Raw genomic sequence first — 57,554 nt, forward strand, 5'->3', positions numbered from 1 at the left:
GTTGGTGTTGGCGGTGCCGTAGAAGGTGCAGGTGCCCGGGCTGTGGTAGGACTTCATCTCCGATTCCAGCAGCTCTTCGCGGGTCGCCTTGCCTTCGGCGTACTTCTGCCGCACGTCGGCTTTTTCCTTGTTGGAAATCCCCGAGACCATCGGCCCGCCCGGGACGAAAATCGTCGGCAGATGACCAAAACGCAGGGAGCCCATCATCAGGCCCGGCACGATCTTGTCGCAGATGCCGAGCATCAGAGCGCCGTCGAACATGTTGTGGGAAAGCGCCACCGCCGTCGACATCGCGATCACTTCGCGGCTCGGCAGGCTCAGTTCCATGCCCGGCTCGCCTTGGGTCACGCCGTCGCACATCGCCGGAGTGCCGCCGGCAAACTGGCCGACCGAGCCGATTTCGCGCAGGGCGTTTTTGATTTGTTCAGGAAAGACTTCGTACGGCTGATGCGCCGAGAGCATGTCGTTATAGGAAGAAACAATGGCGATGTTCGCCGAATTCATCATCCGCAGGCTGTGCTTGTCTTCGCTGCCACACCCGGCCACGCCGTGGGCGAAGTTGGCGCATTGCAGCTTGCCGCGCATCGGGCCGTCAGTGGCGGCGCCGCGAATCAGTGCAAGGTAAGCCTGACGCGTAGCGCGGCTGCGGGCGATAAGCCGTTCGGTGACCTCAAGAACGCGGGGATGCATGTGTAGAACTCCAGGCTAACGGATGTGGCGACCTGATTGTCTATGCTGATCAAACGCCGTTGTTGTTGGAATGACAGACGGCTTTTTTGACCATTCGGACCAGTTGATTCAGGTCACTCGTTGTAGATAAAACAAAATATTGCCACTAAAAAGGCTTGTTTTCTATTTTTATGCGAATAATCTTGTAATTCCAACAACAAAACGACGGCGGCGCTGTTTCATGACTCTTCGAATCGCAATCAATGGTTTTGGCCGCATCGGCCGTAATGTCCTGCGCGCACTGTATACCCAAGGCTATCGACAGGATTTGCAGATTGTCGCCATCAACGATCTGGGCGACAGCTCGATCAACGCGCATCTGCTTAAATACGACACCGTTCACGGCACTTTCGATGCACAGGTCGAGCATGACAACGAGAGCCTGACTGTCAACGGCGACCGCATTGCGGTCAGCGCCATTCGTAACCCGGCCGAACTGCCATGGGCTGCCGAAAAGATTGATGTGGTATTCGAATGCACCGGTCTGTTTACCGACCGTGCCAAAGCCGCCGCGCATATTACTGCCGGCGCACGCAAAGTGATCATCTCGGCCCCGGCCAAAGGTGCCGACGCCACCGTGGTTTACGGTGTTAACCACGACATTCTGCGCCAGTCGCACCAGATCATCTCCAACGCTTCGTGCACCACCAACTGCCTGGCGCCTGTGGCGCAAGTGCTGCACCGCGAACTGGGGATCGAAAGCGGTCTGATGACCACCATCCACGCCTACACCAACGACCAGAACCTGACCGACGTCTATCACACCGACCCGTACCGCGCGCGTTCGGCCACGCAAAACATGATCCCGAGCAAGACCGGCGCCGCTGAAGCGGTGGGTCTGGTGCTGCCGGAACTGGCAGGCAAACTGACCGGCATGGCCGTGCGGGTGCCGGTGATCAATGTGTCGCTGGTGGATCTGACCGTGCAGTTGAAGAAAGAAGCCACTGCCGAGGAAGTGAATGCCCTGCTCAAAGCAGCGAGCCAGCATTCGAAAATTTTGGGTTACAACACGTTGCCGCTGGTCTCCAGTGACTTCAACCACAACCCGCTGTCGTCGATCTTCGACGCCAACCACACCAAATCCAGCGGCAAACTACTGAAAGTGCTGGCTTGGTATGACAACGAGTGGGGGTTCTCCAACCGCATGCTGGATAACTGCCTGGCGCTGTGTAACGCCGAGTAATCCAAAGAATCCCCTATCCCTGTGGGAGCGAGCCTGCTCGCGAATACGATGTGTCATTCAACATTTATGTTGGCAGATACACCGCTTTCGCGAGCAGGCTCGCTCCCACAGGTTTCAATTTCAATTTGAAATCAAGGCTTGACCATACGGGCGGATGATAAGCATTATCATTCGCTTGAAATCGATCAGGTCACCCCGTGAGTCAATCACACTTCAACCACGTCTTCCTCACCCAGCGCCTCTCGCTGCTGCGTACGCTGGAACGGATGGTCAACAATCACAGCACCGCTGAAGACCTGTTGCAGGAAACCTACCTGCGCGTGACGCGGGCGCTGAGCGAGCGGGCCATCGATCATCTCGAACCCTTTGTCTTCCAGACCGCACGCAATCTGGCGCTGGATCATTTGCGTGCGCGCAAGATCCATTCGCGCACCATGGTCGATGACGTGCCGCAGGACGTGGTGCACAGCGTCGCCGCCCCCGCCAGCAGCGCCGAAGACGCCGCCCACGCCGAACAATTGCTGGAGCGCCTGAACGTGAGCCTCAGTGAACTCAGCCCGCGTCAGCAGCAGATTTTCATCCTCAGCCGTTTGCACGGGCACAGCTACCAGGAAATCGCCGACGAATTGAATGTCTCGCTCAGCACCGTGCAGAAAGAACTGAAACTGATCATGTCCATTTGCATCGGCGTCGCCGAGCGCTTGAATGGCGACTGAGACTGTAGGCTCTTTCTGTAAGTGCCAGGTTCGACTGCACTGATCATCGGGCTTTGTTACCCTTGCCCGACTTTTACGCTTCACTAAAAAAAACAGCCGTGCGCAGACACTGCCGAGGAATCACCGTGACGGACACCCACCGCTCGCCTTCGCCCGAATCGGCGCAGGATGCTGCACTTGCAATGGACCAGGCACTAGACTGGCTCATCGTACTCGGCAGTCCGAATGAAGAGCAGACCCGGCAGTTTCACGCGTGGCTGTCGGCTGATCCGTTGAATGCCGAGGCGTTTGCCAAGGCACAGGCGATCTGGGATGGCCCGCAAATCGCCCAATGCGCGCAAACCCTGGCTTTGCGACCTGCGAAAGTTACCGTCCTCAAGCGTCTGCGTCCGCACTGGAAACCGCTGGCCACCGCTGCGGTGCTGCTGCTCGGGTTGTTCAGCTTCAGTAATTTGCCGATGCGCTTGCAGGCCGATCACCTGACCGTGGTCGGCGAACGCCAGCGCCTGCAACTGGAGGACGGCTCGAAAGTCCTGCTCAATACCAATTCGGCGTTTTCCAGCACCATCAACGATCAGCAGCGCTTCGCACGGCTGTATCAGGGCGAAGCGTTTTTCGAGGTGGCGGCCAATCGCAACCAGCCGCTGGAAATCGATGCCGGCCCGGTCAAGGCCAGTGTGCAAGACACTGCATTTGCCGTGCGTTATCTGGACGGCGTTGCGCAGGTCAATGTGCAGCGCGGCGATGTCGATTTGCGCGCCACCCATAACGATGCCCGGGTGCGTCTCTCCGCCGGGGAAAGCATCCGCATCGGCCCCAACGGTTTCGACCGCCCGGCCAAGCTCGACGCAAATACCGATCTGGCCTGGGTGCAAGGTCGACTGGTGTTCGAGAACTGCCCGCTGAATCAGGTGCTGGCCGAGCTGCGCCGCTACTATCCGGGTTGGATCATCAACACCAACGAGCAGTTGGCCGACGTCAACGTCACGGGTAACTACCGCCTCGATCAACCCCTCGACGTGGTGCGCTCCCTCGCCCACATCACCTCGGCGCGGCTGCAGGAATTTCCCGCGCTGGTGATCCTGAACTAAATGAGAATTATTTTTACTCGATAGCCGAAGCACGTACGTCTAGTTATAGCCAATGCAATTGATTCGCATCTTCGGACGCTAATCAGCACCTATAAAGATTCGTGCGACACGGAGCGCTATCGATGTCCTCACGCCTTACCCGCCAGACCTCTTCCCCTTCCCGCGTATTGTCGCTGCTGACCGCTGCCATCCTCATGGCCGGCACGGCACCGCTGCTGGCTGCCACCGAGCAACCGACGCGCAACATGGGCGATTACTCGTTCTCTATCGGTCAGCAACCGCTGGTGTCGGCACTCAACGCCTTCACCACCGTCACTGGCTGGCAAGTCGGCTTGCCGGCAGAACTGGGTCAGGGCGTATCGTCGCCGGGCGTGCGCGGCTCGCTGCCACCGGAAAAAGCCCTTGAGCGCCTGTTGGTGGGGACCAACTTGAGCTTCCGCAAACTGAGCAACAACAACGTCGTGCTGGAAAAACGCAGTAGCAGCGGCGCACTGAATCTGGATCAGGTGACCATCAGCGCCACCCGTCAGGAACAGTCGGTGAACAGCGTGCCAAGTACCGTCACCGTGCACACCCGTGAAGAACTGGATCGTAACAACGTCAACACGATCAAGGATCTGGTGCGCTACGAGCCAGGTGTTTCCGTCGGCGGCGCCGGCCAGCGTGGCGGCATCAGCGGCTACAACATCCGTGGCATCGACGGCGACCGCATCCTCACGCAGGTTGACGGCGTCGAAGTACCGGACGGTTTCTTCAACGGCCCGTACGCCAAGACCCAGCGCAATTACGTTGACCCGGAAATCGTCAAACGCGTGGAAATTCTCCGTGGCCCGGCCTCGGTGCTGTACGGCAGCAACGCCATCGGCGGCGCCGTCAGCTATTACACCCTCGATCCGGACGACATCATCAAACCCGGCAAAGACGTCGGCGCCCGCCTGAAAACCGGTTACAGCTCGGCCGATGAAAGCTGGCTGAAATCCGCCACCGTCGCCGGCCGAGCCGATCAGTTCGACGGTTTGCTGCACTACAGCCAGCGCGACGGCCACGAAACCGACTCCTATGGCAGCAACAACGGCACAGGCCTTGAGCGCACCGCCGCCAACCCGGAAGACGTCAAGGCAACCAACGTGCTGGCCAAGATCGGCTGGAACTACAGCGACGATTCGCGCCTTGGCCTGACCTACGAAAAGTACAAGGATGATCGCGACACCGATCAGAAAAGTGCCTACGGCGGCCCGTACTTCAACGGCGCCCCGACCATTCCAAGCAGCGTGTTGCCCGGCGGCATGTACCAGTGGCGCACCGGTAACGACACCATCACCCGTGAGCGTTTTGGCATTGAACACAGCTTCGCCCTCGATAGCCTGCTGGTCGACAACGTGAAGTGGAGCCTCAACCATCAGATCGCCAAAACCGACCAGAGCACCGAAGAGTATTACTACCCGATCACCCGAAAAGTGCTGCGCACCCGCGACACCATTTACGAGGAAAAACAGTGGGTATTCGATGCGCAACTGGACAAGGCGTTCGCCATCGCTGACACCGATCACGTGCTGACTTACGGCACCACCATCAAGCAGCAGAAAGTCACCGGCTCGCGCAGCGGCGACGGCACGTGCCTGGCGGTCGGTCGTGGCTGCACGGCGATTGGTGCAACCAGTACCGCTGACGTATTGGCCAAGGCCACTGACTTCCCGGACCCGACCATCAACACCTACAGCCTGTTCGCCCAGGATCAGATCAGCTGGAACAACTGGACCTTCCTGCCGGGCCTGCGCTACGACTACACCCAGCTCAAGCCGCACATCACCCAGGAATTCCTCAACACCGTGAACGCTGACGGCACGGACACGGTCAGCGAGAAGAACAAGACCTGGCACAAAGTCTCGCCGAAATTCGGCCTGACCTACGCCTTTAACGACAACTACACCTGGTACGGTCAGTACGCCGAAGGCTTCCGCACCCCGACCGCGAAAGCGCTGTACGGCCGCTTCGAGAACAACACCACCGGTTATACCGTGGCGCCTAACCCGGATCTGGAGCCGGAAAAAAGCAAAAGCTATGAAACCGGTCTGCGCGGCAATTTCGAGTCGGGCTCGTTCGATGTGGCGGTGTTCTACAACAAGTATCGCGACTTCATTAATGAAGACGCGGTGAAGCCGGGCGATGACGAACTGACCTTCCAGAGCAACAACATCAAGCACGCGACCATCAAGGGTGCCGAAGTCAAAGGACGTCTGAACCTGGACTCGTTCGGCGCGCCGCAAGGCCTGTACACCCAAGGCTCGATCGCCTATGCCTACGGTCGCAACGACGACAGCGGCGAGCCGCTCAACAGTGTTAATCCGCTGACCGGCGTGTTCGGCCTGGGTTACGACCAGGACAACTACGGTGGCCTGCTGAGCTGGACGTTGGTGAAGAAGAAGGATCGCGTCGACGACACCAACTTCAAGTCGCCGGATGGCGTCAGCAGCCAGTTCAAGTCGCCGGGCTTCGGCCTTCTTGACCTGACCGGGTTCTACAAAGTCACCGACGACGTCACCGTCAGCGGCGGCATTTACAACCTGACCGACAAGAAATACTGGCTGTGGGATGACGTGCGCGGTTACGACAGCGTCGGCGAAGCCTCGGTGACGCAACCGGCCAACCTCGATCGCCTGACCCAACCGGGTCGCAACTTCGCGATCAATCTGATCTGGGACATCTGATCCCGTCGAACTCACTGCGCGTGTTGATACGCCGCGCAGTGAGGCTTTTTTTACTGTCCGGCGCTATCCCGTTCGTCTCGTTATCAAGCGCCTCTTTTATCAAGGACATGTCATGACCACTTCGCAAAAAGCCCTGCGTTCGCAACGTCTGAACCAGATCACCCACGAGCCGCACAGCAAGCTCGACGCCCTGGTCAAAGCCCACGCGCCGTTCGAGACCCGCGCCAACTTCGCCCGGTTTGTGGTGGCGCAATACCTGTTTCAGTCGGAACTGGTCGGTCTGTACAACGATGCCGAGCTGACAGAGATCGTCGCGGACTTGCCCGCTCGCTGCCGCGCTGAAGCAGCCAAGGCCGACCTAGCGGATCTGGACACCGAGGTCCCGGCGCCGGTTGCCGGTGCAGTGAAAAACCCGAGCAAGGCCCGGGCACTGGGCTGGATCTTCGTCTCTGAAGGTTCGAAGCTCGGTGCTGCGTTTCTGATCAAACGCGCCGTGGCGCTGGAGCTGAGCGAAACCTTTGGTGCGCGTCATTTGGGTGAACCTGAAGGTGGACGCGCCGAGGGTTGGAAGCGCTTTGTCAAAACTCTCGACTCGCTGGAGTTCAGCGCCGAGGAAGAAGCTGAAGTGGAGCAAGGCGCGATTGACGCGTTCAACCGCTTCACCGTGTTGCTGGAACAGGCTTATGCCACCGAAGCAGAACTGGCCTGAAGCAACACCTATTCCTTGTGGGAGCGAGCCTGCTCGCGAAGACGGCAGCACATTCAACATTAATGTGACTGATCCACCGCTTTCGCGAGCAGGCTCGCTCCCACATGGGAACTGCAACAACCTGTAAGATCTCCATTCCGCTTCAGAAGCCACCGCTGAGCCCATGCCGCAACCCGCCTCCTCCAAACTCGCCCGTCTGCTGTTCGGCCTGCTGGCCTACGTCAGCCTCGGCATTGGCCTGATTGCCATCGTCGTGCCCGGCCTGCCGACCACCGAGTTCATCCTGCTCGCCGCCTGGGCCGCGACCCGCAGTTCGCCGCGCCTGAGTGCCTGGCTGGAAAACCATCGCCTGTTCGGGCCGATCCTGAGCAACTGGCGCAACGGCAAGATCATCGCGCGCAATGCCAAAATCAGCGCCACAGTGAGCATGCTGCTGTGTGCGACGCTGATGCTGCTGATGCTCGATCACGGCTGGCCGGTCTATCTGGCGATTGCCGGGATGAGCCTGGGTAATCTGTGGATCTGGTCGCGACCGGAAACCTTGCCCACCCCTTCCTGAACCCGCGCAACAACACTGAAACTTCCCTGTAATTAATCGCCTTTTCAGCACATTCCCCTGCGCAAACGTTTAGCACTGACCGTTCGTCGGCAAGACGCTCATGCGCCCTCGCTCCGCGCCGATGAGCATTGCATGGCGCTGAATGGATTTGGCGAACCGGGTAGTTCATGCCCGACAGCCACCCGTTTATTCATTCGCGAGAACGCCCATGTTCGACTCTCTCTCCATTCGCCTGAAAATCGTTCTGCTCTCCGGTCTGTGCCTGCTCGGTGTGGTTGCGCTGATCGTCGGCATGAACATTTACCAGACCAACCAGAACGACGAACTGGTCAGCAACTCCAGCAGCAAGATGCTCACCGCCAGTGTGCAGAACCTGCTGCAAGCCAAGGCCGCCGAACAAGCGGTGCGGGTGCAGAAGACCTTCGGCGAAAGCCTGACGGTCATCACCGCAGTGGCCGACCAGATCAAGGACATGCGCGTGATGGCGGGCAAGCGTTCGCTGGACGCTGGCGCTCTGCGTGAAGAGTTGAACCTGAGCCTGAAAACCGCGTTCGAGCGCAACGACAAAGTGCTCGGCATCTGGCTCGCCTTCGAACCCAATGGGCTGGACGGCAAGGACAGCGAATTCGCCAACGACGCGGCCCGCCAGTCCAACGAAACCGGACGTTTTTCCACCTATTGGAGCCGCGCTGGCGGTGCCTCGCTGAACACGATCATGGTCGAAGATGACCTGACCAAGACCACCCTAAGCGTCAGCGGCACGCCGTACAACAGTTGGTACACCTGCCCTCGCGACAACAAGCGCACCTGCCTGCTCGACCCGTATGCCGATACCGTCGGTGGCAAGGAAATGCTCATGACGACCATTTCCGTGCCGTTGATCGTCGATGGCAAAGCGATCGGCGTGGCCGGCGTCGATATCGCCCTGGACGCCCTGCAAGCGGCGGCTGTGGACTCGCAGCGCAACCTGTTCAACAACGCCGGGCACATGCTTATCGTCTCGGGCAGCGGCGTGTTGGCTGCGGACAGTTCGGATGCTGCCAAGGTTGGCAAAAAGATCGGCGACACTCTCGGTGCCGATGGCAAGGATGTGCTGCAGCTGCTCGGCAGTGGCACGCCGAAGATTCTTGAACAGGGCGACCTGATCCGCGCCGTGTACCCGGTCGATCCGATTGGCAATTCGCGGGCCTGGGGCGTGGTCATCGACCTGCCGAAACAGGTGCTGCTGGCCGACTCGGTCAAACTGCAAGCGGTGCTCGACGACGCACAGGAAACCGGCGTGTTTACCGCACTGGCGGTGGCTGTTGTTGCCGGGCTGATTGGCTTGTTGCTGATCTGGCTCACGGCTTCCGGCGTCACGCGTCCGATCAACAGCGTCGCCGAGATGCTGAAGAATATCGCCAGCGGTGAAGGCGATCTGACTCAGCGCTTGAACTACAGCAAGCAAGATGAATTGGGCGAACTGGTGAACTGGTTCAACCGTTTCCTCGACAAGCTGCAACCGACCATCGCGCAGATCAAACAGAGCATCACCGAGGCGCGCGGCACCGCCGACCAGTCTTCGGAAATCGCCCGCCAGACCAGCGAAGGCATGCAGGTGCAGTTCCGCGAAATAGACCAGGTTGCCACCGCCTCCAACGAAATGAGCGCCACTGCCCACGACGTTGCCAACAGCGCATCGAACGCCGCCAACGCCGCCAAGGGTGCCGACCAGTCGGCCAAGGACGGCATGTCGATCATCGAGCGCAGCACCCGCGACATCAATCAACTGGCCGATGAAGTCAGCAAAGCGGTGACCGAAGTCGAAGCGCTGGCAGTCAACAGCGAGCAGATCGGCTCGGTGCTGGAAGTGATCCGCAGCATCGCCGAACAGACCAATTTGCTCGCTCTCAACGCCGCCATTGAAGCAGCCCGTGCCGGTGAAAGCGGTCGTGGGTTTGCCGTGGTCGCCGACGAAGTGCGCAACCTGGCCAAGCGCACGCAGGATTCGGTGGAGGAAATTCGCGTGGTGATCGAGCGGATTCAGACCGGCACCCGTGGCGTGGTCGCGACCATGCATTCGAGCCAGACCCAGGCGCACAACAATGCCGGGCAGATCCGTCAGGCCGTGGATGCGCTGGGCAAGATCAGCGATGCGGTCACGGTGATCGGCGACATGAACCTGCAAATCGCCAGCGCCGCCGAACAGCAGAGCGCGGTGGCTGAAGAGGTCAATCGCAACGTTTCGGCGATTCGTACCGTGACTGAAACCTTGACCGAGCAAGCCACGGAATCGGCAGCGATCAGCAGCCAGCTCAATGCCTTGGCGAGTCAGCAGATGAAGTTGATGGACCAGTTCCGCGTCTAATCGCTACACCGCTCCCACAGGAGGAACGCATTTCAAATGTGGGAGCGAGCCTGCTCGCGAAGAGGCCAGTTCGGGGCACAAAAACCTGATCAATCAGCCCGGCTCAAAGACGTCCACAACACCTTCACACCCGATCCGCCGTCGATGCCGACCACTGCCGCGACCCGAGAAACCTCACAACGACAACACCCCACTGTACAAACCATAAGCTGCCAGCCCTGCCCCAATGATCACGCCGGTAAAAATACCCTTCTCCACCGTGGTGAACAGCGGCTCACCCTGTTCATGCTTGGCCTTGGCAAACAGGATCACCCCCGGCGCATACAGCAACGCCGACAACAGCAAATACTTCACCCCGCCGGCGTACAACAACCACACCGCATAACACAGGGCGATGCCACCGATCAGCAGATCCTTGGTGCGTTCGGCCGAGGCGTGTTCGTAGGTTTCGCCGCGCCCACTCAACAGCACGGCGTACGCCGCCGACCACAGATACGGCACCAGAATCATCGACGAGGCGAGGTAGATCAGGCTGGTGTAAGTGCCTGCCGAGAACAGCGTGATCAGCAGAAAAATCTGGATCATCACGTTGGTCAGCCACAACGCATTGACCGGCACATGATTGGCGTTTTCCTTTTTCAGGAACGCCGGCATGGTGTTGTCCCGGGCCGTGGCGAAAAGGATTTCGGCGCACAACAACGCCCACGACAACAACGCCCCCAGCAGTGAAACCGCCAGCCCGAGGCTGATCAGCAGCGCGCCCCACGGCCCGACGATATGTTCCAGCACCGCCGCCAGCGACGGGTTCTGCAGGTTGGCCAGTTCCGGCTGGCTCATGATCCCCAACGACAGCACGTTGACCAGCACCAGCAACGCCAGCACGCCGATAAAACCGATCACCGTGGCGCGGCCGACGTCGCTGCGCTTCTCCGCCCGTGCCGAGTACACGCTGGCACCTTCGATGCCGATGAACACAAACACTGTCACCAGCATCATGTTGCGCACCTGATCCATCACCCCGCCGAAACTCGGGTTGCTGCGGCCCCAGATATCGCGGGTAAAAACGTCAGCCTTGAACGCCACGGCAGCGATGACGATGAACATGATCAGCGGCACGATCTTGGCCACGGTGGTCACCTGGTTGATGAACGCCGCCTCCTTGATCCCGCGCATCACCAGAAAATGCACGGCCCACAGCAACACCGAGGCGCAGCCGATGGCAACCGGTGTGTTGCCCTGGCCGAACACCGGAAAGAAGTAGCCGAGGGTGCTGAAGAGCAGGACGAAATAGCCGACGTTACCCAGCCAGGCGCTGATCCAGTAACCCCACGCCGACGAGAACCCCATGTAGTCGCCAAACCCGGCCTTGGCGTAGGCATAGACCCCCGAGTCCAGTTCGGGCTTGCGATTGGCCAGGGTCTGGAACACGAAAGCGAGGGTCAACATGCCGATCGCGGTGATGCCCCAACCGATCAAAATCGCCCCGGCATCGGCCCGTGCCGCCATGTTCTGCGGCAGGGAGAAAATCCCCCCGCCAATCATCGACCCCACCACCAGGGCGATCAACGCACCCAGTCGCAGCTTTTGCGTCGGTTGCGACATTCCAGTCTCCCTTCACCTGCTCTGGCAATTATCAAAAAGATGTTGCTTTTAACTAAACGGATAAAGCGTAAGTACGTTTATTGAATAACGCCAATTAACGCCCGTTATATATAGCCAATGACGCTAATACCTAACACGGATAGTCGCTTTATTTGCTGACCCTGATTATTCGATTCTGTACTGAAAACAGATGAGGAAATTTGCCAAAACCTGAAAAAGAACTAGGGTGATAGTTCGAAAGTAATAGGAGCAATTCCCAAATCCATCGCCGAAAGCCTCTGGAATGGGCCTTTCAGGCAGTCGCTTTATGCCATCAGGCGCTTCATAAGTCATTCATTAACAATGGAATGTGCCTATGCACTGATCTAAGTCAGTAGTTTGATCAGTCAACAGAACTACGCTGTGAACTCTTCTCTCCTGCAATGGAGTCATGCAATGTCTGAAGCTCCCGGAAAACTACGATTAGGTGCACTGGTTGCCTTGGTCGTCGGATCAATGATCGGTGGCGGGATATTCTCTTTGCCACAAAACATGGCCGCCAGCGCCGACGTCGGCGCGGTACTGATCGGTTGGGCCATCACCGCTGTCGGCATGCTCACCCTCGCTTTTGTCTTTCAAACCCTCGCCAATCGCAAGCCTGACCTGGACGGCGGCGTGTACGCCTACGCCAAGGCCGGGTTCGGCGATTACATGGGTTTCTCTTCGGCCTGGGGTTACTGGATCAGTGCCTGGCTGGGCAACGTCGGTTACTTCGTCCTGTTGTTCAGCACCCTCGGTTATTTCTTTCCGGTTTTCGGCGAAGGCAACACCGTCGCTGCGGTGATTGGCGCCTCCGTGCTGCTGTGGGCCGTGCATTTCCTGGTGCTGCGCGGGATCAAGGAAGCGGCATTCATCAACCTGGTGACCACGGTCGCCAAGGTGGTGCCACTGCTGTTGTTCGTGATGATCGCGTTCTTCGCGTTCAAACTGGATATCTTCACCGCTGACATCTGGGGCGTGAAAAACCCTGATTTGGGCAGTGTGATGAATCAGGTGCGCAACATGATGCTGGTCACCGTGTGGGTGTTCATCGGCATCGAAGGCGCGAGCATCTTCTCGGCCCGGGCGGAAAAACGCTCCGACGTGGGCAAGGCCACCGTGATCGGCTTCATCACCGTGCTGCTGTTTCTGGTGCTGGTGAACGTGCTGTCGCTGGGCATCATGACTCAGCCAGAGTTGGCCAAACTGCAGAACCCGTCGATGGCCGCCGTGCTTGAGCATGTGATCGGTCACTGGGGCGCTGTGCTGATCAGCGTCGGTCTGATCATCTCGCTGCTGGGGGCGCTGTTGTCGTGGGTGTTGTTGTGTGCGGAGATCATGTTTGCCGCCGCCAAAGACCACACCATGCCGGAGTTCCTGCGCAAGGAGAACGCCAACCATGTACCGGTCAACGCCCTCTGGCTGACCAACGCGATGGTGCAGATTTTCCTGATCATCACCCTGTTCTCGGCCAGCACTTACCTGTCGCTGATCTACCTCGCCACCTCGATGATTCTGGTGCCGTACCTGTGGTCGGCGGCCTATGCCGTACTGCTGGCGGTGCGCGGCGAAACCTACGAAGGCTTCGCGGCCGAGCGGCGCAAGGATCTGATCATCGGCGCGATCGCCCTGATCTACGCGATCTGGCTGCTGTACGCCGGCGGCATCAAATACCTGCTGCTCTCGGCCCTGCTCTATGCCCCCGGCGCGTTCCTGTTCGCCAAGGCCAAGCTCGAACTCAAGCAAGCGGTTTTCACCAACGTCGAGAAGCTGATTTTCGCCGCAGTGGTTGTGGGCGCGCTGGTCGCGGCCTACGGACTGTATGACGGCTTCCTGACTCTGTAACACCTGATTGATTAGTTATCTGGAGGATCACTGCAATGACCACGGAAAAAGTTAAGTACGGCGTACATTCCGAAGCCGGCAAACTGCGCAAAGTCATGGTCTGCTCCCCTGGTCTGGCCCATCAGCGCCTGACCCCGAACAACTGCGATGAACTGCTGTTCGACGATGTGCTGTGGGTCGCCCAGGCCAAGCGCGACCACTTCGACTTCGTCACCAAGATGCGTGAACGCGGGATCGATGTGCTGGAAATGCACAACCTGCTGACCGACATCGTCGCCATCCCCGAAGCACTGGACTGGATTCTCGATCGCAAGGTCACCGCCGATTCGGTGGGCCTGGGCCTGATCAGCGAGGTGAAATCCTGGCTGAAAAGCCTTGAACCACGGCACATCGCCGAGTTTCTGATTGGCGGCGTCTCCGCCGATGACCTGCCGGACAGCTTCGGCGGCAAGACCATCCAGATGTTCCGCGACTTCCTCGGCCACTCCAGCTTCATCCTGCCGCCGCTGCCGAACACTCAGTTCACCCGCGACACCACATGCTGGATCTACGGCGGCGTGACGCTGAACCCGATGTACTGGCCGGCGCGCCGTCAGGAAACCCTGTTGGCCACGGCCATCTACAAATTCCACCCGCAGTTCACCAACGCCGATTTCGAGATCTGGTACGGCGATCCGGACAAGGATCACGGCAGCGCCACCCTTGAAGGCGGCGACGTGATGCCGATCGGCAACGGTGTGGTGTTGATCGGCATGGGCGAGCGCTCATCCCGTCAGGCCATCGGCCAACTGGCGCTGAACCTGTTCAAGAACAAAGCCGTGGAAAAAGTCATCGTCGCCGGCCTGCCAAAGTCCCGCGCAGCGATGCACCTGGACACCGTGTTCAGTTTTTGCGACCGCGACCTTGTGACGATTTTCCCGGAAGTGGTCAACCAGATCGTCGCCTTCACCCTGCGACCTGACGAAAGCAAACAGGGCGGCATCGACATCCGCCGCGAAGAATCGAGCTTCCTCGACACCGTGGCTGCCGCCCTCAACCTGCCGAAGCTGCGCGTGGTGGAAACCGGCGGCAACAGCTTCGCCGCCGAACGCGAGCAATGGGACGACGGTAACAACGTCGTCGCCGTGGAGCCGGGCGTGGTCATCGGCTACGACCGCAACACCTACACCAACACCCTGCTGCGCAAGGCTGGCGTGGAGGTCATCACCATCAGCGCCGGGGAACTGGGCCGTGGCCGTGGCGGCGGCCACTGCATGACCTGCCCGATCATCCGCGACCCGATCGATTACTGATTTTTTGACTAATGACGACCCGACGCTGTGAAAGCGTAGCGCCGAAGGCGCACAGCCTGCAGTAGCTTTCACAGTGTCGGGCAAGGAGATCCATCATGGCTTTTAATATGCGCAACCGCAGCTTGCTGAGTTTGATGCACCACACCACTCGCGAGATCAACTACCTGATCGACCTGTCCCGCGACCTCAAACGCGCCAAGTACACCGGCACCGAGCGTCCACACCTGCAAGGCAAGAACATCGCGCTGATCTTCGAAAAAACCTCGACCCGCACCCGTTGCGCCTTCGAAGTCGCGGCGCACGACCAAGGCGCTCACGTCACCTACATTGACCCGGTGTCGTCGCAGATCGGCCACAAAGAAAGCATGAAAGACACCGCCCGCGTACTCGGCCGGATGTTTGATGCCATCGAGTACCGTGGCTTCGAACAGGAAATCGTCGAAGAGCTGGCCAAGTTCGCCGGAGTGCCGGTGTTCAACGGTCTGACCGCCGAATTCCATCCGACGCAAATGATCGCCGACGTGCTGACCATGCGCGAACACAGCGACAAACCGATGCACGACATCAGCTACGCCTACCTCGGCGACGCCCGTTACAACATGGGTAACTCGCTGCTGATGATCGGCGCCAAACTCGGCATGGACGTGCGCATCGCTGCACCGAAAGCCCTGTGGCCGCACGCTGACTTCATCGCGCAATGCAAAGAATTCGCCGAAGAAAGCGGCGCGCGCATCACCATTACCGAAGATCCGAAAGAAGCGGTCAAAGGCGTCGACTTCATTCACACCGACATCTGGGTATCGATGGGCGAGCCGGTCGAAGCGTGGGACGAGCGTATCGAGCAACTGCTGCCGTACCAGGTCAACAGCAAAATGATGAAAGCCTCCGGCAACCCACGCGTGAAATTCATGCACTGCCTGCCGGCGTTCCATAACAGCGAAACCAAGGTCGGCAAAGACATTGCCGCACGCTATCCACACTTGGCCAATGGCGTCGAAGTGACAGAAGACGTGTTCGAATCCCCGGCCAACATCGCCTTCGAGCAAGCGGAAAACCGCATGCACACCATCAAGGCAATTCTGGTGTCGGCGCTGGCTGATCTTTAACCACTGCTGACCCGTGATCATTCCCACGCTCCCGCGTGGGAATGCATCCCGTGACGCTCTGCGTCACAGCGGACGCGGAGCGTCAGTGGCGGCATTCCCACGCAGAGCGCGGGAACGATCAACAAATCACTGTTTTCCAGAAGGACATGCACCATGCGTATCGTCGTAGCGTTGGGCGGTAACGCCCTGCTCCGCCGTGGTGAACCGATGACCGCTGACAATCAGCGCGCCAACATCCGCATCGCCACCGAGCAAATCGCCAAGATCCATCCCGGCAATCAACTGGTCATCGCCCACGGCAATGGCCCGCAAGTCGGCCTGCTGTCGCTGCAAGCGGCAGCCTACACCTCCGTCACCCCTTACCCGCTGGACGTGCTCGGCGCCGAAACCGAAGGCATGATCGGCTACATCATCGAACAGGAGCTAGGCAACCTGCTGGACTTCGAAGTGCCGTTCGCCACCCTGCTGACCCAGGTCGAAGTCGACGCCAACGATCCGGCCTTCAAGAACCCGACCAAACCCATCGGCCCGGTCTACGACAAGGCTGAAGCGGAAAAACTCGCCGCCGAAAAAGGCTGGGCCATCGCTCCTGACGGCGACAAGTACCGCCGTGTAGTAGCCAGCCCACGGCCGAAGCGCATCTTCGAAATCCGCCCGATCAAGTGGCTGCTGGACAAGGGCAGCATCGTCATCTGCGCCGGTGGCGGCGGCATTCCGACCATGTACGACGAGAACCGCCACCTCAAGGGCATCGAGGCGGTGATCGACAAGGATCTGTGCTCCTCGCTGCTGGCTGAACAACTGGAAGCGGAGTTGCTGGTGATTGCCACCGATGTCAACGCTGCCTTCATCGACTTCGGCAAACCCACGCAGAAAGCCATCGCAGAGGCGCACCCGGACGAACTCGAACGCCTCGGCTTCGCCGCCGGCTCCATGGGGCCGAAGGTGCAGGCAGCTTGTGAATTCGCGCGCCATACTGGCAAGGTCGCGGTGATCGGTTCGCTGGCGGACATCGAAGCGATCGTCCAGGGTACTGCCGGCACACGGGTCAGTACTGCCAAGCCTGGTATCACCTATCGATAATTAGAAACTCCGAGGGCAGATGTAGGGTCTGCCCTTCTCCCATGCCTTGAAAGGAGAAACCCATGGCCCAGTTTGAACCCGGTCATTTGCACATCGAGCGACATGCGTTGACCCCGGACGATGTCAGTTACAACGTGCACCTCGACTATGAAGTGTTCACCGATCCGCAAAAAGGCAAAGGCATCCAGTTCACGATGCATGGCAACCTTCAGGGAAAGGACATGAAAGAGACCTTCTTCCTGCCCAAGGAGGAGGCCTACAACTTTGCCAACAACGTGACGAAAATCGCCGAGCAGTACGGCATTCCCAAGACTCACAGTCAGATCGGTTCGGTGCACAAGCATTACGACATGATGTTTGAAGACATCCGTAAGCAGCTGGACATGAAATCCGGCGACCCGGTCAATCTTGAGCACTTCGAATAACCCTCAAAAGCCCCTCACCCTAGCCCTCTCCCAAAGGGAGAGGGGATTGATTGGGGGATGCTGCAGAGTTACGCCGACCTGATCCTGCTTTACCGAATCCATAATCGACTGTCTCTTCCAGGTCGATGTCAAACCCGAGACACCTCGGTCAGCTCCCTCTCCCCTTGGGAGAGGGCTGGGGTGAGGGTGCTTTTGATTTAAGGCATACTTGCCACCCTCCGCACTGCAGAACACTGAACCGCCCCATGCGTATCCACGTCAGCTTCATCGACCGCGTCGGCATCACCCAGGAAGTCCTGGCTATCCTCGGTGGGCGCAACCTCAATCTGGATGCGGTGGAAATGATCCCGCCGAACGTCTACATCGACGCGCCAACGCTCAGCCCGCAAGTGCTCGAAGAACTCAAGGATGCGCTGTTTCGCGTGCTCGGCGTGGAAGCGGTGACGGTGGTCGACATTCTCCCCGGCCAGCGTCGGCACTTGCAGCTCGACGCCTTGCTCGCGGCGATGACTGACCCGGTGCTCGCTCTCGACAGCGCCGGCAAGGTGCTATTGGCCAACCCGGCATTGATCGCGCTGTACGGTCGCGAACCGGCGGGCGAAAGTGTCGCGGAACTGTTCAATGACCCCGGCCTGCTCGACACTTTGCTCGAGCAAGGCTTCCGCCTGCCGCTGCGCGAGATCACCGTCAACGGCCAGACCCTGCTGCTCGATGCCACGCCGATTACCGACGCCGGCGCCCTGCTCACCCTGTATCAACCGAACCGCATCGGTGAACAACTCTCGGCGCTGCACCATGACCACGCCGAAGGTTTCGATGCGTTGCTCGGCGAATCCCCGGCGATCCGCACCCTCAAGGCCCGCGCGCAACGCGTTGCCGCACTCGATGCACCGCTGCTGATTCAAGGCGAAACCGGCACCGGTAAAGAACTGGTCGCCCGCGCCTGCCACGCTATCAGTACGCGGCACAGTGCGCCGTTTCTGGCCCTGAACTGCGCGGCCCTGCCGGAGAACCTCGCCGAGAGCGAACTGTTCGGCTACGCCCCCGGCGCCTTCACAGGTGCCGCACGCGGTGGCAAACCGGGGCTGATGGAGCTGGCGAACCAGGGCACGGTGTTCCTCGACGAGATCGGCGAGATGTCGCCGTACTTGCAGGCCAAACTGCTGCGTTTTTTGAATGACGGCAGCTTCCGCCGGGTCGGCGGTGATCGAGAAGTGAAGGTCAACGTACGAATCCTCAGTGCAACCCACCGCGATCTGGAGAAAATGGTCAGCGAAGGCCTGTTCCGCGAAGACCTGTTCTACCGCCTCAACGTGCTTAACGTCGAAGTGCCGCCGCTGCGTGAACGGGGTCAGGACATTCTGTTGTTGGCGCGTTATTTCATGCAGCAGGCCTGCGCGCAGATCCAGCGCCCGGTCTGCCGCCTCGCCCCCGGCACCTATCCGGCGCTGCTCGGCAACCGCTGGCCGGGCAACGTACGGCAATTGCAGAACGTGATCTTCCGCGCCGCTGCGATCTGCGAAAGCAGCCTCGTCGACATCGGCGACCTCGACATCGCCGGCACCTCGGTGGCCCGACAGACCGACAGCGATGTCGACAGCCTCGAACAAGCCGTCGAGTCCTTCGAAAGATCGCTGCTGGAAAAACTCTACGTCAGCTACCCCTCGACCCGCCAACTGGCCAGCCGCCTGCAAACGTCGCATACAGCCATCGCCCACCGATTGCGCAAATACGGCATTCCCAACAAACCCTGAGCCATCACTGTCCCTTTGTGGGAGCGAGCCTGCTCGCGAATGCGGTGTGTCAATTGACATTAATGTGCCTGATGCGCCGCTTTCGCGAGCAGGCTCGCTCCCACAAGGTATGTAACGGATTCGAAATCCGTTCAAAAGCGACCTCCATCTGTACTGAAAGCGCTACAGCGGAACGATATCGGTACACTCTCCTCCAGCCACCGCTGTGCAAGGCTTTGATCCGCTTCAGCTTTTTTCCTCGCCCTATGCTGTAGCGATTTCGCTACGCACGCATCAATCACCCTTTCTAAATAAACACTCAAACCATTGATTTATAACGATAAATAAACCTTGGCCGCGTTCTTGCTAATCAACCACTCATAAATAAGGGCTTTATTGCCCAAGCCTTCCACCGCGTCCACCGGACGAGTCCGGCCCCTGAGGAGTTTCCATGAGCGAGTTGCGTTTTACTGAAGATCACGAATGGCTGCGCACTGAAGCTGACGGCAGCGTTACTGTCGGCATCACCGCTTTTGCGCAGAACGCCCTGGGCGACGTGGTATTCGTGCAACTGCCTGAGCTGCAGTCCTACGACAAAGGCGCCGAAGCCGCCACCGTGGAATCGGTAAAAGCCGCCAGCGGCGTGTACATGCCCCTCGACGGAGAAGTGCTGGAAGTGAACCCGGCGCTTGAAGACAGCCCTGAACTGGTCAACGAAGATCCGCTGGGCGAAGGCTGGTTCTTCCGCTTCCAGCCATCCGACGCCGCCGCTGTCGGCAAACTGCTGGATCAAGACGCTTACGACCGTCTGATCAAAGCCCAAGCCGAAGCCTGAGGAGTAGCGACATGACCCAAGTAAATCTCGGCACCGCCAACGAATTCATCGCCCGTCACATCGGCCCGCGCGCCGGTGACGAGCAAGCCATGCTCAACAGCCTCGGCTTCGACTCACTCGAAGCCCTGAGCGCCAGCGTCATCCCGGAAAGCATCAAGGGCACCAGCGTACTCGGCATGGACGACGGCCTGAGCGAAGCCGACGCACTGGCGATGATCAAATCCATCGCTGGCAAGAACCAACTGTTCAAGACCTACATCGGCCAGGGCTATTACAACTGCCATACGCCGTCGCCGATCCTGCGCAACCTCCTGGAAAACCCGGCCTGGTACACCGCTTACACGCCGTACCAGCCAGAAATCTCCCAGGGCCGTCTCGAAGCGCTGCTGAACTTCCAGACCCTGATCAGCGACCTCACCGGCCTGCCGATCGCCAACGCATCCTTGCTCGACGAAGCCACCGCCGCTGCCGAAGCCATGACCTTCTGCAAACGCCTGAGCAAGAACAAGGGCAGCCACCAGTTCTTCGCCTCGATCCACAGCCACCCGCAAACCCTCGACGTGCTGCGCACCCGTGCCGAGCCGCTGGGCATCGACGTGGTTGTGGGCGATGAGCGTGAACTGACCGACGTCACCCCGTTCTTCGGCGCCCTGCTGCAATACCCGGCGAGCAACGGCGATGTGTTCGACTACCGCGAACTGACCGAACGCTTCCACGCGGCCAACGCTCTGGTGGCCGTGGCTGCCGACCTCCTGGCCCTGACCCTGCTGACCGCTCCGGGCGAGTTCGGCGCGGACGTCGCCATCGGCAGCGCACAACGCTTCGGTGTGCCGCTGGGCTTCGGTGGCCCGCACGCGGCTTACTTCTCGACTAAAGATGCGTTCAAGCGCGACATGCCGGGCCGTCTGGTCGGTGTGTCGGTTGACCGTTTCGGCAAGCCGGCCCTGCGTCTGGCGATGCAGACCCGCGAGCAACACATCCGTCGCGAGAAGGCCACGTCGAACATCTGCACCGCGCAAGTGCTGCTGGCCAACATCGCCAGCATGTACGCCGTCTACCACGGCCCGAAAGGCCTGACCCAGATCGCCAACCGCGTGCATCACCTGACCGCGATTCTGGCCAAGGGCCTGACCGCGCTGGGCTTGAACGTCGAGCAGGAAAGCTTCTTCGACACCCTGACGCTGGCCACCGGCGCGCAAACCGCTGCGCTGCACGACAAGGCTCACGCCCAGCAGATCAACCTGCGCGTCGTCGATGCTCAGCGTGTCGGTCTGTCGGTCGACGAAACCACCACGCAGGCTGACATCGAAACTCTGTGGAGCGTGTTTGCCGACGGCAAGACCCTGCCGGACTTCGCCGCCCTCGCCGCTTCGGTGCAGAGCACCATCCCCGCTGCGCTGGTTCGTCAGTCGCCGATCCTCAGCCACCCGGTGTTCAACCGTTATCACTCGGAAACCGAGCTGATGCGCTACCTGCGCAAACTGGCGGACAAAGATCTGGCACTGGATCGCACCATGATCCCGCTGGGTTCGTGCACCATGAAACTCAACGCCGCCAGCGAAATGATCCCGGTGACCTGGGCTGAATTCGGTGCCCTGCACCCGTTCGCTCCGGCCGCGCAAAGCGCCGGCTATCAGCAACTGACCGATGAACTGGAAGCGATGCTCTGCGCCGCCACCGGTTACGATTCGATCTCGCTGCAACCGAACGCCGGTTCGCAAGGTGAATACGCGGGCCTGCTGGCCATCCGCGCCTATCACCAGAGCCGTGGCGATGACCGTCGCGACATTTGCCTGATCCCGTCGTCCGCCCACGGCACCAACCCGGCCACCGCCAACATGGCTGGCATGCGTGTGGTCGTGACCGCGTGCGACGCTCGCGGCAACGTCGATATCGAAGACCTGCGCGCCAAAGCCATCGAGCACCGCGAACACCTCGCTGCGCTGATGATCACCTACCCGTCGACTCACGGCGTGTTCGAAGAAGGCATCCGCGAAATCTGCGGGATCATCCATGACAACGGCGGCCAGGTTTACATCGATGGCGCCAACATGAACGCAATGGTCGGTCTCTGCGCCCCGGGCAAGTTCGGTGGCGACGTCTCGCACCTGAACCTGCACAAAACTTTCTGCATCCCCCACGGCGGTGGCGGCCCGGGCGTCGGCCCGATCGGCGTCAAGTCGCACCTGACGCCGTTCCTGCCGGGTCACGGCACCATGGAGCGTAAAGAAGGCGCGGTCTGCGCGGCACCGTTCGGCAGCGCGAGCATTCTGCCTATCACCTGGATGTACATCCGCATGATGGGCGGCGCTGGTCTCAAGCGTGCTTCGCAGTTGGCGATCCTCAATGCCAACTACATTTCCCGTCGCCTGGAAGAGCACTACCCAGTGCTGTACACCGGCAGCAACGGTCTGGTGGCGCACGAGTGCATCCTCGATCTGCGTCCACTGAAAGACAGCAGCGGCATCAGCGTTGATGACGTTGCCAAGCGCCTGATCGACTTTGGCTTCCACGCCCCGACCATGTCGTTCCCGGTCGCCGGCACGCTGATGATCGAGCCGACCGAAAGCGAATCCAGGGAAGAACTGGACCGCTTCTGCGACGCCATGATCCGCATCCGCGAAGAAATCCGCGCAGTGGAAAACGGCACCTTGGACAAGGACGACAACCCGTTGAAAAACGCGCCGCACACCGCAGCCGAACTGGTTGGCGAGTGGACTCACCCGTACAGCCGCGAGCAAGCCGTGTACCCGGTGGCCTCGTTGATCGAAGGCAAGTACTGGCCGCCGGTCGGTCGCGTCGACAACGTGTTCGGCGACCGCAATCTGGTCTGCGCCTGCCCGTCGATCGAAAGCTACGCTTAAAACAGTGCGGGATCAGTTTTGCTGATCCCGCACACACCGCAGATCCCCTGTAGGAGTGAGCCTGCTCGCGATAGTGGTGTATTAGTCGACATTACTGTTATCTGACACACCGCTATCGCGAGCAGGCTCACTCCTACTAGGGAATGCGGTCAGCTGCAAAATCCGCCAATTCCTATAACAAGAAACCGGAGAACCACTCATGTCGTTAAGCGTGTTCGACCTGTTCAAGATTGGCATCGGCCCCTCCAGTTCCCACACCGTCGGCCCGATGCGCGCCGCCGCGCGCTTCGCTGAAGGTTTGCGGCGTGAAAACCTGCTCACAGCAACAGCGAGCGTTCGCGTCGAGCTCTACGGCTCGCTCGGCGCCACCGGCAAGGGTCACGGCAGCGACAAAGCCGTACTGCTCGGCCTTGAAGGCGAGCACCCCGACACTGTCGATACAGAAACCGTCGCTGCCCGTCTGCAAGACATTCGCGGCAGCGGTCGCCTCAACCTGCTTGGTGAACACAGCATCGCGTTCAACGAAAAAGAACATCTGGCGATGATCCGCAAGCCGCTGGCCTATCACCCCAACGGCATGATTTTCCGCGCGTTCGACGCGGCGGGCATTCAGATCCGCAGCCGCGAGTACTACTCGGTCGGCGGTGGTTTTGTTGTCGATGAGGACGCGGCCGGTGCCGACCGCATCGTCGAAGACGCCACCGCGCTGACCTTCCCGTTCAAAAGCGCCAAGGACTTGCTCACGCATTGCAGCACTTACGGTCTGTCGATCAGCCAGGTGATGCTGACCAACGAAAGCGCCTGGCGCCCGGAAGCGGAAACCCGTGCCGGTCTGCTGAAGATCTGGCAAGTGATGCAGGACTGCGTGGCTGCTGGTTGTCGTAACGAAGGCATCTTGCCGGGCGGTTTGAAAGTCAAACGTCGCGCGGCAGCGCTGCATCGGCAACTGTGCAAGAACCCGGAATCGGCGCTGCGCGATCCGCTGTCGGTGCTCGACTGGGTCAACCTCTATGCGCTGGCGGTCAACGAAGAAAACGCCAACGGCGGGCGCGTGGTCACCGCGCCAACCAACGGCGCGGCCGGGATCATTCCGGCCGTGCTGCATTACTACATGCGTTTTATCCCCGGTTCCACCGATGACGGCGTCGTGCGATTTCTGCTGACCGCCGCCGCCATAGGCATTCTGTACAAGGAAAACGCTTCGATTTCCGGTGCTGAAGTCGGCTGTCAGGGCGAGGTCGGTGTGGCCTGTTCAATGGCCGCCGGGGCGTTGTGCGAAGTGCTCGGCGGCAGCGTGCAGCAAGTCGAGAACGCGGCGGAAATCGGCATGGAACACAACCTCGGCCTGACCTGCGACCCGATTGGCGGGTTGGTGCAAGTGCCGTGCATCGAGCGCAATGCCATGGGCTCGGTGAAAGCGATAAACGCGGTGCGCATGGCCATGCGTGGCGACGGTCAACATTTCGTCTCCCTCGACAAAGTTATCCGCACCATGCGCCAGACCGGCGCCGACATGAAAAGCAAATACAAAGAGACCGCCCGTGGCGGTCTGGCGGTCAACATTATCGAATGCTAATTAGCCCCCTCTCTCTCCAGGAGAGGGTTGGTGTGAATCAAGGAGTTCCGCATGTCCACCGAACAACTGTCGAAAACCCCGCTGCACGCTCTGCACATCGAACTCGGCGCCCGCATGGTGCCGTTCGCCGGCTACGACATGCCGGTGCAATACCCACTCGGCGTGATGAAGGAGCACCAGCACACCCGTGAGCAAGCCGGGCTGTTTGATGTTTCGCACATGGGCCAGATCCGCCTGACCGGCGCCAACGCCGCCAAAGCCCTGGAAACCCTGGTGCCGGTGGACATCATCGACCTGCCAGTGGGCATGCAGCGTTACGCGATGTTCACCAACGAGAGCGGTGGCATTCTCGATGACCTGATGGTCGCCAACCTCGGTAACGATGAGCTGTTCCTCGTAGTGAACGCTGCGTGCAAGGATCAGGATCTGGCTCACTTGCGAAAACACATCGGCGATCAGTGCACCATTACGGCGCTGTTCGAAGAGCGCGCCCTGCTCGCCCTGCAAGGTCCGGCCGCAGTGACCGTGCTGGCGCGCCTTGCTCCTGACGTGGCGAAGATGACCTTCATGCAGTTCAACCGCGTGAACCTGTTGGGCGTGGACTGCTTTGTCAGCCGTTCTGGCTACACCGGTGAAGACGGTTTCGAAATCTCGGTGCCGGCCGCCGATGCGGAAAAACTCGCTCGCGCCCTGTTGGCCGAACCGGAAGTCCAGGCCATCGGCCTCGGCGCGCGCGACTCGCTGCGTCTGGAAGCCGGCCTGTGCCTCTACGGCCACGACATGAACACCGAGACCACGCCAATCGAAGCCAGCCTGCTGTGGGCGATTTCCAAGCCGCGCCGTGCAGACGGCGCGCGGGCCGGCGGTTTCCCTGGGGCGGAGCAGGTTTTCAATCAACAACAGAACGGCGTCGCGCGCAAACGTGTCGGCCTGCTGCCGCAAGAACGCACGCCGGTGCGTGAAGGCGCAGAAATCGTCAACGAAGCCGACGAGATCATCGGCAGCGTGTGCAGCGGCGGCTTCGGCCCGACACTGGGCGGCCCATTGGCGATGGGTTACCTCGACAGCGCTCATGTCACTCTCGACACGCCAGTCTGGGCCATCGTTCGTGGGAAAAAGGTGCAAATGCTTGTAAGCAAAATGCCATTTGTTCCACAACGCTACTATCGTGGTTGATTGGCTGTTTCTATAAGTAACGCGATTGCGTTATGCGTGCACTAATGTGTAACGCAATCGCCACAAAAAAGTGCATTTTCTAACAACTGATTCGAATATGAACTTTGCTTATAACGTTCGAAAACTTTTGAAAAAGCTAATCGTCCAAGCCGCACTAGTGAACTGACTAACTGCCAGCAAGCGCAACAAAACCGGGGCCCTCACGGGGCTTGTTTTTTCTCCCGTAGTTGGCGTAGAGTTTATCCACTGTGTTTGCATGGGTCAGCTTGGAATCGTGACCTGGGCAGTAGCCTACAAGTTAGCTACATCCCGTTCGACGTCTTCTTACTCTCCTGCAACCAGCCCCAGTACTCTTTCATGAGAAAGAGACTGTCATCAATTTATGCGTCAAAGGAAATAAGAAATGTCCACACGTCAGAGCGGTACCGTCAAGTGGTTTAACGACGAGAAAGGTTTTGGTTTTATCACTCCAGAAAGCGGTCCGGATCTGTTCGTGCATTTCCGCGCCATTCAGGGCAACGGCTTCAAAAGCCTGAAAGAAGGCCAGAAAGTGACTTTCGTTGCTGTGCAAGGCCAGAAAGGCATGCAGGCTGACGAAGTACAAGCAGAAGCTTGATCCTTCTGTAACGAAAAAGCCCCTGATATTGATATCAGGGGCTTTTTTGTGCGCGCGAATCCGTAAAATGGCGCTTCATTTCGCGTCCAGAGGCAGCCATGTCGAAACACCTGCTCACGCCCCAAGGCGACTTTCCTCCCGCTGGCCTTGGCCGTCGTCTGGCTGCGATGTTCTATGACTTTCTGTTGTGCACCGCCCTGCTGATCGTGACCGGCTTCATCTACAAGCTCATCCAGGCGGCGATCATCGGCGAAGAACGTCTGCGCGTGATGACCGATGCCGGGCAACTGGACGGCGATCCGCTGTATTCCACCGTATTGCTCCTGGTGCTGTTTGCCTTCTTCGCCAAATTCTGGACCCATGGCGGTCAGACGCTGGGCATGCAGGTGTGGGGCATTCGTGTGCAGAACGCCAACGGCACGGCGATCAGCCTGTGGCAGGCGCTGTTGCGGTTTATGGTATCGATTGCTTCATGGCTGTGCGCCGGCCTGGGATTCTTCTGGTCGCTCTATGACAAGCAGAAGCGCACGTGGCATGACATCTATTCCGATACTCGCGTGGTGCGGATTCCGAAGAAACAAAAGTAGCGCCCATAAAAAAGATCGCAGCCTGCGGCAGCGCCTACAACGATTTCTGTAGGAGCTGCCGCAGGCTGCGATCTTTTGCTTTTACGCTTAAGCGTTACCGGCCAGCTTCATTCGCGCAGCCTGAGTGAAATCCAGCATGCGCTTCAAAGGCCGAATCGCCTGCGGAATCAACGCCGGATCAACAAAGATCTCGTTCGTCCCTTCCTTCAAGCTCTTGAGCGTGCGCTCAAGGGTGTTCATGGCCATCCACGGGCAATGTGCGCAACTGCGGCACGCTGCGCCGTTACCGGCGGTTGGCGCCTCGATGAAGACCTTGTCCGGGCATAGCTGCTGCATCTTGTAGAAAATGCCGCGGTCAGTGGCGACGATCAGAGTCTTGTTCGGCAAGGACTGCGCAGCGGCGATCAATTGGCTGGTGGAACCAACGGCGTCCGCCAGTTCGATTACCGATGTCGGCGACTCCGGGTGCACTAGAATCGCTGCATCCGGGTACAACGCCTTCATGTCCTCGAGCTGCTTGGATTTGAACTCTTCGTGGACGATGCAGGCACCGTCCCAGAGCAGCATGTCGGCGCCGGTCTTGCGCTGAATGTAGGTGCCCAGGTGTTTGTCCGGCCCCCAGATGATGGTTTCGCCGTTGTCCATCAGGCTTTCGACGATCTCCAGTGCGCAACTCGACGTCACCACCCAGTCGGCCCGGGCTTTCACGGCGGCAGAGGTGTTGGCGTAAACCACCACCGTGCGTTCCGGATGCTGATCGCAGAACGCCGAGAACTCGTCTACCGGACAACCCAGATCCAAGGAGCACGTCGCTTCCAGGGTCGGCATCAGCACACGTTTTTCCGGATTGAGAATCTTCGCGGTCTCACCCATGAACTTCACACCGGCGACCACCACGGTCTTGGCCGGATGAGCGTTGCCAAAGCGGGCCATTTCCAGGGAGTCGGAGACACAGCCACCGGTTTCTTCAGCCAAAGCCTGAATCACCGGATCGCAATAAAAGTGGGCCACCAGCACCGCGTCCTGAGCCTTGAGCTCGGCGGCGATGGCAGAACGGTAATAAGCCTCTTCCTCGGCGGTCAGCGGTTTGGGCTGTTTCGCGTCGAGGTGAGCTTGAACCAGAAGGCGTTCGGAAATCTGCGTCATGTTCGCAAGACCTGCAGGCGCTTTCGCGCGAAAGTCGAGTATACACCCGGCTCCGGACCCCTTGTGGGTACCGCCGGGAGAGTGAGTTTTATCAGGCACGGACAGCGTTGAAGCTGCGCAAGGCTACAGAATATCCGGTTGATACAAAAGATGATTCTGACCTGTGTCAGCGACGGCAGCACCGATAGAACGCGCACCCGAATCGCAGGCAAAAAAAAACCCGGAAATCCTCACTTTCGTGGGCCTTCCGGATTTTCTAAACCGCCAAATATGGTGGGTCGTGTGGGATTCGAACCTACGACCAATTGGTTAAAAGCCAACTGCTCTACCAACTGAGCTAACGACCCGCTGTGTGGTGGCGCGTATAATACTGATTTTTAAGGACTATTCAACACCTTTTTGAAAATAATCAAAAATAAGGTGTTGGATCGCTCACGCCGGCCGCCGCAAAGCCTTCCGCACGCAGGCGGCAGCTGTCGCATTTACCGCATGCACGGCCATTATCATCGGCCTGATAGCAGGAAACGGTGAGGCCATAATCGACGCCGAGCTTCACGCCCGCCTGGACGATCTGCGCCTTGCTCAGGTTCTGCAATGGCGCCTGAATGCGAAAGCCATTGCCTTCAACCCCCGCCTTGGTCGCCAGATTGGCCATGCGCTCGAAGGATTCGATAAACTCGGGACGGCAATCCGGATAACCGGAATAATCCACCGCATTCACACCAATAAAGATGTCACGGGCGCCAAGCACTTCAGCCCAACCCAGTGCCAGCGACAGGAAAACGGTATTGCGCGCCGGCACGTAAGTCACCGGGATGCCCTCGCCCAGCTCTTCAGGAATCTCGATGCTGGTGTCCGTCAGGGCCGAACCGCCCATGCCGTTCAGATTCAGACCGATCACCTTGTGCTCGATCACACCTAGGTCGCGGGCAACACGTGCAGCAGCGTGCAATTCGGCGTGCGAACGCTGACCGTAATCGAAGCTCATCGTGTAGCAGCTATAGCCCTCGGCGCGAGCCATGGCTACGACAGTCGCAGAGTCGAGGCCGCCAGACAGCAAAATGACTGCGCGTTTGTCGGTGGTGTTCAGTTGCTCAGTCATATCAGCGCCCCGGCTCGTCATTCCAAAGATATTTATGCAGCTGCAATTGCAGGCGTACCGGCAGGTTATCCGCTACGACCCAATCTGCCAGATCCCGCGCATTCAAGTCGTGGTGACTTGGCGAGAACAGGACTTCACCGGCACGTCGGTCGAGTCCGTACTGGATCAACTTGGAAACGGCCCAGTCGTAGTCTTCCCGCGAGCAGATGACAAACTTCACCTGATCGTTGGGAGTCAGCAGTTCGATATTCTCGTAACGGTTGCGATGCGCTTCTTTCGAGCCCGGTGTTTTCAGGTCGACTACGCGACTGACGCGCGGATCGACAGCAGAAACGTCAAGAGCACCGCTGGTTTCCAGCGAGACCTCGTAACCGGCATCACACAACTGCTTGAGTAAAGGAATGGCATTAGGCTGTGCCAGCGGCTCACCGCCGGTGACGCATACATAGCGCGGACGGAATCCGGCTACTTGCTCGAGGATATCGTCGAGGGTGCGGACGGTGCCGCCACTGAACGCATAGGCACTGTCGCAGTATTGGCAACGCAAAGGGCAGCCGGTCAGACGCACAAAAACAGTGGGCAGCCCGGCAGTCCGCGTTTCCCCCTGCAAAGAGTAGAAAACTTCGGTGATTCTCAATGTGTCTTGCATAGTCGCCACGGGCGTAACAGCTAAACAGGCTGTCCGCCTCCGTCAGGCACTTCAGGCAATCCCGCCAACGCGCAGACCACAAGAAGCGTGTTTCAGAAAAAGGGCGTGAATTCTAACGAAAAAACCCGCGACAGGCGCGGGTTTCTTCCAAAGGGTCAAGCAACTTACATGCGTTGCAGATCGCGTTGGGCCAACTGAGCGGCAGATGTGCCCGGATATTGGGCAACAACCTGCTGCAGAATGCCTTTTACCTTGTCGTTATGACCGAGGCGGCGCTCTACATCAGCCAGCTTGTACAGCGAGTCCGGCACTTTGGCGTGCTTGGGATACAGCTGCGAAACCTTGGCAAATGCTTGACCTGCACCTTGCAGATCACCTTTGGCCAGGTTCACTTCACCCAACCAATACTGAGCGTTGCCCGCATATTGGCTGTTCGGGTATTTGCGCAGGAAAGCGGCGAAAGCCTGGCTGGCCTTGTCGAAATCCTTGGCTTTGATCAGGTCGAAAGCGGCATCGTAATACAGCTTTTCCTTGGCCGGATCACCCGGTTCGCTACTCGCAGCAGGTGCCTGGGCAGCAGCCCCGGCGCCAGCGGCAGCACCGGCAGCAGCACTTGCATCGCCACCGGTAGAAGAATTCTCAGGAGTCGCGGCAGGTGCAACACCGGATCCTATGCGCCGATCAAGATCCTGGTATCGCTCCAGGGATTCTTGCTTCATGCGCGCAACCTGATTCTGCAGTTCTTCAATCACACCTTGCTGGCGCGAAATCTGATCCTGCATTTGTTGCAGTTGGTTGAACAGCATGCCTTGTGCCGAGGCAGGGGCCGAAGCCGCTCCCCCGGCATAGGCGCCGTTCGTACCGTAACCCGCAGGCGGATAACTACTCCCGCTATTGTTATAACCGGAGTTGTCATCGACCACAGGAACCGCAGCCCACGCCGCAAGCGGCGCGAGGCTGAGAGCCAGAACAGTTACAGCACGACGGCACGTTCGCATATCGAATTACTTACGCAGTTCGACGCGACGGTTTTGAGCCCAGGACTGCTCGTCGTTGCCGGTAGCAACTGGACGCTCTTCGCCGTAGGAAACCAGTTCCAGCTGAGCTGGGGAAACACCTTGCAGTACCAGGTAGCGTTGAACGGCTTTCGCACGACGCTCGCCCAGTGCCATGTTGTACTCACGAGTACCACGTTCGTCGGTGTTGCCTTCCAGAACAACGCGAGCGCCGTTTGCTTTCAGGTCTTTGGCGTGAACGTCCAGAGCGCGCATGGCTTCTGGCTTCAGGTCCGAGCTGTCGTATTCGAAGTAGAAGGTGGTGATTGCGCGCAGAGCAGCTTCTTCGCTCAGGGAACCGTCAACGGCACCAGTGTTTGCGCCGTAACCAGCGTTTGGATCAACAGCGCCTTCACCGGCGTTGTCGCCGCCTTTGGACGAGCAACCTACAGCTACAGCCATGGCCAGAGCCAGCGCAGCAAATTTACCAAACTTCAGCATTTCCATCGTGAAACTCCTAATGAACCCCAGTGTGTTAAGTAAAACGTGTAGCGCCCGCTCACTTCAGGTAAGGGGACCAGGACGGTTCTCTGACTTCGCCTTGAGCGGTAGGAAGCGGGAGCCTAACGCGTCCATTAATGGACACGAGCATCAAGACTCCCCGGCCCTGTTGGCGGGTGGCGTAGATTACCATGGTGCCGTTGGGCGCAACAGTGGGTGACTCGTCCAGAGTGCTATCAGTGAGGATCTTTACACTACCTCGCTGCAAATCCTGGGCTGCCACCTTGAAATTGGTGAAACCATCCTGACGATGGATCATCACCAAAGTCTTTTCATCAGCCGACAGTTTCGGGTTGGCGTTGTAGTTACCGATGAAGGTCACTCGCTCCGCACCGCCGCCACTGGCGCTGGTTTTGTAGATCTGTGGTTTGCCGCCACGGTCCGAAGTGAAGTAGATGGTCGAACCATCCTTGCCCCAGTACGGTTCGGTGTTGATGCCCGGGCCCGCAGTAACACGATTGATCTGACGCGAAGCCAGGTTCATCACGTAGATGTCCGGGTTACCGTCTTTCGACAGCACGAACGCCAGACGATCGCCATTCGGGGACCAGGCGGGTGCGCCATTCAGGCCTTCGAAGTTGGTGATTTGCTCACGGCGACCGGTGTCGATGTTCTGCATGAAGATCCGCGGACGCTTCTGTTCAAACGACACGTAGGCGATGCGCTTGCCATCCGGTGCGAAACGCGGCGACAGGATCGGCTCACGCGATTGCAACAGAGTCACGGCGCGCGCACCGTCATAGTCCGAACGCTGCAGGGTGTAACGGGTGTTCTTCTCGGAGAAGCGTTCAGCCGTTACGTACAACAGACGGGTCGAAAACGCACCTTGAATACCGGTGAGTTTTTCGAACGACTGGTCCGAGATGAAGTGCGCCATATCGCGCAATTGCTCGGTAGTGCCGGAAACACTGCCGTCAGCAACTTTCTGTTCGGTGGCAACGTTGAACAGCGCCCACTGCACCTGCAGGCGACCGCCCGCTGGAACGATGCTGCCGACCATCATGTATTGAGCACCCACCGCCTTCCAGTCACGGAAGATGATTTCGCTCGGCTGGCTTGGCTGGCTGATCATGTTTTGCTTTGGAATCGGCGAGTAATAGCCCGAGTTGCGCAAATCGTTACCAATGATTTCAGCCATGTCGTCCGGCAGCACGGCACCGCCCTGCATGCCGAACGGTACAACGGCGATCGGAGTAGCCCGATCGCTGCCGCTGGTGACCAGAATGTTCTTTTCATCAGCCATCGCGATCCCTGCCATGCAGCAGATCACGACCAGCATTCCTCGAAGAAGGTTTCTCACAAGGCTAGATCCTCAGGTGTGAATGTCATCTTGAATGAACGATACGGAGCGAAATCGCTCGGCTTCATTCCCTGCATTTCTGTCAAACGTCCAATATTCTTGACCGCTGCGACTGCCGAAGCATCGAACGGACCGTCGCCACTGGATTTGGCCACGCTGACCGAAGTCACCGTACCGTCCGGCAACATGCCGATTTGCAGCACCACCGTCATGCCTTTGCGTGCTGAAGGTGGGCGAGCCCAGCCTTCTGCTGCTCGCGCACGAATCAGGTCATCGAAACTGCCCGCGACTTCGTCACCCTGCTCATCGGCCAAGGCCTGCTGACGCTGTGGCGTGTCGGAAAGCAAATCTGCCAGGGCCTGAGCCTTTTTGTCTTCGGTAGATTTACGTGCCGCATCCTGCGCTTTCTTCTTCGCAGCATCGGCAGCAGCTTTCTTCTTCGCTTCGTCGGCGATTTTCTTCTTCGCCTCTTCAGCTTCAGCTTTCTTCTTGGCGTCTTCGGCGGCTTTCTTCTTCGCGTCTTCGACAATCTTCTTCTTGGCTTCTTCAGCGGCGGCTTTCTTGGCCTCTTCTTCAGCAGCCTTTTTGGCTTCTTCTTCAGATTTCTTCTTGGCTATATCAGCCAATTGTTTCTCTTCTGCCTTCTTGGCTTCGGCGGTCTTCTTCGCTTCATCGGCTTTTTTGGCTTCATCAGCCTTTTTCGCCTCGTCCGCTTTTTTAGACTCGTCGGCCTTCTTGGCTTCCTCGGCTTTTTGAGCCGCTTCTTCTTTCTTTTGTTCCGCAGCGGCCTTGATCTCTTCCTGCTCGACCTTTTTCTGTTCCATCTGCTCGACTTCGGTCTGACGCGCGGCGGATTTCTTCGCCTCACCCGCAATCTTCTGATTGGTCTGGGTGGTCGCCTGACTTTTCGATTTCAGTTGATACAAGGTCGCCTGGACAATCGGCTTGGCCGGCGGCAGCTCAGGTGTAAAAGCGAAACTGACGAACAGCATGCCGAACACCAGCACGTGCAAGACAATCGCCCAGACACTAGGCCAGAAGAAGCTTTCCGAGGCAGACGGCTCTCGCAGTGGCTGCATCAGGGGGCCTCGGTAATCAAGCCAACATTCCCGACCCCGGCTTTCTGCAACCCGCCCATGGCGCCCATGACGGAACCGTAATCGACAGTCTTGTCGCCACGAATGAAGACCTGGGTACGCTTGCCGTTACCGTTGCCGGCAGCGATGATTTTTGTCACCGCGCTGGTCATCTGCGGCAGGGTCATGGCCCTGTCCTGTTGCTTTTCGGTGTCGACTTCGCTGCCAAGGTTCCAGTAATAGGTCTTGTCAGCCTTGATCGAAATGGTCAGGACCTGGGTGTTGTTGTCCTGCGGCAAGGCTTCGCTGGAAACCTTGGGCAGATCAACTTTCACGCCCTGATTGAGCATCGGCGCGGTTACCATGAAGATGACCAGCAGCACCAACATCACGTCGATGTAAGGCACCACGTTCATCTCGGCGACCGGCTTGCGCTTTTTGCGAGCTCGAGCGATTAAAGCCATTGGAAATTACCTGCTTATTCTTCGCTGGTGTGCACTTTGCGGTGCAGGATCGCCTGGAATTCATCGGCGAAGGTGTAGTAACGGCCCAGCAGGGTTTCGCTGCGAGCTGCAAAACGGTTGTAAGCGATTACTGCAGGAATTGCCGCGAACAGGCCGATCGCCGTGGCGATCAGTGCTTCGGCAATACCCGGGGCCACGGTGGCCAGGGTGGCTTGCTGAGCGCTGGCCAGACCGCGGAAGGAGTTCATGATGCCCCACACGGTACCGAACAGGCCGATGTACGGGCTGACCGAACCAACGGTGGCGAGGAACGGCAGGCTCTGCTCCAGCTTCTCTTCTTCGCGGGAGATGGCCACACGCATGGCACGGGCCACGCCTTCCATCACCGCCTCAGGATCGACGCCTGGCTGCTGACGCAGACGGGAGAACTCTTTGAAACCGGCGCGGAAGATTTGCTCGACGCCCGAATCCGGATCCGGGTTGCTACCCGCCTGACGGTACAGCTTGGACAGATCGATACCCGACCAGAAGCGCTCCTCGAAGCTCTCCAGGGCGCGTCGACCGGCACGCAGCAGGTTGCTGCGCTGAAAGATCATGATCCATGAGGTCACCGATGCGGCCACCAGAGTCAACATTACCAACTGCACCACGATGCTGGCATTGCTGACCAGGCTCCACATGGAGGAATGGTCGACGACGTTAGCTTCCACGCTTTATCTCCTGCTTTGAGTGTGTACCCGGGCCGCCCGCGTCGGCGAAGGCCGCACGCAGGTCTTCGGGAAGGGCCCGGGGTTTCAAACTGTTAGTGCGCACACAGGCCACCAAAAACTGCCCTTCGCAGAGCAGCACATTATCCGTAGCCCGCCTGACCTGCTGTTTAAAGCGCAGGCTGGCACGGTTCAATTCGATTACTTCAGCGCTTACCAGCAGCTCGTCGTCCAGTCGCGCCGGCGCGTGGTAGCGCGCTTCGCTGGAATGCACGACAAACAACAGATCCTCCCCTGCCAGCTGCGATTGGGCAAAGCCCAGCTCGCGGAGCCGCTCGGTTCGAGCCCGTTCCATAAACTTGAGGTAATTAACGTAATACACGATGCCGCCCGCATCGGTGTCCTCGTAATAAACGCGACAACGATGTGCGAACGGCTCAAGCCCGTTTTGCGCGCGCATACTCTAGTGCTTACTCCTCAGGTTGCCAATCCGGCCAGGCAACTGTTTTTCATTGTTCAAAGGCTTTACCGCAAAAGTACCGTCCTCAGACAGTACAAACCCTGAATAAATCGACAACAAATGTGTATTAATCGTCCACAGCATCGAGAAACTCGTCTGCCACGGGCATTTCACCCATTCGTGACGGAATGTTTAAACCGAAATGCAGATACGCATGCCGCGTCACCACCCTGCCCCGTGGTGTGCGCATGATGTAGCCCTGTTGAATCAGGTATGGCTCAAGCACATCTTCAATGGTGTGGCGCTCTTCGCTGATCGCAGCGGCGAGGCTGTCGATCCCCACCGGGCCGCCATCGAACTTCTCGATCATGGTCAGCAGCAAACGCCGATCTTGATGATCGAAGCCGTGTTCGTCGACGTCCAGCAGGTTCAACGCTAGATCGGCAACCGACTTGGTGATGTGCCCCTTGGCGCGAACTTCGGCGAAATCGCGCACCCGGCGCAGCAGACGGTTGGCGATCCGCGGCGTACCACGGGCGCGGCGAGCGATTTCGAAGGCGCCTTCCGGATCCAGCGGCAGACCGAGGATATTCGCCGAACGACTGACAATCGTCGACAGGTCAGCGGTGCTGTAGAACTCAAGACGCTGGACGATACCGAAGCGGTCACGCAACGGGTTGGTCAGCATGCCGGCGCGAGTGGTCGCGCCGACCAGCGTGAACGGCGGCAGATCGAGCTTGATCGAACGCGCTGCCGGCCCTTCGCCGATCATGATGTCGAGTTGGAAATCTTCCATCGCCGGGTACAGCACTTCTTCAACGATCGGCGACAGACGATGGATTTCGTCGATGAACAACACATCGTGCGGCTCAAGATTGGTCAGCAACGCCGCCAGATCACCCGGACGCTCGAGGACCGGCCCCGAGGTGCTCTTGATCGATACACCCATTTCCTGAGCGATGATATTGGCCAACGTGGTTTTACCCAGCCCAGGCGGGCCGAAGATCAGCGTGTGGTCGAGGGATTCACTACGGCCACGGGCGGCCTGGATGAACAGTTCCATCTGCTCGCGCACGGTCGGCTGGCCGATATAGTCGGCCAGACTGACCGGGCGAATGGCCCGGTCCTGGACTTCTTCGCGCTCGCGCGGGCTGTGCGCAGCGGCGATCAGACGATCAGCTTCAATCACTTAAATCATTCCCTTCAGGGCGCGGCGGATCATGTCTTCACTGCTCAAATTCTTGTCCTTGATCGCGGAAATCGCCTTGCTCGCTTCCTGCGGTTTGTAACCCAGGGAAATCAGCGCGCTGACCGCATCGTTCTCGGCGGTGTTGACCGGCGCCGGGCCGTCCGGCTGGTTCGGCACCAGGGCAAACATGGCCGGCGAGGTTTCCCAGGCCTTGAAGCGATCTTTCAGTTCGACCAGTAAACGCTCGGCGGTTTTCTTGCCAACGCCCGGCACCTTGGTCAGGGCCGAGGTGTCCTGGGATTGCACGCAGCGGATCAACTCGTCGACTTCCAGACTCGACATCAATGCCAGAGCCAGTTTCGGCCCCACACCATTGAGACGGATCAGCTCGCGAAAAAAGTCTCGCTCACGCTTGCCGGCAAAACCATAGAGCAATTGCGCGTCTTCGCGTACGACCAAATGGGTGTGCAGGGTCAGCGGCTCACCGACCGACGGCAACCGATAGAGAGTGGTCATGGGCACTTCCAGCTCATATCCGAGGCCGTTTACATCCAGAATCAGGTGCGGCGGCTGTTTCTCAGCCAGGGTGCCGCGCAAGCGTCCAATCACGTTTCAGATCCTTGAGCGTTGGCCAGCCGTGGGCTGGCGACTGACGGAAGGCGAGCTTCAGGCCGACGACACAGGCGCAAAACCCACCTTCCGGGAAATTTGATTGCTGATGCTATCAGAGACGCAGGCGCCCGCCACGACTGCGTGCCGTTCCCAAGCCATGCGGCAGTAGGCTGGAACGGGTGTGCGCGTGACAAATGGCAATCGCCAGAGCGTCCGAAGCATCGATTTGCGGTTTGCTGGTCAGCTTGAGCATGTGCATGACCATCATCTGCACTTGCTCCTTATTCGCTGCGCCGGTACCGACCACGGCCTGCTTGACCTGGGTCGCGGTGTATTCGGCGATTTCAAGACTCTCTTCGGCGCCAGCGACGATGGCGGCTCCGCGGGCCTGCCCCAGTTTCAGCGCAGAATCGGCGTTTTTCGCCATGAACACCTTTTCGATGCCCATGGTGACCGGGCCGTAGGTCTGAATGATTTCGCGTACGCCGCGATAGACGATTTGCAGACGCTCATGAAGCTCGCCCGCGCCAGTGCGAATACAACCGGAGGCCACGTAGATACAGCCACCGCGGCCGGTATCGCGAACAATGCCGTAACCGGTGATACGCGAACCGGGGTCGATACCAAGAATTAAAGTCATAACGCCTGCGGATTCGGAAAAAGCACGAAATTCAATACAACGAATAACAAATGTGGGAGCTGGCTTGCCAGCGATGACGGTGTGTCAGGCAGCATCTTCAACAGATGTGCCGACGCCATCGCTGGCAAGCCAGCTCCCACATTGAATCGTAGTCGCTCTTAACCGAGCTGAGCGGCCACGTCTTCCGGAATGTCTGCGTTGGAATAGACGTTCTGCACGTCATCCAGGTCTTCAAGCATGTCGATCAGCTTCAGGACTTTCTCCGCGCCTTCCAGGTCCAGCTCGGCGCTGGTGGTCGGTTGCATCACGATCTCAGCATCATCACCCTTGAAACCAGCAGCTTCGAGGGCGTTACGCACGGCGTAGAAACTGGTGAACGAGGTGAACACATCGATCGAACCGTCTTCGTGGGTAACCACGTCATCGGCGTCGGCTTCCAGCGCCGCCTCGGTCAGAGCGTCTTCGTTGATGCCCGGGGCGAAGCTGATCTGGCCCTTGCGCTCGAACAGGTACGCGACCGAACCGTCGGTGCCAAGGTTGCCACCACACTTGCTGAACGCATGGCGCACAGCGGCTGCGGTACGGTTGCGGTTGTCGGTCATGCACTCGACCATTACCGCCACGCCGCCCGGGCCGTAACCTTCGTAGGTCAGTTCTTCGACGTTGTCCGCTTCTGTCGCACCGGCGCCGCGCGCCACTGCACGGTCGATGATGTCGCGACTCATGTTCGCGCTCAGCGCCTTGTCCAGGGCCAGACGCAGACGCGGATTGGAGCCCGGATCACCGCCGCCCTGACGGGCCGCAACGGTCAGTTCACGGATCCACTTGGTGAAGATCTTGCCTCTCTTGGCATCCTGACGTTCTTTGCGGTGCTTGATGTTCGCCCACTTGGAATGACCTGCCATAACTCGCTCCGAATTCTCTTTGAAACGTTGCCCGCCTGCTCATGCATCGGCCAGCAACCAAAAAATCTCGACCTGCTCTCTTCTCTATAGAAAGAAAAAAGGCGCATCCGAAGATGCGCCTTCAGGCCCGTCTTACTCAGCCTTTGGCGTTTCGCGCAAACGAATGTGCAGCTCGCGCAGTGCCTTGGCGTCCACCACACCCGGTGCTTGCGTCATCACGTCGGCAGCACTCTGGGTTTTCGGGAAGGCGATCACTTCACGGATCGACTGGGCGCCGGTCATCAGCATCACCAGACGATCCAGACCGAAGGCCAGACCACCGTGCGGCGGAGCACCGTACTTCAGCGCGTCGAGCAGGAAGCCGAATTTCTCTTCCTGTTCCGCTTCGTTGATACCCAGCAGACGGAACACCGACTGCTGCATTTCCTTGCGATGGATACGGATCGAACCGCCACCCAGCTCGGTGCCGTTCAGCACCATGTCGTACGCGCGAGACAGGGCGCCAGCCGGGTTGGCTTCGAGCTCTTGCGGCGTGCACTTCGGCGCGGTGAACGGGTGGTGCAGCGCAGAGAAGCTGCCGTCATCGTTCTCTTCGAACATCGGGAAGTCGACAACCCACATCGGAGCCCATTCGCAAGTCAGCAGGCTCAGGTCATGACCGAGCTTGATGCGCAGTGCGCCCAAAGCTTCGCTGACGATCTTGGCCTTGTCGGCGCCGAAGAACACGATGTCGCCATCAACCGCGCCGACGCGATCAAGGATCACGTTCAGGTTGGCTTCCGGGATGTTTTTCACGATCGGCGATTGCAGACCTTCAACACCGGCAGCACGCTCGTTGACCTTGATGTACGCCAGGCCCTTGGCACCGTAGATGCCGACGAACTTGGTGTAGTCGTCGATCTGCTTGCGCGGCATGCTCGCCCCGCCTGGAACGCGCAGTGCGGCGATGCGGCATTTCGGGTCGTTGGCCGGGCCGCTGAACACCTTGAAGTCGACTTCTTTCAGTTGATCGGCAACGTCTACCAGTTCCAGCGGGTTACGCAGGTCTGGCTTGTCGGAACCGTAGCGGCGCATGGCTTCTTCGAAAGTCATGTGCGGGAAATCACCGAATTCCAGACCCAGCACTTCCTTGAACAGGTTGCGGATCATTTGCTCGGTCAGGCCCATGATCTCTTTTTCATCGAGGAAGCTGGTCTCGATGTCGATCTGGGTGAATTCCGGCTGACGGTCGGCACGCAGGTCTTCGTCACGGAAGCACTTGGCGATCTGGTAGTAGCGGTCGAAGCCAGCGACCATCAGCAGTTGCTTGAACAGCTGTGGCGATTGCGGCAAGGCAAAGAACGAACCGGCGTGGGTACGGCTTGGCACCAGGTAGTCACGGGCACCTTCCGGGGTCGCGCGAGTCAGGATTGGTGTCTCAACGTCGAGGAAGCCGTTCTCGTCGAGGAAGCGACGGATGCTGGTGGTCATGCGCGAACGCAGACGCAGCTTCTCGGCCATTTCCGGACGACGCAGGTCGAGGAAGCGATAACGCAGGCGGGTTTCTTCGCCGACGTCGGAGAACTCGTTCAGCGGGAACGGCGGGGTTTCCGACTCGTTCAGCACTTCCAGTTCGTAGCCCAGCACTTCGATCATGCCCGACGCCATGTTGGCGTTGGTGGCACCGGCCGGACGCAGGCGAACCTTGCCGGTGATCTTCACGACGTATTCGCTGCGCACGCGATCCGCGGCGGCGAAGCTCTCGGCGCGATCCGGATCGAACACTACCTGAGCCAGACCATCACGATCACGGATATCGAGGAAAATCACCCCGCCGTGGTCGCGGCGACGGTGAACCCATCCGCAAAGGGTAATTTCCTGGCCTTCCAGGCTTTCGTTCAGTTGGCCGCAATAGTGGCTGCGCATCATGGTAGTGGTTCGCTTCTCGTAATTCGAAATTCGGTGGAGATCCCGGCGCACTGAAGCAGTGCGGAAAACTCACGCGTGTCGTTCGACCTGGGTTTGAACCCTAGTCAGATTTGTCGCCACCGGCCAGATTCTTCTTGGTTCCGGTCTTGAAATCGGTTTCGTACCAACCGCTGCCGCTGAGGCGAAAGCCCGGCATGGACAGCTGTTTCTTGAGCTCTGGCGCCTGGCAGGCAGGGCAGTCGACCAACGGTGCTTCGCTGATCTTTTGAATGGCTTCCAACTGATGACCACAGGAAGCACATTGGTAATCGTACATCGGCATTGGGGTGTCTCGGCGATCAGATTGCCACCGCGCGCAGGGCTTTGCGGCGAAAGAGCGGGATTATATCCATTAAATGCGGCCTGTGCAGCCGTAAGACTGCACAGGCCGCGACCTCGTTTACAACCGCTGTTTCAATGGGAGTGCTTCCTTGGTGCTGTTCATGACGCACACTACCCGCACCAGCGCGCTGAAATTCTTCACCCCGCCGTGACGCAGATGCACTTCACGGTCGACGTGGGGCAATAACGAACTGACCGAACAACAATTGTCTGCTGCCATGTTGCCAAGGATGTTCCAATAAACCTGTTCCAGTCGCAGGCAGGTCGCGAATCCGTTCAAACGCACGGATCGCGACAGCGGCTGGACCAGTGACATGTCGAAATCGTTGACGAACGGATCGAATTTCAATTCATGCTGCAAGCCGACAATCCTGTCGCCTCGCCTGTCTCCCTCTACCATATCGGTGACACTCCTTTGTCATCTCTGCCTGTTTTGGAAGCCACAAGCTGTGACTTCATAAAAGCGCAGACGCAAAGTTATATCCAGATGACTTTTTGACCATCACCGTAGGATAAGCCAACGATAGCGGTAAGATTGCGGACAGCGCGCGAGCCGGCCTCAGGCAAGCCCGCGCTTACGGGTTACGCTTCCAGCAAAGCGCGCAACATCCACGCGGTTTTCTCATGAACCTGCATACGCTGGGTCAGCAGGTCGGCCGTCGGCTCATCACTGACCTTGTCGAGCAGCGGGAAAATACCGCGTGCGGTGCGGGTCACAGCTTCCTGACCGTCGACCAATTGCTTGATCATGTCCTCGGCGCTTGGTACGCCCACCTCCTCTTTAATAGAAGACAGACGTGCGTAAGTCGCATAAGCGCCCGGCGCCGGAAAGCCCAGCGCGCGAATGCGCTCGGCAATCGAGTCCACGGCCAGCGCCAGTTCGTTGTATTGCTCTTCGAACATCAAGTGCAACGTACGAAACATCGGGCCTGTGACGTTCCAGTGGAAGTTATGGGTTTTCAGATACAGCACGTAGGTGTCCGACAGCAGCCGCGACAGCCCTTCGACGATGGACTTGCGATCTTCTTCACTGATACCGATATCGATTGCCATGTTTACCCCCTAACGGCGATTGAATTCATCCAACAGGTGTAACCCCACTCTAGCAAGGCTATCGCCAGCCCGCAGCCCCGAAAGCCTGAACAGACTGCGACAAAAAGACCGACTCTCTGCCGCTGGCCGGGCTGATTTGAGTAGCTGCAGGCTTTGCTGTTAAATAGGCAGTGTGTCGCCATGCCCCATTTTCCGGGGTGTTGCGCATAGGCTGATGCCGTGTACGTGTCCACCGCCTCTTATTTTGTTCCGAAGCGAACCGTGCGCCTTCAGCTCTTCCTTGTGAGCCGTCATAACGTGAGCCAATCAAAATGTTGAAAATCGTCCACCTGCTAATGGGCGCAGCGGCCTTGCTGCTGTCGTTCATACCTAGTTTGAAATCCGAAGCCGTTCCCTACCTGCAACAACCCGATGCACTTTACCTGGCCTTTTTCGGCCTGCTGAACCTGGTGATCGCTCCAGTGATTCCTTACTGGAACAAAGGCCCGCGCCAGCATCTGCAAAACCTTGTCAGCGCTCTTCTGGTGCTGACTGTCGTCCTGCAAACCTTGACCCTGATCGCACCGATGCCTGTCATCGCCGGCCAGCCCGCCGTGTTGTTCAGTCTGGTGATTGCCCTGGTTGCGGTGATCCTGCACCTGGCCGTCAGCTTCTATCGATCTTCACCGGCTGCCGCACCGACCAACTACGACATGACCAACCGCGATACCGGCACCGTCAAGTGGTTCAACACTTCCAAAGGCTTCGGCTTTATCTCCCGGGATTCCGGCGATGATATTTTCGTGCACTTTCGTGCGATCCGTGGCGAAGGCCACCGTGTTCTGGTCGAAGGCCAGCGCGTCGAGTTCTCGGTGATGAACCGGGACAAGGGTTTGCAAGCCGAGGACGTGATCGCCGCTCTGCCGCGTCGCTGATCCAGGGCCAAAAAAAACCGCGAGCAGCGTGCTGTTCGCGGTTTTTTTATGCCCGATGAAAAGCGCTCGCCTCAATAGTGCGGTGGCGGCGCGTCTTCTTCGAAGGACTCGAACTGGCCGACCATCTCTTCCTGACGCTTGAGCAGCGCAGCCATCTGTAATTGCAGGCGCTCAACCACGCGCTGCTGCGCCACCAGCACGTCGTTCAACGCCTGAATGGTGTCATCCTGAAACGCCAGACGGCTTTCCAGGTCGGTAACGCGATCTTCAAGGCTCATGATTCAGCCCTCCACAAATGTGAAATCTTCGGTCAGCACCACGCGCAATTGCTCGCGAATGGCGGCCACCTGTTCGTCGCTATAAGGTTTGGCCGCGTGCTTGCCCCATACCGGCGCCGGCCACGCTGCATCATCGCGTTTACGCACAATCACATGCATGTGCATCTGGCTGACAACATTACCCAAGGTCGCAACGTTCATCTTGTCAGCATCGAACAAGTCCTTGAGCAACTCCGCCAGCGCGGTGGTTTCCAGCCAGAGCTGCTGCTGATCGGCGACATCCAACTGAAACAACTCGCTGATATCGTCCCGACGTGGCACCAGGATGAACCACGGGTAGTTGGCGTCGTTGGACAGCAGCAGACGGCAGAGCGGGAAGTCACCAATGGTCAGCGTGTCCTGTTGAAGTCGTGAATCTAAAGCAAACACCGCGCGCACTCCCGGCTGATCTGAATAATTAGCTTAGCGGCCCTCATACCGAGCGGCGAACCAAGCGACAGACCGGCAGCATACCTGCGAATGCGCCGGCCTTCACGACGACAGCGCCCATTTGTCACCCGGCGAACGCCCCGACATGTGACATTTATCGACAACCTGCACCAGCACAGAACCAGAACGAGCGAGCAGCAAGCTCAAATGACCGAAAAACCCTGACCCGCTCACAATCACCCAATGCTTCAACTGTATGAATCCGGTACAGCCTGTAAATTTTTTTGCACCAAAACCGCACAGTGCGTCTACGCTCAGTGCGGCAGGCATCCGCCGAATACTCACTGGCGGGGTGAACCGGTAACGTTTTTGGTTGTCGCGCGCCAGCCACGGTGTGACAACACCATACGAACAGTCGCGTCAAGCCCCGATAGAAAGCGGCTTGGCGCCCCGTATTTATGAGGTTTTTACAGGTAGAGACAGGTGCACAGAAAAATAACCGCAGCGACATCGCGGTTTGTGCACGTTTGTTGCATTCGTACTCATATGGACTATAAGCGCACCACGGGAAGTGGGAGCCTTAAGCCCAACAAAAACAGTGGCAGGGTTGCCCGATGGAGATTCAAGTGTTTTGCCAGGGACTCTTTTTTAGCGATGCAAAAGGCTACAAAAACAGCGAGAAAGTTGCCGGTCCGATTGCATCGGTACTGTGAATTTGCGACATCTACCAAGCCATCTGCGACAGCGTCGTAAAGAAGGTGAAAGGTTAGATTCGCAAGTATCGCCAACAATGTCGGCGTGATATAAGTTTGCGCCGACACAAAAAGAAAGAGCCGCCCAGATAATAAAACAGGTGGGACGGCAGTACTCTTCTAAAAACCAAAGGAGCAAATCACGATGCGCGTGATGAAGTGGAGCATGATCGCCCTGGCTGTTGCAGCAGGCACCTCGCAGTTCGCAATGGCGTCTTCCCAAGACGAGTCCAAAGGCTTCCTGGAAGACCAGAGTCTGAAACTGAAGACTCGTATGGAATACATGAACCGCGACTACAAAAACGGCGCGGGTAACGTTTCCAACGGTGACGGCACTTTCAAAAGTGGCTATCGCCAGGACACCGGTGTAAGCCAACTGCTGACTTACGAGTCGGGCTTCACTCAAGGCACCGTAGGTTTCGGTCTCGATGCCATGGCCATGGGTTCGGTCAAACTGGACGGCGGTTCGGGCCGTCGTGGTAATGGCCTGTTCGCCAACGACAGCGATGGCAACCCTGAAAAATCCCAAGGTAAAATCGGCGGCGCAGTCAAATTCCGCGTATCCGACACCGTGCTGAAATACGGCCAACAATTTGTTGCAAGCCCAGTGTTCGCCACTGACGACAGCCGTCTGATTCCAGAAGTCGCCACCGGTACCCTGATCACTTCCAAAGAGATCAAAGGTCTGGAACTGAGCGCAGGTCGCTTCACAGCGCTGAGCAAGCAAACAGGCATGGGCCGTGACAGCATCGGCGGCCTGCCAGATGAAGATGGCAATGGCGGCAAAGGCCTGACCAACATCAACATCTTCGGTGCCAGCTACTCCTTCACCGATAACTTCACCGGTGCCCTGGCTGCTTCCGACGCTGACGACTACTTCAAGAAGTACTACGTCAACCTGAACTACACCTTGCCAATCAACGACGAGCAGTCGCTGAACTTCGACTTCAACGGCTACCACACCAAAGGCGATAGCCGCGGTGACCTGGTTGACGCGATCGGCGACGGCACCACTGGTGTGGACAACAACCTGTGGTCCCTGGCTGCTGCGTACAGCATCGGTGCTCACAAGTTTACCCTCGCTCACCAGCGCTCCAGCGGCGACAACGCTTACTACTATGGCGTTGACGGTAACAGCACTATCTTCGTTGCCAACTCCATTCAGATCTCCGACTTCGTGGGCCGCGACGAGCGCTCTTGGCAAGCTCGCTACGACCTGAACATGAAGACTTACGGCGTACCTGGCCTGAGCTTCATGACCCGTTACGTGATGGGTGACCACATCACCACCAACGGCTTGGGCGAAGGCAAGGAAAACGAGTGGAACGCCGAGTCCAAATACGTGATCCAGGAAGGTCCAGCCAAAGACCTGTCGTTCCGTCTGCGTTATGCCATGTACCGTTCCAACGGCGCATACAGCGGCTACTCGTCTGACAATAACGACACCCGTCTGATCGTTGAGTACCCTCTGAACATCCTCTAATAGGGATGTAAGGCTGACGTACTAGAGCCCTGCTCTAACAAGAACCGCTCACCTGGATTCAGGTGAGCGGTTTTTTTATGCACTCATTAACTTGTTTGCAGACATAAAACATTAGCCAGCTATCTATTAGCCAGCAAACTTTCACAACAGACATAAAAAAACCCAAGAGTGTGAACATCTCTTGGGTCTGACATTAATTAACTGACCGCGAGGCCAGGTATCAATGTTGTTACTGTGCAGCTGTTTCCTGAACTACACGAATAACCCGCTGCGGAAACGGGATATCAATGCCTGCAGTCTTTAAACGATCGCGGGACTGTTCGTTAAACATGAACATCACATCCCAATAGTCTGCAGTTTTAACCCACACACGCAGGGAAACAGTGATCGAACTGTCGCCCAGTGTCGAGATTACGGCTTGCGGTGCCGGGTCCTGTAAAACGCGCTCATCCTTGGCCAGATCCAGCAGCACCTGACGGGCCTTTTGCAGATCCGCTTCGTAATCCACGCCCACATCGAAGACAACCTTGCGGGTTGGCTGACGGTTGGTGTTGGTGATGATGCCGTTCGACAGATTACCGTTCGGCACGATGATGGTCTTGTTGTCACCGGTACGCAGCACGGTGTGGAAGATCTGGATGCTGTCGACCGTACCCGACACACCCTGGGCCTCGATCCAGTCACCGATACGGAACGGACGGAACAGCAGAATAAGCACGCCGCCGGCGAAGTTCGCCAGGCTACCCTGCAAGGCCAGACCGATGGCCAGGCCGGCAGCACCGATCGCCGCAACGAACGAAGTGGTTTCAACACCGATCATCGAAGCGACGCTGACAATCAGCAGCACCTTGAGAATGATGTTGGCGAGACTGCTGATGAAGCCTTGCAGCGCCAGGTCAGCGTTACGCAGGGCCAGCAGACCGCCGAGTTTTTGCGTGACCTTGTTGATCAGCCACCAGCCGATGGCCAGGGTAATCACTGCCAGCAGCACACGGCTGCCGTATTCCATGATCATCGGTATCCACGCCTGGGATGCCTTGACCAGGTGGTCCACCTCAGCATTCAAATCCATGTTCTATCTCCTGATTTCCGGCTACCCGGGCTATAAACAAATAAAAAGTGGGAGCGAGCTTGCTCGCGAAAATGGTGTGCCATTCAATAATGAAGTTGACTGACACACCGCTTTCGCGAGCAAGCCCGCTCCCACAGGTTCCGCATGAGAAAGCTTAGTCGCGGAAGTTGTTGAACTGCAGTGGCATGCCGAATTCCTTGGCACGCAGGGCCGCGATGGCTTCTTGCAGGTCGTCACGCTTCTTGCCGGTGACACGTACCTGCTCGCCCTGAATGGCGGCCTGCACCTTGAGCTTGGCATCCTTGATATGGCCGACAATCTTCTTCGCCAGCTCCTTGTCGATCCCTTCCTTGAGCACGGCGTCCTGCTTCATCAGCTTGCCCGATGCGTAAGCGTCTTTGACTTCAAGGCACTGCACGTCGATCTTGCGCTTGACCAGGGCAAGCTTGAGGATCTCGATCATCGCTTCCAGCTGGAAATCGGCTTCAGCGGTCAGGTTGACGGTCAGGTCTTTTTCCTTGAACTCGAAGCTGCCTTTACCTTTCAGGTCATAACGACGATCGAGTTCCTTCACGGCGTTCTCGACCGCGTTGGTGAGTTCGTGTTTGTCCAGTTCGGATACCACGTCGAACGACGGCATGTAATCTCTCCAATAAAAAAGGCGCGCTCGATGAGGATGGAGCGCGCTTGGCTTGCGGTTAAAATCGGGCTCATTATAACGGGTCTTTTCCTGACGACACGGCGAGCCGCACATGCCTGCACCCATTCGAGCAAAAAACTGATGTCCACCCTTTGGCATGTTCTCGGCGCCGGCAGTCTCGGCACACTCTGGGCTACGCGGCTGGCCCGGGCCGGATTACCGGTCAGGCTGATCGTGCGCGATACCGAGCGCTTGCATAGCTATGAAGCGGCAGGTGGACTGACCCTTGTGGAACAGGGACAAGCCCGCACCTATGCAGTTCCCGGCGAAACCCCGGACAACCCCGAACCGATCCGACGCCTGCTGGTGGCCTGCAAAGCCTACGACGCCGAAAGCGCGGTCGCCCGCCTCGCCCCACGCCTGGCGCCCGATGCCGAACTGATCCTGCTGCAAAACGGCCTCGGCAGTCAGGACGCTGTCGCCGCGCAAGTGCCCCAGGCGCGCTGCATCAGCGCCTCCAGTACCGAAGGCGCCTTCCGCGACGGTGACTGGCGCGTGGTTTTTGCCGGTCACGGTTACACCTGGCTCGGCGATGTCGCGCATCCGGTCGCGCCAATCTGGCTGGATGATCTGCAAGCCGCAAAAATCCCCCACGAATGGAGCACCGACATCCTCACCCGGCTGTGGCGCAAACTGGCGCTCAACTGCGCGATCAATCCGCTGACCGTGCTGCATAACTGCCGCAACGGCGGATTGCAGGCGCATCATTGCGAAGTCGCCACGCTGTGCGTCGAACTGACCGAACTGCTGCAGCGCTGCGGCCAACCGTCAGCCGCCGACAATCTGCAACAGGAAGTCGAGCGAGTGATCCAGGCCACCGCAGCCAATTACTCATCGATGTATCAGGATGTGGCCAACCAGCGCCGCACCGAGATCAGCTATTTATTGGGCCACGCCTGCAAAGTCGCTGCGCGCCACCAGTTGAACCTGCCGCACCTCAGTCAATTGCAGCAACGTCTGATCGCTCATCTGCACAGCCTCGGATTGCCCAGCGACTGAGCAGCGGCTACGCTGGCCACTTGTTCCTTTGCTGCGATAAACCTGATGCCATTGCGCCAGCGCCTCGAAAACCTGCCGGTCGGCCAGAAACTGCTGGCCGCCCTGCTGGTGCTGTTGACCACTGTCTTGCTGGTCGCCAACCTGACCTTTATCAGCGCCGCCTATTACATCTCCCAGGAAAGCATGGCCCCTCAGGCCTTGCAGACCATCGGCCGACTGATCTCCAACCCAAGTCTTGTCAGCGAAGCCCTGCAATCACCGCAGAGTGCAGAACGTCTGCTCAAGGAGCTCGACAGCTATTCTCCACTGCGCGCTGCCGCCCTGTATGACGGCAAGGGCGAAAGGCTCGCGCAAGTGCAGCACGGCGACAAACTCGACCTGCCGGAACGTTACCGGCACATTGAGGCTTGGCAACTCACCGAGTTTCGCAGCAACCAGTTGATCACCTTGCCCCGCCCCGGCACCGCGCCGGGTCATCTATTACTGGTCGCCAGTAGCGAATTGCCCATGGCGTTCTACACCGGCACGCTGACGGCCAGTCTTGGCATCCTGATTTTCAGCGTGCTGCTGTGGCTGGTGATTGCCCGGCAGATCAAGCGGCTGATCACCCGACCGATTCATCAACTTGAAGAGTTGTCGCGTCAGGTGACCCGTGAAGAGAACTACGCACTGCGCGCTTCACGCGGCAACCACGACGAAATCGGCAGCCTCGCCGAGGCGTTCAACACCATGCTGTCGCGCATCGAAGCCCGCGAGCAGCAACTCAAACGTGCCCGCGACGACTCACAAGCGGCTTACGATCAGGCCCAGGGCCTGGCCGAGGAAACCCGCCACACCAACCGCAAGCTGGAGCTGGAAGTCCAGGTACGCAGCAAGATCGAGAAGAAACTCACCGGTTTCCAGAACTACCTCAACAGCATCATCGACTCGATGCCGTCGGCGCTGATCGCCCTTGATGAACAGCTCTACGTCACCCAATGGAACCAGGAAGCCAGCGCCCTCTCCGGCACCCGGCTCGACGAAGCGCTGAACCAGCCGATATTTCTCGCCTTCGAGCCGCTCAAACCGTTTCTGCCGCAACTCAAGCAGACCGTCGAGCAACACACCGTGGCGAAAATCGAACGCGTGACCTGGTTCAAGGACGACGAGCCCAAGCATTACGCACTCACGTTCTACCCGCTGATGGGCGGCGCCGGGCGTGGTGTGGTGATCCGTATCGACGACATTACCCAGCGCCTGTCGCTGGAAGAAATGATGGTGCAGTCGGAAAAAATGCTCTCGGTCGGCGGCCTCGCAGCGGGCATGGCCCACGAAATCAACAACCCGCTGGGCGCGATCCTGCATAACGTGCAGAACATCCGCCGGCGCCTGTCAGCGGATCTGCCGAAGAACCTCGAAACCGCCGAGCAACTGGGCATCGAACTGGACACGGTCAACCGTTATCTGCAAGGCCGGGAAGTCCCGAAACTGCTCGATGGCATTCAACAGGCCGGAGCGCGGGCAGCAAAAATCGTCACTCACATGCTCAGTTTCAGCCGCCGCAGCACCCGGCAAATGGCCCCGTGCGATTTGCCGGCACTGATTGATCAAGCGGTTGAAATCGCCGGCAACGACTTCGATCTGGCCATCGGTTTTGATTTCAAGGGTCAGGCGATCATCCGCCAATTCGACCCGGCGCTGGGTCCGGTGCCGGGCACCGCCAACGAGCTGGAACAAGTGCTGCTCAATCTATTGAAAAACGCCGCACAGGCCATTCATCAGCGCGAAGACGACAGCGAACCGGGGCGGATCATCCTGCGTACCCGACTCAATCCGCCGTGGGCCGAGATTCAAGTCGAGGACAACGGCATCGGCATGAGCGAGAACGTGCGCAAACGCACCTTCGAACCGTTCTTCACCACCAAGGAAATCGGTCAAGGCACAGGACTTGGCTTGTCAGTGTCGTACTTCATTATCACCAACAACCACAAAGGGCAGATGGAAGTGCAGTCAGCGCCCGGGCAAGGCACATGTTTCACCTTGCGCCTGCCGCTGGCCCAACCCACTGCCATCGCTCCAGAAACCAATCAATTATCGAGGTAACCCATGGGCTTTCGCCTGTCGAAAATCTACACACGCACCGGCGACAAAGGCGAAACCGGCCTGGGCGATGGCCGCCGTGTACCCAAGGATCACCCGCGTATCGAGGCGATTGGTGAAGTCGATACGCTGAACAGTCAGGTGGGCGTGTTGCTGGCTGGACTGCTTGCCGAACGTGAAGCTACGCCTGGCTTGAATGAGCTGATTGAGGTGTTGGCGCCGTGTCAGCATCGGCTGTTCGATCTGGGTGGCGAGTTGGCAATGCCGGAATATCAGGCACTGAACGAGGCGGAAATCGAACGGTTGGAAGCGGCGATCGATGTGTGGAATGAAGAGCTGGGGCCGCTGGAGAATTTCATTTTGCCGGGCGGCTCGATGCTGATTGCTCAGGCCCATGTGTGCCGGAGTCTGGCGAGAAGTGCCGAGCGGCGCTGTCAGCATTTGAATGCGATCGAGCCGTTGGCCGGGGTTGGTTTGGCCTATATCAATCGGTTATCGGATCTGTTGTTTGTGGCGGCGCGAGTGATTGCGCGGCGGCAGGGGGTTGCGGAGATTTTGTGGCAGCCGGCGCCAAAACCTCAGGATATATAGCGCCTGTCAGGACGCTATCGCCGGCAAGCCAGCTCCCACAGGGTTTTATGTCACTCACAAATGTTGTGTACACACTCAAACCTGTGGGAGCTGGCTTGCCAGCGATGACGCCAGTAGCCTTTACAGAGAATCTGGCCAGAACGCCCGAATCCCTGCCACACCCTGAGCCCCAAAGCTCCAGGCCTTCTCACGCTCAGCCGGGCCAACCCCGCCCAACACGAACACCGGTTTGCTGAACCCCTCGATCAACGTCGAAGCCTGCTCCCAGCCCAACGGCTGCGCATCCGGATGAGTCAACGTCGGCTGCACCGGCGACAGGGTCACGAAATCCACGCCCATCTGTTCGGCCAGCGCCAGTTCTTCGGCGTTATGGCAAGACGCCGCCAACCAACGCTCCGCAGGCAACGGTCGCCCCGCCGCCGCATACTTGCGCAGTTGCGCGGAGGTGATGTGCCACCCGGCGGACGGGAAATCACCGAGCCATTCGAACGGCCCCTTGATCATCAACTGCGCCTTGCCGGCACACAGACCCGCTGCATCCACCGCCAGATCACGGTACTTCGGGTCATAGCCATTGGGCGCACGCAGCTGGATCAATTTGATCCCGCCGGCAATCGCCTTCTGGATGCCCCGTAACAACGCCGGGGTTTCCAGATCTTCCGGAGTAATCAGGTATTCGGCTGGCAAACGTGCCGCTGCGACGATTGGCTGGTTGGCCGCCGGAAACTCGTAGTTCGCCAGCTCCTTCGCGGTTACCCAGGCCAATGGCTGACCTTCGGCACCGTGGGGTTCGCCGCTGAAGTCCGAGACTTCCCAGACATCCAGCAACACCTGTTTGTCCGGGTAATCGTGACGCACCTTGATCAATGGCCGGGCGCTGCCTACGACAATGCCCAACTCTTCGTGCAGCTCACGGGCCAGCGCGGTTTCGACCGACTCGTCAGCCTCGACCTTGCCGCCGGGAAACTCCCACAAACCACCCTGATGCTGGGTGTCGGCACGGCGGGCGATGAGAATTTTGCCACTGTCGTCACGTATGACGGCAGCCGCGACGTGTACACGTTTCACGGGTTCATCTCCTCCAGTCCAGCCTTCTGCCATGCCTTGAAGGCCGGCCATTGGTAGACGGTTTCAACATAGGCTTCGTCGGCGGCCGGCAGCTTCACCTGATAGGTGCGCAAACGCACGGCAATCGGTGCGAAGAACGCATCGGCCAGGCTCAAACGACCAAACAGGTACGGCCCGCTCTCGGTGGCGACAGCACGGCATTCAGCCCACAAGGCGAGCATGCGTTCGATATCGACCTTCACTTCCGGCGGCACCGGGTTCAGCGGCGCGTTGTGGCTCAGGTTGAACGGCATGTGGTTGCGCATGGCGAAGAAGCCACTGTGCATTTGCGCACAGGCGGATCGCGCCTGGGCGCGGGCGAAGAGGTCGGTTGGCCAAAGCTGCTCGGACGCAAACTGCTCGGCGAGGTACTCAGCGATAGCCAAGGAATCAGCCACGGTGCCGCGTGCGGTTTTCAGCAGCGGTACTTTGGCAGTCGGCGAATGCTTGAGCAGACGCTCGCGGGTGTCGGGCTTGCCGAGTTTGATCAACTCTTCGGTGTAGGGAGCGCCGGTCAATTCGAGCGCCAAGGCGGCGCGCAGGGACCAGGAGGAAAGCAGTTTGTCGCCGATGATCAGGTGCAGAGACATGGTTTTGGCGCCTTTTCGTCAGTGGAAAAGCTTTGGGACTTGCGATGCCTGAACCGACGCCATCGCTAGCAGACTAGCTCCCACAGTAGATGTTCAGTGAACACAAGCCCTGTGGGAGCCAGACTGCTGGCGATTGCAGCGACTCGGTCTCGGATCAGGTCCGGTATTCGGCGTTGATCTTCACGTATTCATGCGACAGGTCAGTGGTCCAGATGGTTTCGCTGCAATCGCCGCGACCCAGCTCGATACGGATGGTGATCTCTTCCTGCTGCATCACCGCCGAGCCCTGCGCCTCAGTGTAGGTCTCAGCGCGGGCGCCACGGCTGGCGATACACACATCGCCGAGGAACACGTCGATCTTGCTCACGTCCAGATCCGGCACGCCGGCACGGCCGACAGCGGCCAGGATGCGTCCCCAGTTCGGGTCGGAGGCGAACAGCGCGGTCTTGATCAGCGGCGAGTGCGCCACGGTGTAGCCGACGTCCAGGCATTCCTGGTGATTGCCGCCACCGTTGACTTCAACGGTGACGAACTTGGTTGCGCCTTCGCCGTCTCGCACGATGGCCTGGGCCACGTCCATGCACACTTCGAACACCGCTTGCTTGAGTTTGGCGAACAGTTCGCCTTCCGCGCGGGTGATTTCCGGCAGTGCAGCCTTGCCGGTGGCGATCAGCATGCAGCAGTCGTTAGTCGAAGTGTCGCCGTCGATAGTGATGCGGTTGAACGACTTGTTGGCGCCGTCGAGCATCAGGTTTTGCAGGACATCGCGGGAGACTTTGGCGTCGGTGGCTATGTAGCCGAGCATAGTCGCCATGTTCGGACGAATCATGCCCGCGCCTTTGCTGATGCCGGTAACGGTGATGGTCACGCCGTCATGCTGAAACTGGCGGCTGGCACCTTTGGGCAGGGTGTCGGTGGTCATGATGCCGGTGGCGGCCGCTTCCCAGTTGTTTTCCGACAGATCGTCCAGTGCGGCTTGCAAGGCACCTTCAATTTTCTCGACCGGCAATGGCTCGCCGATGACACCCGTGGAGTACGGCAGGATCTGTTCAGCAGCAACGCCGGTCAGCTCGGCCAGTTTGGCGCAGGTGCGCTCGGCAGCGGCCAGGCCTGGTTCGCCGGTACCGGCGTTGGCGTTACCGGTGTTGGTCAGCAGGTAGCGCACAGCGTTCTGCACGCGTTTTTTCGCCAGAATCACCGGTGCTGCACAAAAGGCGTTCAATGTGAACACGCCCGCCACGGTCGAACCTTCGGCGCAGCGCATCACCACGACATCTTTGCGCCCGGGGCGCTTGATGCCGGCCGAGGCGATACCGAGTTCAAAACCGGCAACCGGGTGCAACGTTGGCAAAGGACCAAGACCAACAGCCATGAATGCGCTCCTTACTCAATGAAGTCAGCACCGCCATTTGAAAGCGGTGGTTTAAATGGCAAAACGCCGCGACGGCTTATGCCGGTCGCGGCGCGGGTACATCAGCGATTGAAACGGGTGTTACTGAATCTGCCCGTGGCAATGCTTGAATTTCTTGCCCGAACCGCAGTAGCACAGTTCGTTGCGGCCTAGCTTCTGGTCATTGCGAACCGGGGCGGTGGCGAGGGCCACATCGACCTCTTCACCCAGGATTTCCGGCTGATCAAGACCAGGGGCTTCGGCGTGTTCGAACTGCATGCGGGCGGCCAGTGCTTCGGCTTCCTGACGCAGACGTTGCTCTTCGGCTTCCGGATCTTCACGGCGAACCTGAACGTGCGACAGCACACGGATGGAGTCGCGCTTGATCGAATCCAGCAGCTCGGAGAACAGCGTGAACGACTCGCGCTTGTATTCCTGCTTCGGGTTCTTCTGAGCGTAGCCACGCAGGTGGATGCCGTGACGCAGGTGATCCATGGTCGACAGGTGGTCTTTCCACAGGTCGTCCAGCACGCGCAGAACGATTTGCTTCTCGAAGGAGCGCAGTGCTTCGGCACCGGCCTGATCTTCTTTCTCGTTGTACGCGGCCATCAGCTCGGTCATGAGCTTCTCGCGCAGGGTTTCTTCGTACAGGTGATCGTCTTCGTCGAGCCATTGCTGGATCGGCAACGCCACACCGAAGTCGCTCTGCAGCGAGGCTTCCAGACCGGCGACGTCCCACTGCTCTGGCAGCGATTGCGGCGGAATGTGGGCGCTGACGGTCGCGTTGAGTACGTCCTGACGGAAGTCGGCGATGGTTTCACCGATGTTGTCGGCGGCCAGCAACGTGTTACGCATGTGATAAATCACTTTACGCTGTTCGTTGTTAACGTCGTCGAACTCAAGCAGTTGCTTACGAATGTCGAAGTTGCGGCCTTCAACCTTGCGCTGCGCCTTCTCGATCGCGTTGGTCACCATGCGGTGCTCGATCGCTTCGCCCGGCTGCATGCCCAGGGCTTTCATGAAGTTCTTCACCCGGTCAGAGGCGAAGATACGCATCAGGCTGTCTTCCAGCGACAGGTAGAAGCGGCTGGAACCGGCGTCACCCTGACGGCCGGCACGGCCACGCAGCTGGTTGTCGATACGACGGGATTCGTGACGCTCGGATGCAATCACCTGCAAACCGCCGGACTCCAGCACTTGCTGGTGACGCTTCTGCCAGTCGGCCTTGATCTGGGCGATCTGCTCAGGGGTCGGGTCTTCCAGCGATGCGACTTCAACTTCCCAGTTACCGCCCAACAGGATGTCGGTACCACGACCGGCCATGTTGGTGGCGATGGTCAGTGCACCCGGACGACCGGCTTGCGCGATGATCTCGGCTTCTTTTTCGTGGAACTTGGCGTTCAGAACCTTGTGTTCGATGCCTTCCTTCACGAGCAGTGCGGACATGTGCTCGGAGGTTTCGATGGTCGCAGTACCCACCAGCACCGGACGGCCAGCGGCCATGCTTTCCTTGATGTCCGTCACGATCGCCGCGTACTTCTCTTCGGCTGTCAGGAACACCAGGTCGTTGAAGTCTTTACGCGCCAACGGCTTGTTCGGCGGAATGACCATCACTTCCAGACCATAGATCTGGTGGAATTCAAACGCTTCGGTGTCAGCGGTACCGGTCATGCCGGACAGCTTGGTGTACAGACGGAAGTAGTTCTGGAACGTGGTCGATGCCAGGGTCTGGCTCTCGGCCTGAATGTTCAAGCCTTCTTTGGCTTCGATGGCCTGGTGCAGACCTTCGGACAAACGACGGCCCGGCATGGTACGGCCGGTGTGCTCGTCGACCAGTACGACCTGACCGTCCTGCACGATGTATTCAATGTTGCGATTGAACAGCTTGTGCGCACGCAGACCGGCATAAACGTGGGTCAGCAGACCCAGGTTATGCGCCGAGTACAGGCTCTCGCCCTCAGCCAGCAGGCCGACACGGGTGAGCATGTCTTCGATGAACTGATGACCGGCTTCGTTGAGTTCGACCTGACGGGTCTTCTCGTCAACGGTGTAGTGGCCAGCCTTGGTGACTTCCCCTTCGACTTCTTCAACGTGCAGTTCCAGCTGCGGGATCAGTTTGTTGATCTCGGTGTACAGCTTGGAGCTGTCCTCGGCCTGACCGGAAATGATCAGTGGGGTACGTGCTTCGTCGATGAGGATGGAGTCGACTTCGTCGATCACGGCAAAATTGAGTTCGCGCTGGAATTTTTCTTCCATGCTGAACGCCATGTTGTCTCGCAGGTAGTCGAAACCGAATTCGTTGTTGGTGCCGTAGGTGATGTCGGCAGCGTAAGCGAGACGCTTCTCTTCCGGCGGCTGGAACGGCGTCACGACGCCGACGGTCAGGCCGAGGAATTCATACAGCGGGCGCATCCAGTTGGCGTCACGACGGGCCAGGTAGTCGTTCACCGTCACAACGTGCACGCCCTTGCCGGACAGTGCGTTGAGGTAAACACCCAGGGTAGCCACGAGGGTTTTACCCTCACCGGTGCGCATTTCGGCGATTTTGCCTTCATGCAAGGTCATGCCGCCGACGAGTTGCACGTCGAAGTGGCGCATACCCATGATGCGCTTGCCGGCTTCGCGGGCGACCGCAAAGGCTTCTGGCAACAGCTTGTCGAGGGTTTCCCCTTTGGCGATGCGGGCCTTGAACTCATCGGTCTTGGCGCGCAATTGATCGTCCGAAAGGGCCACCATTTGCTCTTCGAAGGCATTGACGAGCTGCACCGTCTTGAGCATGCGTTTGACTTCACGCTCGTTCTTGCTTCCAAAAAGTTTCTTTAACAAAGGCGCAAACATATCGGCAGGATCTTCCACACTAAAGGGATGGAGGGCGGCCCCGTGAGTCGCCCGTGCAGCCCTCATGGCCGCATGCGAACGAGCATTCTACCCGGAAACGGTGGTGAGGAAAGTGGCGATGTTCCACGATGCTGGCACTGCGCTTTGACGGGGCTCACTTAAAATAGGGGCGTTTTGCTCAACTTCAAGTCGTACGCAAAAGAAGTTAGTCGTTGATTTAATGGGCAAAGCAGGGGCAAAAGCAATGGGCGAGTGAATTCGGTGCTTTCTGCTACCATGGCGCCTCTGTACTTTCAGGTGTTCAATCATGGCGTTTCGCCCTCTTACGGCCAAAGCACCCGCCGTTTTGCTACGCGAAGCCAAGCCGCTCAAAGCCATCCTCGG

General features: G+C 58.7%; 54 protein-coding genes, 1 tRNA gene and 1 pseudogene (2 of these 56 running past the window's edge). 26 read left to right on the forward strand and 30 right to left on the reverse strand.

Features of this window, described 5'->3' with window-relative positions:
• A protein-coding gene (gene edd, locus ACA074_RS21290; protein ID WP_187679743.1) for a phosphogluconate dehydratase crosses the window boundary here: on the reverse strand, positions 1 to 690 show its 5' end (the start). It extends 1,137 nt beyond the left edge of the window; 690 of the gene's 1,827 nt are visible here — the first part of the coding sequence; the start codon lies at positions 688 to 690; its stop codon lies beyond the left edge, outside the window.
• Between the two features lie 220 nt (positions 691 to 910).
• On the opposite strand from edd, the gene gap reads away from it, so the two are divergent.
• The 8 genes and pseudogenes from gap (at position 911) to ACA074_RS21330 (ending at position 10,042) form a co-directional block, all read left to right on the forward strand.
• Positions 911 to 1,912 carry a type I glyceraldehyde-3-phosphate dehydrogenase gene (gene gap / locus ACA074_RS21295; RefSeq protein ID WP_187679744.1) on the forward strand — a complete coding sequence of 334 codons (1,002 nt, stop codon included), beginning with the start codon at positions 911 to 913 and terminating at the stop codon, positions 1,910 to 1,912.
• 197 nt (positions 1,913 to 2,109) lie between these two features.
• Positions 2,110 to 2,628 carry an RNA polymerase sigma factor gene (locus ACA074_RS21300; RefSeq protein WP_497677750.1) on the forward strand — a complete coding sequence of 173 codons (519 nt, stop codon included), beginning with the start codon at positions 2,110 to 2,112 and terminating at the stop codon, positions 2,626 to 2,628.
• 125 nt (positions 2,629 to 2,753) lie between these two features.
• Positions 2,754 to 3,719 (forward strand): FecR family protein, encoded by a 966-nt coding sequence (locus ACA074_RS21305; protein ID WP_497677751.1) that lies wholly within the window; start codon positions 2,754 to 2,756, stop codon positions 3,717 to 3,719.
• A gap of 122 nt (positions 3,720 to 3,841) precedes the next feature.
• Positions 3,842 to 6,427: a TonB-dependent receptor gene (locus tag ACA074_RS21310; RefSeq protein WP_497677752.1), complete on the forward strand. Its 2,586-nt coding sequence runs from the start codon at positions 3,842 to 3,844 to the stop codon at positions 6,425 to 6,427.
• A 112-nt stretch (positions 6,428 to 6,539) separates the two neighbouring features.
• Entirely contained in the window at positions 6,540 to 7,136 is a 597-nt protein-coding gene (locus ACA074_RS21315; protein WP_489878889.1) for a biliverdin-producing heme oxygenase, read from the forward strand.
• A gap of 163 nt (positions 7,137 to 7,299) precedes the next feature.
• The gene (locus ACA074_RS21320; protein ID WP_497677753.1) at positions 7,300 to 7,695 is read left to right on the forward strand and encodes a YbaN family protein; all 396 of its coding nucleotides are present in this window, start codon (positions 7,300 to 7,302) and stop codon (positions 7,693 to 7,695) included.
• 481 nt (positions 7,696 to 8,176) lie between these two features.
• Positions 8,177 to 9,184: pseudogene (locus ACA074_RS21325) on the forward strand (methyl-accepting chemotaxis protein); the annotation flags it as partial.
• Positions 9,185 to 9,286: 102 nt separating this feature from the next.
• Entirely contained in the window at positions 9,287 to 10,042 is a 756-nt protein-coding gene (locus ACA074_RS21330) for a methyl-accepting chemotaxis protein (protein WP_497679342.1), read from the forward strand.
• Between the two features lie 174 nt (positions 10,043 to 10,216).
• On the opposite strand, the gene arcD (ACA074_RS21335) is transcribed toward ACA074_RS21330, so the two are convergent.
• A complete protein-coding gene (arcD, locus tag ACA074_RS21335; protein WP_497677754.1) occupies positions 10,217 to 11,644 on the reverse strand; it encodes an arginine-ornithine antiporter in 1,428 nt (475 codons plus the stop codon).
• Between the two features lie 435 nt (positions 11,645 to 12,079).
• On the opposite strand from arcD (ACA074_RS21335), the gene arcD (ACA074_RS21340) reads away from it, so the two are divergent.
• The 12 genes from arcD (ACA074_RS21340) to ACA074_RS21395 all read left to right on the forward strand — a co-directional run bounded on the left by arcD (ACA074_RS21340) (position 12,080) and on the right by ACA074_RS21395 (position 26,800).
• Positions 12,080 to 13,507 (forward strand): arginine-ornithine antiporter, encoded by a 1,428-nt coding sequence (arcD, locus tag ACA074_RS21340; RefSeq protein ID WP_497677755.1) that lies wholly within the window; start codon positions 12,080 to 12,082, stop codon positions 13,505 to 13,507.
• Between the two features lie 35 nt (positions 13,508 to 13,542).
• The gene (gene arcA / locus ACA074_RS21345) at positions 13,543 to 14,799 is read left to right on the forward strand and encodes an arginine deiminase (protein WP_497677756.1); all 1,257 of its coding nucleotides are present in this window, start codon (positions 13,543 to 13,545) and stop codon (positions 14,797 to 14,799) included.
• Between the two features lie 95 nt (positions 14,800 to 14,894).
• Entirely contained in the window at positions 14,895 to 15,905 is a 1,011-nt protein-coding gene (locus ACA074_RS21350; RefSeq protein ID WP_401271167.1) for an ornithine carbamoyltransferase, read from the forward strand.
• Between the two features lie 153 nt (positions 15,906 to 16,058).
• Positions 16,059 to 16,988, forward strand: coding sequence for a carbamate kinase (gene arcC / locus ACA074_RS21355; RefSeq protein WP_187679756.1), 930 nt, complete (start codon positions 16,059 to 16,061; stop codon positions 16,986 to 16,988).
• Positions 16,989 to 17,050: 62 nt separating this feature from the next.
• The gene (locus tag ACA074_RS21360; RefSeq protein WP_401271172.1) at positions 17,051 to 17,413 is read left to right on the forward strand and encodes a DUF5064 family protein; all 363 of its coding nucleotides are present in this window, start codon (positions 17,051 to 17,053) and stop codon (positions 17,411 to 17,413) included.
• A gap of 245 nt (positions 17,414 to 17,658) precedes the next feature.
• Positions 17,659 to 19,167, forward strand: a complete 1,509-nt coding sequence (gcsR, locus tag ACA074_RS21365) for a transcriptional regulator GcsR (RefSeq protein ID WP_187679758.1) — start codon at positions 17,659 to 17,661, stop codon at positions 19,165 to 19,167.
• Between the two features lie 430 nt (positions 19,168 to 19,597).
• Complete coding sequence (gcvH, locus tag ACA074_RS21370; RefSeq protein WP_187679759.1) at positions 19,598 to 19,981, forward strand: glycine cleavage system protein GcvH; 384 nt, start codon at positions 19,598 to 19,600, stop codon at positions 19,979 to 19,981.
• Between the two features lie 11 nt (positions 19,982 to 19,992).
• Positions 19,993 to 22,845 (forward strand): aminomethyl-transferring glycine dehydrogenase, encoded by a 2,853-nt coding sequence (gene gcvP / locus ACA074_RS21375; protein WP_489878885.1) that lies wholly within the window; start codon positions 19,993 to 19,995, stop codon positions 22,843 to 22,845.
• A 199-nt stretch (positions 22,846 to 23,044) separates the two neighbouring features.
• Complete coding sequence (locus ACA074_RS21380; protein ID WP_497677757.1) at positions 23,045 to 24,421, forward strand: L-serine ammonia-lyase; 1,377 nt, start codon at positions 23,045 to 23,047, stop codon at positions 24,419 to 24,421.
• A 51-nt stretch (positions 24,422 to 24,472) separates the two neighbouring features.
• On the forward strand, positions 24,473 to 25,597 hold the full coding sequence (gene gcvT / locus ACA074_RS21385; protein WP_497677758.1) for a glycine cleavage system aminomethyltransferase GcvT: 1,125 nt from the start codon (positions 24,473 to 24,475) through the stop codon (positions 25,595 to 25,597).
• 403 nt (positions 25,598 to 26,000) lie between these two features.
• Entirely contained in the window at positions 26,001 to 26,213 is a 213-nt protein-coding gene (locus ACA074_RS21390) for a cold-shock protein (protein WP_003227496.1), read from the forward strand.
• 98 nt (positions 26,214 to 26,311) lie between these two features.
• Positions 26,312 to 26,800: an RDD family protein gene (locus ACA074_RS21395; protein WP_489878882.1), complete on the forward strand. Its 489-nt coding sequence runs from the start codon at positions 26,312 to 26,314 to the stop codon at positions 26,798 to 26,800.
• Between the two features lie 87 nt (positions 26,801 to 26,887).
• Here ACA074_RS21395 and nadA read toward each other — a convergent pair whose 3' ends face one another.
• The 19 genes from nadA to ACA074_RS21490 form a co-directional block, all read right to left on the reverse strand.
• A complete protein-coding gene (nadA, locus tag ACA074_RS21400) occupies positions 26,888 to 27,946 on the reverse strand; it encodes a quinolinate synthase NadA (RefSeq protein ID WP_016773509.1) in 1,059 nt (352 codons plus the stop codon).
• A 271-nt stretch (positions 27,947 to 28,217) separates the two neighbouring features.
• Positions 28,218 to 28,293 (reverse strand) — tRNA-Lys (locus ACA074_RS21405).
• A gap of 62 nt (positions 28,294 to 28,355) precedes the next feature.
• On the reverse strand, positions 28,356 to 29,048 hold the full coding sequence (gene queC, locus ACA074_RS21410; RefSeq protein ID WP_305439430.1) for a 7-cyano-7-deazaguanine synthase QueC: 693 nt from the start codon (positions 29,046 to 29,048) through the stop codon (positions 28,356 to 28,358).
• A gap of 1 nt (position 29,049) precedes the next feature.
• Positions 29,050 to 29,697, reverse strand: a complete 648-nt coding sequence (queE, locus tag ACA074_RS21415) for a 7-carboxy-7-deazaguanine synthase QueE (protein ID WP_008080230.1) — start codon at positions 29,695 to 29,697, stop codon at positions 29,050 to 29,052.
• Positions 29,698 to 29,861: 164 nt separating this feature from the next.
• Positions 29,862 to 30,695, reverse strand: a complete 834-nt coding sequence (gene ybgF / locus ACA074_RS21420) for a tol-pal system protein YbgF (RefSeq protein ID WP_187679765.1) — start codon at positions 30,693 to 30,695, stop codon at positions 29,862 to 29,864.
• Between the two features lie 6 nt (positions 30,696 to 30,701).
• Entirely contained in the window at positions 30,702 to 31,199 is a 498-nt protein-coding gene (pal, locus tag ACA074_RS21425) for a peptidoglycan-associated lipoprotein Pal (RefSeq protein WP_003178634.1), read from the reverse strand.
• A 52-nt stretch (positions 31,200 to 31,251) separates the two neighbouring features.
• The gene (tolB, locus tag ACA074_RS21430) at positions 31,252 to 32,532 is read right to left on the reverse strand and encodes a Tol-Pal system beta propeller repeat protein TolB (RefSeq protein ID WP_187679778.1); all 1,281 of its coding nucleotides are present in this window, start codon (positions 32,530 to 32,532) and stop codon (positions 31,252 to 31,254) included.
• A 17-nt stretch (positions 32,533 to 32,549) separates the two neighbouring features.
• On the reverse strand, positions 32,550 to 33,632 hold the full coding sequence (gene tolA, locus ACA074_RS21435) for a cell envelope integrity protein TolA (protein WP_187679766.1): 1,083 nt from the start codon (positions 33,630 to 33,632) through the stop codon (positions 32,550 to 32,552).
• Positions 33,632 to 34,084 carry a protein TolR gene (gene tolR, locus ACA074_RS21440; RefSeq protein WP_401268701.1) on the reverse strand — a complete coding sequence of 151 codons (453 nt, stop codon included), beginning with the start codon at positions 34,082 to 34,084 and terminating at the stop codon, positions 33,632 to 33,634. Before tolR ends, tolA begins: the two co-directional genes overlap by 1 nt.
• A 23-nt stretch (positions 34,085 to 34,107) precedes the next feature.
• On the reverse strand, positions 34,108 to 34,803 hold the full coding sequence (gene tolQ, locus ACA074_RS21445) for a protein TolQ (protein WP_008080223.1): 696 nt from the start codon (positions 34,801 to 34,803) through the stop codon (positions 34,108 to 34,110).
• Entirely contained in the window at positions 34,793 to 35,260 is a 468-nt protein-coding gene (ybgC, locus tag ACA074_RS21450; protein WP_123530109.1) for a tol-pal system-associated acyl-CoA thioesterase, read from the reverse strand. Before ybgC ends, tolQ begins: the two co-directional genes overlap by 11 nt.
• Positions 35,261 to 35,387: 127 nt before the next feature.
• Entirely contained in the window at positions 35,388 to 36,449 is a 1,062-nt protein-coding gene (gene ruvB, locus ACA074_RS21455) for a Holliday junction branch migration DNA helicase RuvB (protein ID WP_187679767.1), read from the reverse strand.
• Positions 36,450 to 37,058, reverse strand: coding sequence for a Holliday junction branch migration protein RuvA (gene ruvA / locus ACA074_RS21460; protein ID WP_123467207.1), 609 nt, complete (start codon positions 37,056 to 37,058; stop codon positions 36,450 to 36,452).
• A gap of 115 nt (positions 37,059 to 37,173) precedes the next feature.
• Entirely contained in the window at positions 37,174 to 37,701 is a 528-nt protein-coding gene (gene ruvC, locus ACA074_RS21465) for a crossover junction endodeoxyribonuclease RuvC (RefSeq protein WP_007951206.1), read from the reverse strand.
• A gap of 158 nt (positions 37,702 to 37,859) precedes the next feature.
• The gene (locus ACA074_RS21470; RefSeq protein WP_401268621.1) at positions 37,860 to 38,606 is read right to left on the reverse strand and encodes a YebC/PmpR family DNA-binding transcriptional regulator; all 747 of its coding nucleotides are present in this window, start codon (positions 38,604 to 38,606) and stop codon (positions 37,860 to 37,862) included.
• A 132-nt stretch (positions 38,607 to 38,738) separates the two neighbouring features.
• Positions 38,739 to 40,514 (reverse strand): aspartate--tRNA ligase, encoded by a 1,776-nt coding sequence (gene aspS / locus ACA074_RS21475; protein ID WP_187679768.1) that lies wholly within the window; start codon positions 40,512 to 40,514, stop codon positions 38,739 to 38,741.
• Positions 40,515 to 40,614: 100 nt separating this feature from the next.
• Entirely contained in the window at positions 40,615 to 40,836 is a 222-nt protein-coding gene (locus tag ACA074_RS21480) for an FmdB family zinc ribbon protein (protein WP_064119106.1), read from the reverse strand.
• A gap of 117 nt (positions 40,837 to 40,953) precedes the next feature.
• On the reverse strand, positions 40,954 to 41,295 hold the full coding sequence (locus tag ACA074_RS21485; protein WP_497677759.1) for a ribbon-helix-helix domain-containing protein: 342 nt from the start codon (positions 41,293 to 41,295) through the stop codon (positions 40,954 to 40,956).
• Between the two features lie 182 nt (positions 41,296 to 41,477).
• On the reverse strand, positions 41,478 to 41,948 hold the full coding sequence (locus ACA074_RS21490; protein ID WP_034153422.1) for a Dps family protein: 471 nt from the start codon (positions 41,946 to 41,948) through the stop codon (positions 41,478 to 41,480).
• Positions 41,949 to 42,259: 311 nt separating this feature from the next.
• Here ACA074_RS21490 and ACA074_RS21495 point away from each other — a divergent pair, with 311 nt between their 5' ends.
• A complete protein-coding gene (locus tag ACA074_RS21495) occupies positions 42,260 to 42,862 on the forward strand; it encodes a cold shock domain-containing protein membrane protein (RefSeq protein WP_401268629.1) in 603 nt (200 codons plus the stop codon).
• Between the two features lie 71 nt (positions 42,863 to 42,933).
• Here the strand turns inward: ACA074_RS21495 and ACA074_RS21500 are convergent, their stop codons facing one another.
• The 3 genes from ACA074_RS21500 to ACA074_RS21510 form a co-directional block, all read right to left on the reverse strand.
• Positions 42,934 to 43,140 (reverse strand): SlyX family protein, encoded by a 207-nt coding sequence (locus tag ACA074_RS21500; protein WP_064119103.1) that lies wholly within the window; start codon positions 43,138 to 43,140, stop codon positions 42,934 to 42,936.
• Positions 43,141 to 43,143: 3 nt separating this feature from the next.
• Positions 43,144 to 43,569, reverse strand: a complete 426-nt coding sequence (locus tag ACA074_RS21505) for an HIT domain-containing protein (protein ID WP_401268630.1) — start codon at positions 43,567 to 43,569, stop codon at positions 43,144 to 43,146.
• A gap of 102 nt (positions 43,570 to 43,671) precedes the next feature.
• A complete protein-coding gene (locus ACA074_RS21510; RefSeq protein ID WP_497615209.1) occupies positions 43,672 to 43,899 on the reverse strand; it encodes a hypothetical protein in 228 nt (75 codons plus the stop codon).
• Between the two features lie 567 nt (positions 43,900 to 44,466).
• On the opposite strand from ACA074_RS21510, the gene ACA074_RS21515 reads away from it, so the two are divergent.
• Positions 44,467 to 45,804 (forward strand): OprD family porin, encoded by a 1,338-nt coding sequence (locus ACA074_RS21515; RefSeq protein ID WP_305439443.1) that lies wholly within the window; start codon positions 44,467 to 44,469, stop codon positions 45,802 to 45,804.
• A gap of 229 nt (positions 45,805 to 46,033) precedes the next feature.
• Here ACA074_RS21515 and ACA074_RS21520 read toward each other — a convergent pair whose 3' ends face one another.
• Together ACA074_RS21520 and ACA074_RS21525 are read right to left on the reverse strand one after the other, a co-directional pair.
• On the reverse strand, positions 46,034 to 46,876 hold the full coding sequence (locus ACA074_RS21520) for a mechanosensitive ion channel family protein (RefSeq protein ID WP_489878879.1): 843 nt from the start codon (positions 46,874 to 46,876) through the stop codon (positions 46,034 to 46,036).
• A gap of 154 nt (positions 46,877 to 47,030) precedes the next feature.
• Complete coding sequence (locus tag ACA074_RS21525) at positions 47,031 to 47,516, reverse strand: YajQ family cyclic di-GMP-binding protein (protein ID WP_027619814.1); 486 nt, start codon at positions 47,514 to 47,516, stop codon at positions 47,031 to 47,033.
• Positions 47,517 to 47,657: 141 nt separating this feature from the next.
• Between ACA074_RS21525 and ACA074_RS21530 the strand changes: the two genes are divergently transcribed.
• From ACA074_RS21530 to ACA074_RS21540, 3 genes are read left to right on the forward strand one after another with little or no spacing between them, the layout of a single operon-like run.
• Positions 47,658 to 48,575 carry a putative 2-dehydropantoate 2-reductase gene (locus ACA074_RS21530; RefSeq protein ID WP_497657978.1) on the forward strand — a complete coding sequence of 306 codons (918 nt, stop codon included), beginning with the start codon at positions 47,658 to 47,660 and terminating at the stop codon, positions 48,573 to 48,575.
• A 45-nt stretch (positions 48,576 to 48,620) separates the two neighbouring features.
• On the forward strand, positions 48,621 to 50,657 hold the full coding sequence (locus ACA074_RS21535) for a sensor histidine kinase (protein WP_187679776.1): 2,037 nt from the start codon (positions 48,621 to 48,623) through the stop codon (positions 50,655 to 50,657).
• A 3-nt stretch (positions 50,658 to 50,660) separates the two neighbouring features.
• Positions 50,661 to 51,245, forward strand: coding sequence for a cob(I)yrinic acid a,c-diamide adenosyltransferase (locus ACA074_RS21540; RefSeq protein ID WP_497677760.1), 585 nt, complete (start codon positions 50,661 to 50,663; stop codon positions 51,243 to 51,245).
• A gap of 120 nt (positions 51,246 to 51,365) precedes the next feature.
• Here ACA074_RS21540 and ACA074_RS21545 read toward each other — a convergent pair whose 3' ends face one another.
• The 4 genes from ACA074_RS21545 to secA form a co-directional block, all read right to left on the reverse strand.
• The gene (locus ACA074_RS21545; protein WP_497677761.1) at positions 51,366 to 52,313 is read right to left on the reverse strand and encodes a Nudix family hydrolase; all 948 of its coding nucleotides are present in this window, start codon (positions 52,311 to 52,313) and stop codon (positions 51,366 to 51,368) included.
• Positions 52,310 to 52,942, reverse strand: coding sequence for a glutathione S-transferase family protein (locus ACA074_RS21550; protein ID WP_489878874.1), 633 nt, complete (start codon positions 52,940 to 52,942; stop codon positions 52,310 to 52,312). The genes ACA074_RS21545 and ACA074_RS21550 overlap by 4 nt, the downstream gene beginning before the upstream one ends.
• 154 nt (positions 52,943 to 53,096) lie before the next feature.
• Positions 53,097 to 54,314, reverse strand: a complete 1,218-nt coding sequence (gene argJ / locus ACA074_RS21555; RefSeq protein WP_187678087.1) for a bifunctional glutamate N-acetyltransferase/amino-acid acetyltransferase ArgJ — start codon at positions 54,312 to 54,314, stop codon at positions 53,097 to 53,099.
• Between the two features lie 120 nt (positions 54,315 to 54,434).
• Complete coding sequence (gene secA / locus ACA074_RS21560) at positions 54,435 to 57,170, reverse strand: preprotein translocase subunit SecA (protein WP_497657981.1); 2,736 nt, start codon at positions 57,168 to 57,170, stop codon at positions 54,435 to 54,437.
• A 307-nt stretch (positions 57,171 to 57,477) separates the two neighbouring features.
• On the opposite strand from secA, the gene ACA074_RS21565 reads away from it, so the two are divergent.
• A protein-coding gene (locus ACA074_RS21565; protein WP_187678089.1) for a DUF721 domain-containing protein crosses the window boundary here: on the forward strand, positions 57,478 to 57,554 show its start. Its footprint extends 379 nt past the window's final position; only the first 77 of its 456 coding nucleotides appear in the window; its start codon is at positions 57,478 to 57,480; the stop codon falls past the right edge of the window.

The sequence above is a fragment of the Pseudomonas sp. LBUM1655 genome (assembly GCF_059716085.1).

What these genes read in the sequence shown, in the direction of transcription:
- gap (WP_187679744.1), top strand. Translation starts at nt 911, where the DNA reads ATGACTCTTCGAATCGCAATCAATGGTTTTGGCCGCATCGGCCGTAAT.
- ACA074_RS21310 (WP_497677752.1), top strand. Translation starts at nt 3,842, where the DNA reads ATGTCCTCACGCCTTACCCGCCAGACCTCTTCCCCTTCCCGCGTATTG.
- ACA074_RS21315 (WP_489878889.1), top strand. Translation starts at nt 6,540, where the DNA reads ATGACCACTTCGCAAAAAGCCCTGCGTTCGCAACGTCTGAACCAGATC.
- ACA074_RS21320 (WP_497677753.1), top strand. Translation starts at nt 7,300, where the DNA reads ATGCCGCAACCCGCCTCCTCCAAACTCGCCCGTCTGCTGTTCGGCCTG.
- ACA074_RS21330 (WP_497679342.1), top strand. Translation starts at nt 9,287, where the DNA reads ATGCAGGTGCAGTTCCGCGAAATAGACCAGGTTGCCACCGCCTCCAAC.
- arcD (WP_497677754.1), bottom strand. Translation starts at nt 11,644, where the DNA reads ATGTCGCAACCGACGCAAAAGCTGCGACTGGGTGCGTTGATCGCCCTG.
- arcD (WP_497677755.1), top strand. Translation starts at nt 12,080, where the DNA reads ATGTCTGAAGCTCCCGGAAAACTACGATTAGGTGCACTGGTTGCCTTG.
- arcA (WP_497677756.1), top strand. Translation starts at nt 13,543, where the DNA reads ATGACCACGGAAAAAGTTAAGTACGGCGTACATTCCGAAGCCGGCAAA.
- ACA074_RS21350 (WP_401271167.1), top strand. Translation starts at nt 14,895, where the DNA reads ATGGCTTTTAATATGCGCAACCGCAGCTTGCTGAGTTTGATGCACCAC.
- arcC (WP_187679756.1), top strand. Translation starts at nt 16,059, where the DNA reads ATGCGTATCGTCGTAGCGTTGGGCGGTAACGCCCTGCTCCGCCGTGGT.
- ACA074_RS21360 (WP_401271172.1), top strand. Translation starts at nt 17,051, where the DNA reads ATGGCCCAGTTTGAACCCGGTCATTTGCACATCGAGCGACATGCGTTG.
- gcsR (WP_187679758.1), top strand. Translation starts at nt 17,659, where the DNA reads ATGCGTATCCACGTCAGCTTCATCGACCGCGTCGGCATCACCCAGGAA.
- gcvH (WP_187679759.1), top strand. Translation starts at nt 19,598, where the DNA reads ATGAGCGAGTTGCGTTTTACTGAAGATCACGAATGGCTGCGCACTGAA.
- gcvP (WP_489878885.1), top strand. Translation starts at nt 19,993, where the DNA reads ATGACCCAAGTAAATCTCGGCACCGCCAACGAATTCATCGCCCGTCAC.
- ACA074_RS21380 (WP_497677757.1), top strand. Translation starts at nt 23,045, where the DNA reads ATGTCGTTAAGCGTGTTCGACCTGTTCAAGATTGGCATCGGCCCCTCC.
- gcvT (WP_497677758.1), top strand. Translation starts at nt 24,473, where the DNA reads ATGTCCACCGAACAACTGTCGAAAACCCCGCTGCACGCTCTGCACATC.
- ACA074_RS21390 (WP_003227496.1), top strand. Translation starts at nt 26,001, where the DNA reads ATGTCCACACGTCAGAGCGGTACCGTCAAGTGGTTTAACGACGAGAAA.
- ACA074_RS21395 (WP_489878882.1), top strand. Translation starts at nt 26,312, where the DNA reads ATGTCGAAACACCTGCTCACGCCCCAAGGCGACTTTCCTCCCGCTGGC.
- nadA (WP_016773509.1), bottom strand. Translation starts at nt 27,946, where the DNA reads ATGACGCAGATTTCCGAACGCCTTCTGGTTCAAGCTCACCTCGACGCG.
- queC (WP_305439430.1), bottom strand. Translation starts at nt 29,048, where the DNA reads ATGACTGAGCAACTGAACACCACCGACAAACGCGCAGTCATTTTGCTG.
- queE (WP_008080230.1), bottom strand. Translation starts at nt 29,697, where the DNA reads ATGCAAGACACATTGAGAATCACCGAAGTTTTCTACTCTTTGCAGGGG.
- ybgF (WP_187679765.1), bottom strand. Translation starts at nt 30,695, where the DNA reads ATGCGAACGTGCCGTCGTGCTGTAACTGTTCTGGCTCTCAGCCTCGCG.
- pal (WP_003178634.1), bottom strand. Translation starts at nt 31,199, where the DNA reads ATGGAAATGCTGAAGTTTGGTAAATTTGCTGCGCTGGCTCTGGCCATG.
- tolB (WP_187679778.1), bottom strand. Translation starts at nt 32,532, where the DNA reads ATGCTGGTCGTGATCTGCTGCATGGCAGGGATCGCGATGGCTGATGAA.
- tolA (WP_187679766.1), bottom strand. Translation starts at nt 33,632, where the DNA reads ATGCAGCCACTGCGAGAGCCGTCTGCCTCGGAAAGCTTCTTCTGGCCT.
- ybgC (WP_123530109.1), bottom strand. Translation starts at nt 35,260, where the DNA reads ATGCGCGCGCAAAACGGGCTTGAGCCGTTCGCACATCGTTGTCGCGTT.
- ruvC (WP_007951206.1), bottom strand. Translation starts at nt 37,701, where the DNA reads ATGACTTTAATTCTTGGTATCGACCCCGGTTCGCGTATCACCGGTTAC.
- ACA074_RS21470 (WP_401268621.1), bottom strand. Translation starts at nt 38,606, where the DNA reads ATGGCAGGTCATTCCAAGTGGGCGAACATCAAGCACCGCAAAGAACGT.
- aspS (WP_187679768.1), bottom strand. Translation starts at nt 40,514, where the DNA reads ATGATGCGCAGCCACTATTGCGGCCAACTGAACGAAAGCCTGGAAGGC.
- ACA074_RS21480 (WP_064119106.1), bottom strand. Translation starts at nt 40,836, where the DNA reads ATGCCGATGTACGATTACCAATGTGCTTCCTGTGGTCATCAGTTGGAA.
- ACA074_RS21485 (WP_497677759.1), bottom strand. Translation starts at nt 41,295, where the DNA reads ATGGTAGAGGGAGACAGGCGAGGCGACAGGATTGTCGGCTTGCAGCAT.
- ACA074_RS21490 (WP_034153422.1), bottom strand. Translation starts at nt 41,948, where the DNA reads ATGGCAATCGATATCGGTATCAGTGAAGAAGATCGCAAGTCCATCGTC.
- ACA074_RS21495 (WP_401268629.1), top strand. Translation starts at nt 42,260, where the DNA reads ATGTTGAAAATCGTCCACCTGCTAATGGGCGCAGCGGCCTTGCTGCTG.
- ACA074_RS21500 (WP_064119103.1), bottom strand. Translation starts at nt 43,140, where the DNA reads ATGAGCCTTGAAGATCGCGTTACCGACCTGGAAAGCCGTCTGGCGTTT.
- ACA074_RS21510 (WP_497615209.1), bottom strand. Translation starts at nt 43,899, where the DNA reads ATGCCTGCCGCACTGAGCGTAGACGCACTGTGCGGTTTTGGTGCAAAA.
- ACA074_RS21515 (WP_305439443.1), top strand. Translation starts at nt 44,467, where the DNA reads ATGCGCGTGATGAAGTGGAGCATGATCGCCCTGGCTGTTGCAGCAGGC.
- ACA074_RS21520 (WP_489878879.1), bottom strand. Translation starts at nt 46,876, where the DNA reads ATGGATTTGAATGCTGAGGTGGACCACCTGGTCAAGGCATCCCAGGCG.
- ACA074_RS21525 (WP_027619814.1), bottom strand. Translation starts at nt 47,516, where the DNA reads ATGCCGTCGTTCGACGTGGTATCCGAACTGGACAAACACGAACTCACC.
- ACA074_RS21530 (WP_497657978.1), top strand. Translation starts at nt 47,658, where the DNA reads ATGTCCACCCTTTGGCATGTTCTCGGCGCCGGCAGTCTCGGCACACTC.
- ACA074_RS21535 (WP_187679776.1), top strand. Translation starts at nt 48,621, where the DNA reads ATGCCATTGCGCCAGCGCCTCGAAAACCTGCCGGTCGGCCAGAAACTG.
- ACA074_RS21540 (WP_497677760.1), top strand. Translation starts at nt 50,661, where the DNA reads ATGGGCTTTCGCCTGTCGAAAATCTACACACGCACCGGCGACAAAGGC.
- ACA074_RS21550 (WP_489878874.1), bottom strand. Translation starts at nt 52,942, where the DNA reads ATGTCTCTGCACCTGATCATCGGCGACAAACTGCTTTCCTCCTGGTCC.
- argJ (WP_187678087.1), bottom strand. Translation starts at nt 54,314, where the DNA reads ATGGCTGTTGGTCTTGGTCCTTTGCCAACGTTGCACCCGGTTGCCGGT.
- secA (WP_497657981.1), bottom strand. Translation starts at nt 57,170, where the DNA reads ATGTTTGCGCCTTTGTTAAAGAAACTTTTTGGAAGCAAGAACGAGCGT.